The 57671-nt window shown below is 76.6% G+C and carries 39 protein-coding genes and 1 tRNA gene (2 of these 40 cut by a window edge); 21 read left to right on the top strand and 19 right to left on the bottom strand.

Annotated features, from left to right (window positions below; translation table 11 throughout):
* Positions 1-322, bottom strand: the beginning of a protein-coding gene (locus VM636_RS20350; protein ID WP_030418326.1) for a serine hydrolase domain-containing protein. Its footprint begins 818 nt before the window's first position; only the first 322 of its 1140 coding nucleotides appear in the window; the start codon lies at positions 320-322; the stop codon falls past the left edge of the window.
* A 793-nt stretch (positions 323-1115) separates the two neighbouring features.
* Here VM636_RS20350 and VM636_RS20345 point away from each other — a divergent pair.
* On the top strand, positions 1116-4412 hold the full coding sequence (locus VM636_RS20345; protein WP_053912476.1) for a S8 family serine peptidase: 3297 nt from the start codon (positions 1116-1118) through the stop codon (positions 4410-4412).
* Between the two features lie 465 nt (positions 4413-4877).
* Positions 4878-5912 carry an aspartate-semialdehyde dehydrogenase gene (locus VM636_RS20340; protein ID WP_053912475.1) on the top strand — a complete coding sequence of 345 codons (1035 nt, stop codon included), beginning with the start codon at positions 4878-4880 and terminating at the stop codon, positions 5910-5912.
* Between the two features lie 103 nt (positions 5913-6015).
* Here the strand turns inward: VM636_RS20340 and VM636_RS20335 are convergent, their stop codons facing one another.
* Positions 6016-6558, bottom strand: a complete 543-nt coding sequence (locus tag VM636_RS20335; RefSeq protein ID WP_053912685.1) for a UTRA domain-containing protein — start codon at positions 6556-6558, stop codon at positions 6016-6018.
* A 128-nt stretch (positions 6559-6686) separates the two neighbouring features.
* On the opposite strand from VM636_RS20335, the gene pepN reads away from it, so the two are divergent.
* A complete protein-coding gene (pepN, locus tag VM636_RS20330; protein ID WP_053912474.1) occupies positions 6687-9260 on the top strand; it encodes an aminopeptidase N in 2574 nt (857 codons plus the stop codon).
* A gap of 259 nt (positions 9261-9519) precedes the next feature.
* On the opposite strand, the gene VM636_RS20325 is transcribed toward pepN, so the two are convergent.
* From VM636_RS20325 to VM636_RS20315, 3 genes are all read right to left on the bottom strand, one after another.
* A complete protein-coding gene (locus VM636_RS20325) occupies positions 9520-9789 on the bottom strand; it encodes a hypothetical protein (RefSeq protein ID WP_030418248.1) in 270 nt (89 codons plus the stop codon).
* Positions 9790-9860: 71 nt separating this feature from the next.
* On the bottom strand, positions 9861-12119 hold the full coding sequence (gene malQ / locus VM636_RS20320) for a 4-alpha-glucanotransferase (protein ID WP_338485274.1): 2259 nt from the start codon (positions 12117-12119) through the stop codon (positions 9861-9863).
* Between the two features lie 601 nt (positions 12120-12720).
* Positions 12721-13005 (bottom strand): hypothetical protein, encoded by a 285-nt coding sequence (locus VM636_RS20315; protein ID WP_030418246.1) that lies wholly within the window; start codon positions 13003-13005, stop codon positions 12721-12723.
* A gap of 394 nt (positions 13006-13399) precedes the next feature.
* Here VM636_RS20315 and VM636_RS20310 point away from each other — a divergent pair, with 394 nt between their 5' ends.
* Entirely contained in the window at positions 13400-16288 is a 2889-nt protein-coding gene (locus VM636_RS20310; protein ID WP_030418245.1) for a beta-N-acetylglucosaminidase domain-containing protein, read from the top strand.
* A 63-nt stretch (positions 16289-16351) separates the two neighbouring features.
* On the opposite strand, the gene VM636_RS20305 is transcribed toward VM636_RS20310, so the two are convergent.
* The gene (locus tag VM636_RS20305) at positions 16352-16888 is read right to left on the bottom strand and encodes an HNH endonuclease (RefSeq protein WP_030418244.1); all 537 of its coding nucleotides are present in this window, start codon (positions 16886-16888) and stop codon (positions 16352-16354) included.
* A 352-nt stretch (positions 16889-17240) separates the two neighbouring features.
* Between VM636_RS20305 and VM636_RS20300 the strand changes: the two genes are divergently transcribed.
* From VM636_RS20300 to VM636_RS20265, 8 genes are all read left to right on the top strand, one after another.
* Positions 17241-18317, top strand: a complete 1077-nt coding sequence (locus VM636_RS20300) for a mechanosensitive ion channel family protein (protein ID WP_037857272.1) — start codon at positions 17241-17243, stop codon at positions 18315-18317.
* 197 nt (positions 18318-18514) lie between these two features.
* Positions 18515-19966 carry a hypothetical protein gene (locus tag VM636_RS20295; protein WP_030418242.1) on the top strand — a complete coding sequence of 484 codons (1452 nt, stop codon included), beginning with the start codon at positions 18515-18517 and terminating at the stop codon, positions 19964-19966.
* A 68-nt stretch (positions 19967-20034) separates the two neighbouring features.
* Positions 20035-21084, top strand: coding sequence for a glutamate ABC transporter substrate-binding protein (locus tag VM636_RS20290; protein WP_053912470.1), 1050 nt, complete (start codon positions 20035-20037; stop codon positions 21082-21084).
* A gap of 68 nt (positions 21085-21152) precedes the next feature.
* Complete coding sequence (locus VM636_RS20285; RefSeq protein WP_053912469.1) at positions 21153-22463, top strand: hypothetical protein; 1311 nt, start codon at positions 21153-21155, stop codon at positions 22461-22463.
* 19 nt (positions 22464-22482) lie between these two features.
* Entirely contained in the window at positions 22483-25149 is a 2667-nt protein-coding gene (locus VM636_RS20280; RefSeq protein WP_338485273.1) for a tetratricopeptide repeat protein, read from the top strand.
* Between the two features lie 3 nt (positions 25150-25152).
* Complete coding sequence (locus VM636_RS20275) at positions 25153-26532, top strand: PP2C family serine/threonine-protein phosphatase (protein WP_338485272.1); 1380 nt, start codon at positions 25153-25155, stop codon at positions 26530-26532.
* A gap of 138 nt (positions 26533-26670) precedes the next feature.
* Positions 26671-28017: a VWA domain-containing protein gene (locus VM636_RS20270; protein ID WP_030418237.1), complete on the top strand. Its 1347-nt coding sequence runs from the start codon at positions 26671-26673 to the stop codon at positions 28015-28017.
* 46 nt (positions 28018-28063) lie between these two features.
* A complete protein-coding gene (locus VM636_RS20265) occupies positions 28064-29413 on the top strand; it encodes an FHA domain-containing protein (RefSeq protein ID WP_338485271.1) in 1350 nt (449 codons plus the stop codon).
* 48 nt (positions 29414-29461) lie between these two features.
* Here the strand turns inward: VM636_RS20265 and VM636_RS20260 are convergent, their stop codons facing one another.
* On the bottom strand, positions 29462-30505 hold the full coding sequence (locus VM636_RS20260) for a methyltransferase domain-containing protein (RefSeq protein WP_078855679.1): 1044 nt from the start codon (positions 30503-30505) through the stop codon (positions 29462-29464).
* Between the two features lie 75 nt (positions 30506-30580).
* Here VM636_RS20260 and VM636_RS20255 point away from each other — a divergent pair, with 75 nt between their 5' ends.
* From VM636_RS20255 to VM636_RS20240, 4 genes are all read left to right on the top strand, one after another.
* Complete coding sequence (locus VM636_RS20255; protein WP_030418234.1) at positions 30581-30994, top strand: globin; 414 nt, start codon at positions 30581-30583, stop codon at positions 30992-30994.
* 190 nt (positions 30995-31184) lie between these two features.
* Positions 31185-34427 (top strand): ABC transporter permease, encoded by a 3243-nt coding sequence (locus VM636_RS20250; protein ID WP_338485270.1) that lies wholly within the window; start codon positions 31185-31187, stop codon positions 34425-34427.
* A 127-nt stretch (positions 34428-34554) separates the two neighbouring features.
* Complete coding sequence (locus VM636_RS20245; protein ID WP_338485269.1) at positions 34555-37284, top strand: FtsX-like permease family protein; 2730 nt, start codon at positions 34555-34557, stop codon at positions 37282-37284.
* A gap of 46 nt (positions 37285-37330) precedes the next feature.
* Positions 37331-38293 (top strand): ATP-binding cassette domain-containing protein, encoded by a 963-nt coding sequence (locus VM636_RS20240; RefSeq protein WP_338485268.1) that lies wholly within the window; start codon positions 37331-37333, stop codon positions 38291-38293.
* Between the two features lie 36 nt (positions 38294-38329).
* Here VM636_RS20240 and VM636_RS20235 read toward each other — a convergent pair whose 3' ends face one another.
* From VM636_RS20235 to VM636_RS20205, 7 genes are all read right to left on the bottom strand, one after another.
* Positions 38330-39007: a hypothetical protein gene (locus VM636_RS20235; RefSeq protein ID WP_030418230.1), complete on the bottom strand. Its 678-nt coding sequence runs from the start codon at positions 39005-39007 to the stop codon at positions 38330-38332.
* Complete coding sequence (locus tag VM636_RS20230) at positions 39004-39423, bottom strand: thioesterase family protein (protein ID WP_030418229.1); 420 nt, start codon at positions 39421-39423, stop codon at positions 39004-39006. Before VM636_RS20230 ends, VM636_RS20235 begins: the two co-directional genes overlap by 4 nt.
* 6 nt (positions 39424-39429) lie before the next feature.
* Positions 39430-41094: an energy-dependent translational throttle protein EttA gene (ettA, locus tag VM636_RS20225; RefSeq protein WP_030418228.1), complete on the bottom strand. Its 1665-nt coding sequence runs from the start codon at positions 41092-41094 to the stop codon at positions 39430-39432.
* 397 nt (positions 41095-41491) lie between these two features.
* Positions 41492-42913 carry a TQXA domain-containing protein gene (locus VM636_RS20220; RefSeq protein WP_053912462.1) on the bottom strand — a complete coding sequence of 474 codons (1422 nt, stop codon included), beginning with the start codon at positions 42911-42913 and terminating at the stop codon, positions 41492-41494.
* A 300-nt stretch (positions 42914-43213) separates the two neighbouring features.
* Positions 43214-43690, bottom strand: a complete 477-nt coding sequence (locus VM636_RS20215) for a single-stranded DNA-binding protein (protein ID WP_053912461.1) — start codon at positions 43688-43690, stop codon at positions 43214-43216.
* 332 nt (positions 43691-44022) lie between these two features.
* The gene (locus tag VM636_RS20210) at positions 44023-46167 is read right to left on the bottom strand and encodes a YfjP family GTPase (protein WP_338485267.1); all 2145 of its coding nucleotides are present in this window, start codon (positions 46165-46167) and stop codon (positions 44023-44025) included.
* A 3-nt stretch (positions 46168-46170) separates the two neighbouring features.
* Positions 46171-47778 (bottom strand): dynamin family protein, encoded by a 1608-nt coding sequence (locus tag VM636_RS20205; protein ID WP_053912459.1) that lies wholly within the window; start codon positions 47776-47778, stop codon positions 46171-46173.
* Between the two features lie 321 nt (positions 47779-48099).
* Between VM636_RS20205 and VM636_RS20200 the strand changes: the two genes are divergently transcribed.
* Positions 48100-48175: transfer RNA gene (locus tag VM636_RS20200), tRNA-Arg, on the top strand.
* Between the two features lie 280 nt (positions 48176-48455).
* Here the strand turns inward: VM636_RS20200 and VM636_RS20195 are convergent.
* Entirely contained in the window at positions 48456-49724 is a 1269-nt protein-coding gene (locus tag VM636_RS20195) for an FAD-dependent oxidoreductase (RefSeq protein ID WP_030418223.1), read from the bottom strand.
* A gap of 202 nt (positions 49725-49926) precedes the next feature.
* Here VM636_RS20195 and VM636_RS20190 point away from each other — a divergent pair, with 202 nt between their 5' ends.
* The 4 genes from VM636_RS20190 (at position 49927) to VM636_RS20175 (ending at position 54682) form a co-directional block, all read left to right on the top strand.
* Positions 49927-51555: a helix-turn-helix domain-containing protein gene (locus VM636_RS20190; RefSeq protein WP_051821162.1), complete on the top strand. Its 1629-nt coding sequence runs from the start codon at positions 49927-49929 to the stop codon at positions 51553-51555.
* 425 nt (positions 51556-51980) lie between these two features.
* A complete protein-coding gene (locus VM636_RS20185; protein WP_030418221.1) occupies positions 51981-52850 on the top strand; it encodes a class II glutamine amidotransferase in 870 nt (289 codons plus the stop codon).
* 202 nt (positions 52851-53052) lie between these two features.
* Positions 53053-54012 carry a D-2-hydroxyacid dehydrogenase family protein gene (locus VM636_RS20180; RefSeq protein ID WP_030418220.1) on the top strand — a complete coding sequence of 320 codons (960 nt, stop codon included), beginning with the start codon at positions 53053-53055 and terminating at the stop codon, positions 54010-54012.
* A 397-nt stretch (positions 54013-54409) separates the two neighbouring features.
* On the top strand, positions 54410-54682 hold the full coding sequence (locus tag VM636_RS20175; protein WP_030418219.1) for a chaplin: 273 nt from the start codon (positions 54410-54412) through the stop codon (positions 54680-54682).
* An 83-nt stretch (positions 54683-54765) separates the two neighbouring features.
* Here the strand turns inward: VM636_RS20175 and VM636_RS20170 are convergent, their stop codons facing one another.
* From VM636_RS20170 to VM636_RS20155, 4 genes are all read right to left on the bottom strand, one after another.
* On the bottom strand, positions 54766-55632 hold the full coding sequence (locus VM636_RS20170) for a tyrosinase family protein (protein ID WP_053913992.1): 867 nt from the start codon (positions 55630-55632) through the stop codon (positions 54766-54768).
* Positions 55616-56158: a tyrosinase family oxidase copper chaperone gene (locus VM636_RS20165; RefSeq protein ID WP_053914004.1), complete on the bottom strand. Its 543-nt coding sequence runs from the start codon at positions 56156-56158 to the stop codon at positions 55616-55618. Before VM636_RS20165 ends, VM636_RS20170 begins: the two co-directional genes overlap by 17 nt.
* A gap of 248 nt (positions 56159-56406) precedes the next feature.
* The gene (locus VM636_RS20160) at positions 56407-56688 is read right to left on the bottom strand and encodes a hypothetical protein (RefSeq protein WP_030418216.1); all 282 of its coding nucleotides are present in this window, start codon (positions 56686-56688) and stop codon (positions 56407-56409) included.
* Between the two features lie 219 nt (positions 56689-56907).
* Positions 56908-57671 carry the 3' portion of a hypothetical protein gene (locus VM636_RS20155; RefSeq protein WP_338485266.1) on the bottom strand. The gene runs 76 nt beyond the window's last position, so 764 of the gene's 840 nt are visible here — the last part of the coding sequence; its start codon lies beyond the right edge, outside the window — the gene reads right to left on this strand; it ends in the stop codon at positions 56908-56910.

Genomic DNA, 57671 nt, shown 5'->3' with positions numbered 1-57671 from the left:
GCCGTCCCTCGGCCTCCAGTTGGAGGACGACGGTGGCGACGAAGGTCTTGGTGATGCTGCCCACCCGGTAGTGGTCGCGGTCCGAGCGGGGCCGGCCGGTGGACAGGTCGCCGGCGCCCGCGGTGGCGGACCAGGCGCCGTGGGCGTCCCGGGCGGTCGCGGTCGCGCCGGGCACGCCGTCGGCGACGGCGGCCTCCAGGGCGCGGCGGGTCGCGTCGTGTCCGGTGCCGGGGCGGGGGGCCGCCACGGCGGGTGCGGTCAGCACGGCCGACAGCAGGGCGGCGGTGGCGGTCACCAGGGCGGCTCGTCTGCGTGTGGTCATGGGGCGTCCCCATCCTCTGCTCCGCGGGTGCGCCCACCGGGCGGTGGGCGCCGTCGGGGGAAGGGACCCCCGGGCCCGCCGGCGGGTTGAGGACCGGCGGGGTGGTTGAGCCGCTTTCAGCCGCGGTGTTGCGGGCCGGGGCCGGGCCCGTCCCGTGGCCGGCCGCTCCCGCCACGGGCGCAGCCCGGTGCCGGGCGGCGAGGCCGGCGGAGCCGCCCGGGTCGGGGGGCGGAGCGTGCCGCCGGTGCCCCGCCCCGCGTGGACCGGCCGGACCCCGTGGTGGTCGACGGGCCGGCGGGCGAGGCGGGCGGGCGGCGCGGTGCGCGGCCAGTCCACGCCGGGCCGGGCGGGGGGTTCGGCCCGGCAGCCGGTCTCCTCGGCGAGTGCGCGCACGACGGTGTCGTACGGCTCCTCGCCGTGCTCCACGCCGCCGCCCGGCGGCACCCACTCGGGGACCCCGCCCGGCCCCGGGGGACGGGCGAGCGGGACCAGGCCGTCACGGACGCACCCGGCGCGGGCCGCCACCCTCGGTCTCCGGCGCACTCCGGGACGTCACCGCGTGCGGGCCGGTGGGCGGCAGGGGGCCGGGGTTTGTCGGCGCCCGTCCGTTACGTCCCCGGTGACGTATGGCGGAAGTACGCCATGAACACATCACATCGTTGCCAACTCTCCCCAAACACCGACCCCTTGGGTAAGGCTGAGCGGTCATCCGGGATCGCATTCCGGACTCTCGCGGTCAGGTCCGGTCGGACCCGGCCGTGCCCTCCCGTTCCTCCACCTCCAAGGGATGCCGATGACCCCCTCCCCCCAGCGCGAACCGATACCGGGCGGCAGACGCGCGGCCCGGCTGGCCGTGGCCGCGGGCCTCGCCGCCGCGCTCGGCGTGGCCGGGCCCCTGCCGCTGGCCATGGCGGCGGACCCCGCGCCCGCCACCGAGCCGTCCGTCAAGCCCGCCCACGACAAGCTCGGTTCGCACGACGCCGACCTGCTCGCCGAGGCGAAGGCCGACGGCGCGCGGGACGTCACGATGATGATCGCCACCGAGCCCGGCCAGACCGCCCAGGTGGCCCGGCAGCTCGACGCGGTCGACGGCGGCGCCGTGGGCCGCACCTACGACGACCTCGGCTACGTCCGCGCCACGGTGCCCACCGCCAAGGCGGACGCGGCCATCGCCGCCGCCGCGAAGCTCTCCTCCGTGCACGGCATCGACCTGCGCGACGAGATCCCGCTGGACGATCCCCGCCCCGACGCCGGCGCCACCGGCCAGGGCAAGGGGTCCGGGAAGGGCAAGGGCGGCTCCGTGAAGGCGCCGGACCGCAGGACGCCGGCCGAGAACCCGTACAACCCGTCCTTCGAGACGGGCGCCGTCGACTTCGTGAAGAAGAACCCGAAGGCGGACGGCCGCGGCGTCACGATCGGCATCCTCGACTCCGGCGTCGACCTCGGCCACCCGGCGCTGCAGAAGACCACCACCGGCGAACGCAAGATCGTCGACTGGGTCACCGCGACCGACCCGGTCGTCGACCGGGACCAGACCTGGCGTCCGATGCTGACCTCCGTCTCCGGACCCACCTTCACCTACGAGGGCAAGACCTGGAAGGCCCCGGCCGGCTCGTACCGGATCAGCACCTTCCTGGAGTCGTACACGGCGGGCGGCGACGCCGCGGGCGACGCCAACCGCGACGGCGACACCACCGACTCCTGGGGCGTGCTGTACGACCCGGAGAGCGGCACCGTGCGCGTCGACCTGAACAACAACCACGACTTCCGCGACGACACGCCGATGAAGCCCTACAAGGACGGCTTCCAGGTCGGCTACTTCGGCACCGACGACCCCTCCACCGACGTCGTCGAGCGCCAGCCGTTCGTGGTGGAGATCCGCAAGGACGTCGTCCGCAACGCGGCCGGCGACAAGGCCGACTTCGTCAACATCGGCGTCATCGAGTCCCAGCACGGCACCCACGTCGCCGGCATCACCGCCGCCAACGGCCTGTTCGGCGGCAAGATGAACGGCGCCGCCCCCGGCGCGAAGATCGTCTCCTCGCGCGCGTGCACCTGGACCGGCGGCTGCACCAACATCGCCCTCACCGAGGGCATGATCGACCTCGTCGTCAACCGCGGCGTCGACATCGTCAACATGTCGATCGGCGGCCTCCCCGCGCTCAACGACGGCAACAACGCGCGTGCCGAGCTGTACACGCGGCTCATCGACACCTACGGCGTCCAGCTCGTGATCTCCGCGGGCAACTCCGGCCCCGGCGCCAACACCATCGGCGACCCGGGCCTCGCCGACAAGGTGATCTCGGTCGGCGCCTCCATCTCCAAGGAGACCTGGGCCGTCAACTACGGCTCCGAGGTGAAGAAGAAGTACGCGATGATGCCCTTCTCCTCGCGCGGACCGCGCGAGGACGGCGGCTTCACGCCGACGCTCACCGCGCCAGGCGCCGCGATCAACACCACCCAGACCTGGCTCCCCGGCGGCCCCGTCCCCGAGGCCGGCTACGACCTCCCCGCCGGGTACAGCATGCTCCAGGGCACCTCGATGGCCTCCCCGCAGGCCGCCGGCGCCTCCGCGCTGCTGCTGTCCGCCGCCAAGCGCGAGGGCATCGACCTCACCCCGGCCACCCTGCGCACCGCGCTGACCTCCACCGCCGACCACATCGACGGCGTCCAGGCCTACGAGCAGGGCGCCGGCCTCATCAACGTCGTCGACGCCTGGAAGTCGATCCGCAAGGGCGCGACCGCCCACGAGTACCGGATCGAGGCGCCCGTCGACACCGCGATCGACGAGTTCCTGAAGACGCCGGGCAGCGGCACCGGCCTCTACGACCGCGAGGGCGGCCTGAAGGCCGGGCAGAAGAAGACCTACGACATCACGATCACCCGCACCTCCGGTCCCGCCAAGGCGCTCCGCCACGAACTGCACTTCGAGAAGAACGAGGGCCGCACCTTCCGCGTCCTCGGCTCCGACGTGGTCCGGCTGGAGCTGAACAAGCCGGTGACCGTCAAGGTCCAGGCGCAGCCGAGGACCGACGGGCTCAAGAGCGCGATCCTGGAGATCGACGACCCGCGCACCGAGGGCATCGACCGCCAGGTCCTCACCACGGTCGTGGCCGCCTCGCCGCTGGAGCACTCCGTCACTCGGAAGGGCTCCGTGCAGCGCAACGACACCCGCTCCTACTTCGTGACGGTCCCCGAGGGCGCCAAGGCGCTGGAGGTGGCCATCGGCGGGCTGAAGCCCGGCAGCCAGACCCGGTTCATCGCCATCCACCCCTACGGCGTCCCGGTCGACAGCACCTCCACGCCGTACTGCTACAACAACTACCTCGACGGCAACGGCTGCCGGCCCGACGCCCGCTCCTACGCCGAGCCGCAGCCGGGCGTCTGGGAGATCGAGGTCGAGGCCCGGCGCACCTCGCCGCTGCTGGACAACCCGTACACGCTGGAGGCCACCGTCCTCGGCGCCGACTTCGACCCGCGGGTCGTGACCGTGCCCGAGGCCACCGCCGGCACCCCGGCCGCCGCCTCCTGGAAGGTGACCAACCGGTACGCCGCCCTCGACGCCACGCTGACCGGCGGCCCGCTGGGCTCGGCGGTCACCTCCCGCCCGACCATCGCGAACGGCGCGAAGGCCGTCACCACGGTCGAGGTGCCCGCGGGCGCCGCCTCCCTCGACGTCGCCATCGGCAACGTCTCCGACGCGGCCTCCGACCTCGACCTGACGGTGTACGACGCGAGCGGGCGGGCGGTCGCCCGGTCCGCCGACGGCGACTCGGAGGAGGCGGTCTCGATCGCCCGCCCGGCCGCCGGCACGTACACGATCGAGGTCGCCGCGTACTCGGTGCCCTCGGGCACCACGGAGTACGACTACCGGGACGTGTACTTCTCCGAGGCGCTCGGCTCGGTCACCGTCGACGACCCGGCCCGGGTGCAGCTCGCCACCGGGGCCACGGCCACGGTGTCCGGCAGCGTCACCGCGCTGGCCGCCGCGCCCGCGGGCCGCGAGTTCTTCGGCCAGGTCAAGCTGGTGAACGCCCGCGGCACCGTCGCGGGCCTGGGCAGCGTCCGGATCGGGACGGTCCTGCCGTAGTCCGGCGGAGCCGGACGGTCCGGAGGGCGGGCGCCTCGCAGGAGGCGCCCGCCCTTCGCCGTGCGGGGCGCGCGCCGTGGTGCCCGCGGGGGCCGTGCGGGGCCGCCGCCGCGGGACCGGCCGGGCGCGCGGGGCCGCCGCCGCGGGACCGGCCCGTTTCCGGCCCGTTTCCGCCGAGGCGTACGTCACACCCCGGTGTGGCGGAGGGGGGCCGGGGAAGGGGCCGGGACGGCACGGCTTGCGGCGGGAGGAGTGGATCGGGGTGGTTTTTCCCGCTCGGTGCGGTTTTCCGCGCCGTCTCCACGGCCGCCGTCCGGGGTCCGGGCGTCCCGGCATCCGGGCAGCCGGACCAAAGAACTGGACAGGCGGGCCCAGGTCGGACGCATGATGGAAAAGCCCCGGCCACGCAGACGGCCGCGCGTACCCCGCGCGGGGGCACGTGACACAGACGGAGAGGGAGTCACCGTGAGGATCGGAATCGTCGGAGCCACCGGTCAGGTGGGCACGGTCATGCGCAGGATCCTCACGGAACGCGCGGCGACCGGCGCCCTCGGCCCCGTCGAGGAGCTGCGCCTGTTCGCCTCGGCCCGTTCCGCGGGCCGGGACCTGGACGGCGTGACCGTGGAGGACGCGGCGACCGCCGACTACTCCGGCCTGGACGTCGTGCTCTTCTCCGCGGGCGGCGCGACCTCCCGGGCGCTGGCCGAGAAGGTCGCCGCCCAGGGCCCCGTGGTGATCGACAACTCCTCCGCCTGGCGCCGCGACCCCGAGGTGCCGCTGGTGGTGGCCGAGGTGAACCCGCACGCGATCGCCGACCGCCCCAAGGGCATCATCGCCAACCCGAACTGCACCACCATGGCCGCCATGCCGGTGCTGCGCCCCCTGCACTCCGAGGCCGGCCTGGAAGCACTGGTCGTCTCCACGTACCAGGCCGTGTCCGGTTCCGGCGTGGCCGGCGTCGACGAGCTGTTCGATCAGGTGCGCAAGGTGGGCGAGGACGCGCCGAAGCTCACCCACGACGGCGCCGCCGCCGAGTTCCCCGAGCCGCGCGCCTACGTGGCGCCGATCGCGTACAACGTGCTGCCGATGGCCGGCTCGATCGTCGACGACGGCCTGAACGAGACGGACGAGGAGCAGAAGCTCCGCCACGAGTCCCGCAAGATCCTGGACATCCCCGGGCTGAAGGTCTCCGGCACCTGCGTGCGGGTGCCCGTCTTCACCGGCCACTCCCTCCAGATCAACGCCCGCTTCGCCCGCCCGCTCGACGTCGAGCGCGCCCGCGAGCTGCTGGCCGGCGCCCCGGGCGTGGCCCTCGCCGAGGTGCCGACCCCGCTGCGGGCCGCGGGCCAGGACCCGTCCTTCGTCGGCCGCATCCGCCGCGACGAGACGGTCGACAACGGCCTCGCCCTCTTCGTCTCCAACGACAACCTCCGCAAGGGCGCGGCCCTGAACACGGTCCAGATCGCCGAACTGGTCGCCGCGGAACTCACCGCGAAGTAACCCGCACACCCCGAAGGGCGGCCCCGTGCCCGGGGGCCGCCCCTTCGTCCGTGCCCACTCGGGCAGCGCCGGTCCGTGGAGCCGTGGTCGTCGGTGGGCACGGTCAGCCGATCCGGGTCTCGTAGCGCAGTCGCTGCCGGTGGGCGGGCATGACCATCAGGTCGGCCTGGACGGGGCGGTCCTCGCGGTCCCGGGTGACCCGGCTCAGGGTGAGGACCGGCTCCCCCGGGCCCATCCCGAGGGCCTCGCGTTCCTCCTCCTCGGGCATGCGCGCGGTCACCTCCTCGGTCACCCGTGCGCCGGCGTGTCCCAGCTCGGCGAGGAGAGCCACCGCGCCGCCGGGGATCCTCCGCCGCTCCGCGAGGCGGGTCCCCAGGGCGATGTGCGCGGGGTAGTAGGTGTCGGTCAGCTCGCACGCCACACCGTCCAGCCGGATCACCCGGCGCCGCACCACGACCGTCTCGCCCGCCGCCACGCCCAGCAGCCCGGCGACCTCGGCGGGGGCGGGCACGGGACCGGCGTGGACGATGCTCTGCGTCCCCTTCCTTCCGCGCGCCGCGGCCTCGGCGGCCCAGGCGTCCGGCCGGCCCTTCTCCCCCGGCGTCAGGTACGGCGCCGAGCCGCCGGCCCAGATGTGCTCCCCCACGGTGTCCTCCCGAGCCCGCGGTCCGGTGTTGCCGGCTCCCACCGTAGGCGCCCGGAAACGGTCATCGCTTCCGGTGTGGGGGGCGTGGAAGGATGGGCCGGTCCACATCATCACGAGGAGATGACCGCGTGCCTGGCACAAACCTGACTCGCGAGGAGGCGCGGCAGCGGGCCAAGCTGCTGACCGTCGACTCGTACGAGATCGATCTCGACCTCACCGGCGCGCAGGACGGGGGCACCTTCCGGTCCGTGACGACGGTGCGCTTCGACGTCGCGGAGGGCGGTGCCGAGTCCTTCGCGGACCTGGTGGCGCCGGCCGTCCACGAGGTGACGCTGAACGGGGACGCGCTCGACCCCGCCGAGGTGTTCCGCGACTCGCGCATCGCGCTGCCGGGGCTGCTGGAGGGCCGCAACGTCCTGCGCGTCGTCGCCGACTGCGCCTACACGAACACCGGCGAGGGCCTGCACCGCTTCGTCGACCCGGTCGACGACCAGGCGTACCTGTACACCCAGTTCGAGGTGCCCGACGCCCGCCGCGTCTTCGCCGACTTCGAACAGCCGGACCTCAAGGCGACGTTCCGCTTCACCGTGCGGGCGCCCGAGGGGTGGAGCGTGATCTCCAACTCCCCCGCGCCCGAACCGAAGGACGGCGTCTGGGAGTTCGAGCCGACCCCGCGCATCTCGACGTACATCACGGCGCTGATCGCCGGCCCGTACCACTCGGTGCACAGCGTGTACGAGAAGGACGGCCGGTCGGTGCCGCTCGGCATCTGGTGCCGGCCCTCGCTCGCCGAACACCTCGACGCCGAGGCGATCTTCGACGTGACCCGGCAGGGCTTCGACTGGTTCCAGGAGAAGTTCGACTACCCGTACCCGTTCGAGAAGTACGACCAGCTCTTCGTGCCCGAGTTCAACGCGGGCGCGATGGAGAACGCGGGCGCGGTCACCATCCGGGACCAGTACGTCTTCCGCTCGAAGGTGACGGACGCCGCCTACGAGGTGCGCGCCGCCACCATCCTGCACGAGCTGGCGCACATGTGGTTCGGCGACCTGGTCACCATGGAGTGGTGGAACGACCTGTGGCTGAACGAGTCGTTCGCCACCTTCGCCGAGGCCGCCTGCCAGGCGTCCGCGCCCGGCTCGAAGTGGCCGCACTCGTGGACGACGTTCGCCAACTCGATGAAGACCTGGGCCTACCGGCAGGACCAGCTCCCCTCCACGCACCCGATCATGGCGGACATCCGCGACCTGGACGACGTGCTGGTCAACTTCGACGGCATCACGTACGCCAAGGGCGCCAGCGTCCTCAAGCAGCTCGTCGCCTACGTCGGCGAGGACGCCTTCTTCCGCGGCGTGCAGGCGTACTTCAAGCGGCACGCCTACGGCAACACCCGTCTGCCGGACCTGCTGGGCGCGCTGGAGGAGACCTCCGGCCGGGACCTGGCCGCCTGGTCGAAGGCGTGGCTGGAGACGGCCGGCATCAACGTCCTGCGTCCCGAGATCGAGACCGACGCCGAGGGCGTCATCACCTCCTTCGCGGTCCGCCAGGAGGCCCCCGCGCTGCCGGCCGGCGCCCAGGGCGAGGCGACGCTGCGCCCGCACCGCATCGCCGTCGGCGCCTACGACCTGGACGCCGACGGCCGCCTGGTGCGCGGCGACCGCGTCGAGCTGGACGTGGACGGCGAGCTGACCGCCGTCCCGCAGTTCGTCGGCCGGGCGCGCCCGGCGGTGCTGCTGCTCAACGACGACGACCTGTCGTACGCCAAGGTCCGCCTGGACCCGGACTCCCTCGCGGTCGTCACCGAGCACCTCGGCGACTTCGCCGAGTCGCTGCCGCGCGCCCTGTGCTGGGCGTCGGCCTGGGACATGACCCGGGACGCGGAGCTGCCCGCCCGGGACTACCTGGCGCTGGTGCTCTCCGGCATCGGCAAGGAGTCGGACATCGGCGTCGTGCAGTCGCTGCACCGGCAGGTGAAGCTCGCCGTCGACCAGTACGCCGACCCCGCCACCCGCGAGGCGCTGCTCACCCGCTGGACCGAGGCGACCCTCGCCCACCTGCGGGCCGCCGAGGCCGGCGGCGACCACCAGCTCGCCTGGGCGCGGGCGTTCGCGGCGACGGCCCGCACGCCCGAGCAACTGGACCTGCTGGAGGGCCTGCTCGACGGCACGGAGGCGATCGAGGGCCTGGCGGTCGACACCGAGCTGCGCTGGGCGCTGGTGCAGCGGCTCGCCGCGGTGGGCCGGTTCGACGAGGCGGAGATCGCCGGCGAGTACGACCGGGACCGCACGGCGGCCGGTGAGCGGCACGCCGCGACCGCGCGGGCCGCGCGGCCGACCGAAGAGGCGAAGGCGGACGCCTGGGCCTCGGTGGTGGAGTCGGACACGCTGCCGAACGCGGTGCAGGAGGCGGTCATCGCCGGCTTCGTCCAGACCGACCAGCGTGAGCTGCTCGCGCCGTACGCGCAGCGGTACTTCGAGGCGCTGGCCGGGGTCTGGGAGTCGCGTTCGCACGAGATGGCCCAGCAGATCGCGGTCGGCCTCTACCCGGCGGTGCAGGTGTCCCCGGAGACGCTGGAGCGGACGGACGCCTGGCTGGCCTCCGCCGGGCCCAACGCGGCCCTGCGGCGCCTGGTCTCGGAATCCCGCGCGGGCGTGGAGCGGGCGCTGAACGCGCAGGCCGCCGACGCGGCGGCGGCGCGGTAGGCCTCCGGCGGCGCCGAGGCGCCGCCGGACGGCTCACGGCCCCGGTCGCCCCTGAGGGGCGGCCGGGGCCGTGGCGTGTACGGGACCGGGCGCGCGGCGCGGCACGCGGGGGCGGAGTGCGCGACGGCGTGGCGAGGGCAGCACGGCGAGGGCGCCGGCTCCGCCCCCGTACGGCGAAAGCGCGTACGGGAAGCGGGCCGGCGCCCTCGCCGCGATGAGCGGGGAACCGGTGCGAAGCGCCCGGCGGGCGCCCCGGCGGTCAGACCTTGGCGTCGGTCTCGGGCTTGCGGGCGATGACCCGGTGCTCCGGCTTGGAGCGGTCCAGGACCATCACGAGGCCCGCGATGCCCACGAAGAGCGCGAGCGGGAGCAGGACGTACAGGCCCAGCGTCTCGACCACGCTCAGGCCGGTGCCGGGGTCGTCGCCGTCGTCGCGGGTCAGCGCGAGCGCGGGGGACGACATGAGCAGCATCATCAGCGTCGTACCGGCTGCCAGGGCGCCGGCGCGCAGGGCGTTCTTCTTGTCCACGGTGTCCAAGTTAGCGAACGGTGATCCGGGGCGCGCGGCCGGGGTGCCGTTGACGCGCCGGGGCCCGGTGTTCAGCGGGCGGCGCCGGACCGCAGGACACCGGCCAGGGCGCGCAGCCGGGGCGAGTCCATCAGCTCCTCCAGGGGGACCGGGCGGCCGGTGGCGTCGGTGACGGGCAGCCGCCAGTTCGGGTACTGGTCCGAGGTGCCGGGGACGTTCTGCGGGCGCCGGTCGCCGACCGCGTCGGGCAGCCAGAGGCCGACCAGGCGGGCGGGGGTGCGCAGCAGGAAGCGGTGGACGGCCTGGATCTCGGCCTCCTCCCGGGCGGAGGGGCGGTCCTCCCCGGCGGCGTCGACGGCGGTACCGGGGGCGCTCTCGTCGGGGTGGCCGGGGGTGGTGCCCGCGGCAGGGTCCGAGCCGGCGCCCGCGGCGAGGCCCGTCTCGGTGCCCGCGGCAGGGTCCGAGTCGGCGCCCGGGGCAGGGTCCGTGCCGGTCTCCGGTGGGGGCAGCAGGCCGAGGGCGGTGAGCCGGGCGAGCCACCGGCCGGTCTCGGCGCGCGCGCTCGCGCGTTCCTCCGCCGGGGGGCGGGTGAGCAGGCCGAGGCGGTCGCGGAGGGCGACGTCGGCACCGGTGAGACGGGCCGCGGTGGGCGGCAGGTCGTGGGTGGTGGCGGTGGCCAGGCAGTCGGCCCGCCACCGCTCGGGCGGCAGGGGACCGCCGTCGTCCCCCCGCTCGAACCAGAGCACGGAGGTGCCGAGCACCCCGCGTGCGCGCAGCGCCTCGCGCACCCCCGGCTCGACGGTGCCCAGGTCCTCGCCGATGACCACGGCTCCGGCGCGGGACGCCTCCAGGACGAGGACGGCGAGCATCGCCTCGGCGTCGTAGTGGACGTAGGTGCCCTCGGCGGCCGGGCGGCCCCGCGGCACCCACCAGAGCCGGAAGAGGCCCATCACGTGGTCGACGCGGAGCGCGCCGGCGTACCGGAACAGGCCGCGCAGCAGTTCGCGGAAGGGCGCGTAGCCGCAGGCGGCGAGCCGGTCGGGGCGCCAGGGCGGCAGCCCCCAGTCCTGGCCGCGGGCGTTGAAGGCGTCCGGCGGGGCGCCCACCGACATGCCGTCGGCGAAGTGCTCGCGCCCCGCCCAGGTGTCGGCCCCGTGGGGGTGGACGCCGACGGCGAGGTCGTGCACGACGCCGACCGCCATGCCGGCCTCGCGGGCGGTGCGCTGGACGTCGGCCAGGTGGGTCTCGGTGAGCCAGGCGAGGCGGCGGTGGACCTCGACCCGGTCGGCGAGGGCGGCGCGGGCGCGGGCGGTCCCGGCCGAGCGGGCGTCGCGCAGTTCCCCGGGCCAGCGGTGCCAGTCGGGACCGTGCGCCTCGGCGAGGGCGCACCAGCTGGCGTGCTCCTCCAGGGCCGGGCCGCGCTCGGCGAGGTAGGCCCGGTACGCGGCCCGGCGCTCGGGGGCGAGGGGTTCGGCGCACAGCAGCTCCAGGGCCTCGTGCTTCAGCCCGGCCACCGCGTCCCGGTCGATGAGGGCGTCCCCGGCCAGCACCGACCGGCGCAGCCGCGCGCCCCGCTCCGCCAGCTCCGTCAGCCGTCGCCGCCGGGCGGGGTCGGTGACCCGGGCGTACTCGGGCACGTCCTCGATCCGCAGGTGCACCGGGTCGGGGAAACGGCGGGAGGACGGCCGGTACGGGGAGGGGTCGCAGGGGGCACCGGGCACCCCCGCGTGCAGCGGGTTGACCTGGACGAACCCGGCGCCCAGGGTCCGGCCGGCCCAGGCGGTCAGCGCGGCGAGGTCGCCGAGGTCGCCCATGCCCCAGGAACGCCCGGACAGGACGGAGTAGAGCTGGACGAGGAGCCCGTGGGAGCGGCCCTCGGGGGCGGGCAGCCGGGCGGGGGCGACGACGAGGTGGGCGTCGGCGGTGCGGCCGTCGGGGGCGGTCGCGGTGAGCCGGTGCACGCCGGGCGCGAGTCCGCCGGCGGTGGCGCGGACCTCGCCCTGCTCGGTCTCGACGCGGAGCCGGGTGCCGTCGGGCAGCGCGGCCAGGGCGGCGGGCGCGGGGGCACCGGACCAGTGGACGAGGGTCGGCGGGAGCAGCCGGGCGCGCAGGGCGGCCTCCCGGGCGGCGAGCGCGTGCCGGACGGCCTCCGGCCCGCTCGCGTCGACGTCCAGGGCGGCGAGGGCGCGGACGACGGCGGCGGGCCCGACGGTGACCGTGCGGTCCGGGGAGGGGCGGTAGGAGGTGGCGACGCCGTGCAGCCCGGCGAGCCGGGCCAGGTCCGCGGCGGGGTCGGCCGTGGCGCGGGGGGCGGTCCGGGCGGTGGTCATCCGGGGCCTTCTTCCGGGTCGGGCCGGCGGGGCCCGGGGGCCGGGCGGGCCGGGCCGGCGCCGGGTGCGGGCGGCGGACCGGCCGGGCCGGCGCCGGGTGCGGGCGGCGGACCGGCCGGGGGCGCCCCCGGGCGGGGCGGGCGGCCCCCGTGCGGGCGGTGCCGGCGGGGCGGCGGCGCGGCGGGCGGGCGTGCCGCGCCCGACGACCATGCCTCAGGGCCGGGCGCCGGGCCCCGCGACCCGCGGCGGGACGGGCCGGAATCGACCGGGATGGACCGCGAACGGCCGCGGCGGGCCCCGCCCCCGGGCCGGCACCAGCCGGCCGTGCGGGGCCGCGGCAGACGGCGGCGGATCCGGACAGGCCCCCGACGGGGCCGCGGGACCGCCACGGACCGCGTCGGACCGCCGCCGACCGCGACCGGCCGAGAAGGCGGTCACCGGTCGCGAGGGCGGTCACCGACCGTGGCGGACGGCGACCGCCGTGAAGGAGGCGACCGGCCGTGACGGCCGGCGGGAACACGGGGGAAGACCGGGGGAAACCCGGGGAACTCCGGAGCCGGACGGGCCGGGAACAGGCCCGTACCGCCGGAGGGAAGGCCCTCTACGGCGTCGTCACGGGCTCCGGGACGGCGAAGGAGGCGGTGCCCTGCTCGGGGACGACCGCCGTCAGCTCGGGGGAGGACTCGCTGGTCAGCGGGACGGCGTCGGTGAACGGCGACTCGCTGGTGAGGGGCTCGGCGTCGGCGAGCGGCGGCTCGGCGGTGAGCGGGGCCTCGGCGCCCTTGCCGGTGGCGCTGAAGACCCGGTAGTGCGGACTGTCGGGGTCGGCGGCCGGCTCCGCCACGGGTTTGGACGGAACGGGCAGCAACGGTGCGGAAACGGCCACGGGGGCCTCCTTGGTCGAGTGCGCTGGTGGCTGTTACGGCAGCCCCTACCCAGTCGGCGCGAGGACAGACGCCCCACAACGGACATCGTGACCCTGGTCACACTCCACCCGCGCGGAATCCGCCCTTCCCCGGGCGAAACCGTCACACCGGCCGTCACCCGGTCGGGCAATCCGGTCACGGCGGCCACCGTCGTTGACAGAGTCCCCGCACGGGTGGTGGGCTCGGCCCCGCATGCGCAGACGTGACGCAGACGTGATGCGAACGTGATGCGGGCGTAGTGGCCCGCGGTGCGGACGCGACGCCGGGACGCGACGGGTCCGGCGGACGTGGTGCCGGTGCCGCGACACCGATCGGCGTGGCCGCGGACGGCGTGGGAGACAACCGGGAGGTGCCGTGCAAGCACGGCGGAGGAAGGGGACGGCCGCCCTCGCGTTCGCCGTCCTCGCCGGAAGCCTGGGAGCGCTGGGCACCGCCCCCGCCGTGGCGGCGGAGCCGCACACCGGCGGGGCCGCCGCGCGGCCCGAGCGGGCGGCGGGCACCGGCCCGGCCGTCTGGCCGCGCCCCCAGTCGCTGCGGGCCGGCGGCTCGGCGGTGACGGTCACCGAGGAGGTGGCCCTGCTGGCGGCCCCGGGCGCCGATCCGTACGCCCTGGAGGCACTGCGGGAGGTGCTGCGGGAGGCGGGCGCGCGCCGCGTCACGACCCCGGCCGCCGGGGAGCGGCCGGCCGAGGGGGCGCTGGTGGTGCGGACCACCACCGAGGGCACCCACGCCGTCTCGCCGGGCGCGCAGGCGCAGGCGCTGCCCCCGGGCGGGTACCGGCTCACCGTGGGCGGCGGCACCGTCACCCTGGCCGGGACCGGCGCGGACGGGCTGTTCCACGCCGTGCAGACGCTGCGCCAACTGGTGGACCCGGCCGCCGGGACCATCGCGGCCGTCGTCGTCGAGGACTGGCCGGGCACCGCCGTGCGCGGGGTCACCGAGGGCTTCTACGGCACGCCCTGGACGCACGCGGAGCGGCTGGACCAACTGGACTTCCTGGGCCGCACCAAGCAGAACCGGTACCTGTACTCCCCCGGCGACGACCTCTACCGGCAGGCCCGCTGGCGCGAGCCGTACCCGGCCGGGCAGCGCGCCCGGTTCCGGGAGCTGGCCGAACGGGCCCGCGCCAACCACGTCACGCCGGCCTGGGCGGTGTCGCCGGGGCAGGCCATGTGCTTCTCCTCGGAGGCGGACGTGCGGGCGCTGACCCGCAAGCTGGACGCGATGTGGGCGCTCGGTTTCCGCGCCTTCCACCTCCAGTTCCAGGACGTCAGCTACAGCGAGTGGCACTGCGACGCGGACGCGCGGGAGTTCGGCTCCGGCCCCGGCTCGGCGGCGCGGGCGCAGGCCCGGGTGGCGAACGCGGTGGCCCGGCACCTGGCCGGCCGGCACCCGGACGCGGCCGACCTGACGGTGATGCCGACCGAGTACTACCAGGACGGGTCGACGTCCTACCGCCGGGCGCTGGCGGACGCCCTGGACCCGGCGGTGCAGGTGGCGTGGACCGGCGTGGGCGTGGTGCCGCGCACCATCACCGGGCGGGAACTGGCCGAGGCGCGCGGCGTGTTCGGCCGCCCGCTGGTCACCCTGGACAACTACCCGGTCAACGACTACGAGCCCGGCCGGCTCTTCCTCGGCCCCTACCAGGGCCGGGAGCCGGCCGTGGCCACCGGCTCGGCGGCGTTGCTGGCCAACGCGATGGAGCAGCCGCGGGCCTCCCGCATCCCGCTGTTCACGGCCGCCGACTACGCCTGGAACCCGCGCGACTACCGGCCCGAGGAGTCCTGGCGGGCCGCGATCGGCGACCTGGCGGGCGGTGACGCGGGCGGCCGGCGGGCGCTCGCGGCCCTGGCCGGCAACGACGCGTCCTCGGTGCTCGGCACCGAGGAGTCGGCGTACCTGCGGCCCCTGATGGAGGCGTTCTGGCGGGCGGACTCCGGGTCCGGCGGGGACGTCGCGGCGGCGGAGCGGCGGCTGCGCGGGGAGTTCGCGCTGCTGCGGGAGCTGCCGGGCCGGCTGCCCGCCGCGCTCTCCGCCGAGGTCGCCCCCTGGGCGCGGCAGCTCGCCCGGTACGGCGAGTCCGGGGAGGTCGCCCTGGACCTGCTGGCGGCGCAGCGCGCCGGGGACGCGGCGGCGGCCTGGACGGCGTACCGGGAGCTGGGCCGGCTCCGCGGGGAGTTGGGCACGGCCCGCGTCACGGTCGGCGAGGGCGTGCTGGACCCGTTCCTCGGGCGGGCGCAGAAGGCGTACCGGTCCTGGGCGGGCCTGGACCACGAGCCGGCCGCGGAACCGGAGGCCGGCGAGGGCCGCACGGTGCGTTTCCCGCGCACCCGGCCGCTGGCGACGGTGACGGTGCTGGCCGACCCCGGCGCCCGGGGCGAGGTGGAGGTGCGGGTCCCCGGCGAGGGCTGGGTGCGGGCCGGCGCGCTGGCGGCGGACGGCGCCACCGAGGTCACCGTGCGCCGCGCGGTGCGGGCGGTGCGGGTCACCGGGGACGGCGCCGCGCGGGTGCGGCACCTGGTGCCGTGGTTCGGGGACGCGGCGGACGCCTCGCTGGAGCTGCCCGGGACCCGCACGGAGGCGCAGATCGGCGTCACCGAGCGGGTCACCGTGCGGCTCGGCTCGCTGCGGGCGCGGGACGTGCGGGGCACGCTGACCGCCGAGGCCCCCGAGGGCGTGGAGGTGCGGCTGCCGAAGGGGCCGCTGACGCTGCCGCGCGGCCGGGAGGTGCAGGTCCCGCTGGAGGTGACGGTCGCCCCGGGCACGCCGGTCCGTTCGTACGGGATCCGGGTCGGGTTCGGCGGGGTGGAGCGCACGCTGACGGTCGCGGCGTTCCCGCGCACCGGCGGTCCCGACCTGGCGCGCGGGGGCACCGCCGCCTCCTCGGCGGACGAGACGGAGGACTTCCCGGCCTCGGCGGCGAACGACGGGGACCCCGAGACGCGGTGGTCCTCGCCGGCGGACGACGGCGCCTGGTGGCAGGTGGAGCTGGAGCGGCCGGTGCGGCTGGGCCGGCTCGTGCTGCACTGGCAGGACGCCCACGCCTCGGAGTACCGGGTGCAGGTGTCCCCGGACGGACGGCGCTGGCGTACGGCGGCCTCGGTGCGCGAGGGGCGGGGCGGCGAGGAGTCGGTCCGCATGGACGCGCGGGACGTGCGCTTCGTGCGCGTGCAGGGCGAGAAGCGGGCGACGCCCTACGGTTACTCGCTGTGGTCGGTGGAGGCGTACGCGGTCGCGGAGTGACCCGTGCCCGCCGGCCGCCGTCCGGCACGGTCCGGGCCCCGGTGCGCGAAGGCCCGGACCGCGTCAGGCGGAGATGCCGTCGATCCGGGCCAGGGCGTCGTCCGCGCCGTAGGGCTGCAGGTAGGGCAGCCAGCGCGGGTCGCGGTGCCCGGTGCCGATGATCCGCCAGGCCAGGCCGGTGGGCGGGGCCGGCGCGTGGCGCAGCCGCCAGCCCAGTTCGACCAGGTGCCGGTCGGCCTTGACGTGGTTGCAGCGGCGGCAGGAGGCCACCACGTTGTCCCAGGCGTGCCGTCCGCCGCGGCTGCGCGGGACGACGTGGTCGACGCTGGTCGCGGTGGCGCCGCAGTACATGCACCGCCCGCCGTCCCGGGCGAAGAGCGCCCGCCGGGTGAGCGGGACCGGCCCCCGGTAGGGGACGCGGACGAAGCGTTTGAGCCGGACCACACTGGGCGCGGCCACCGTCACGGTGGCGCTGTGCAGGTAGGCGCCGGACTCCTCCAGGCACACGGCCTTGCTCTCCAGGACGAGGACGAGCGCGCGGCGGAGCGGTACGACGCCCAGTGGCTCGTACGACGCGTTGAGGACCAGGACATGCGGCACGGACGCCTCCTTGTACGCCGGCGGCGCGTGGCTCGCGCCGGGACGATCCGTAGTCAGTTTCCCCTCATGCCTGCTCCGAGCGCCACCATGTCCCGGTAACGGGCCGGGAGTGTTTTCGACCACACCCGCCCCGCGGCGGTGGCGGGCGGCCCGCCGCGGGGCGGGTGAGGACCGTCTCTTCGGCGGCGTTCGCGCCGATCCGCGCGGCGTGCCCCGTTAGTGTGGTCGTCCTGCCCGTCCGGTGAAATTCCCGTGACCCCGGACCGGACCCGACCGGACCCGGCCGCACCCCGGACCGTGATCGCCCGTCCCCTCGCCGCCGGACGGGCCGCCGCACCTGGAGGTAACCCCCGTGTCCCTGTTCGCCGCCGCCTCGCGGACCGACCCGGAGCCGCTCCCGGCCGCACCGGCGGTGCCGACCCTCCAGGACGCCCAGGAGCACGCGACCAACGCGGCCGGCTGGGTCGAGGAGAACTGGGCCACCTGGCTCGCCGTCGGCCTGCGCGTCCTGCTGATCGTGGTGATCGCCACGGTGCTGCGGACGGTGGTCCGGCGGGCCATCACCAAGCTGATAGACCGCATGAACCGCACCGTCCAGGCGGTGGACGGCACCGCGCTGGGCGGACTGCTGGTCAACGCCGAGCGGCGCCGGCAGCGCTCGCAGGCGATCGGCTCGGTGCTGCGCTCGGTGGCGAGCTTCCTCATCCTGGGCACGGCGGCCCTGATGATCCTCGGCACCTTCCAGATCAACCTGGCCCCGCTGCTGGCCTCGGCCGGCGTGGCCGGCGTGGCGATCGGCTTCGGCGCCCGCAACCTGGTCACCGACTTCCTCTCCGGCGTCTTCATGATCCTGGAGGACCAGTACGGCGTCGGCGACAGCATCGACGCGGGCGTGGCCGGCGGAGAGGTGATCGAGGTCGGGCTGCGGGTGACCAAGCTGCGCGGCGACCACGGCGAGATCTGGTACGTCCGCAACGGCGAGGTGAAGCGGATCGGGAACCTCTCCCAGGGCTGGTCCACGGCCGGGGTGGACGTCACCGTCCGCGCCGACGAGGACCTGGACCGGGTCAAGGAGACCCTGGACGCGGTCGCCGAGCGGATGGCCAAGGAGGAGCCCTGGAACGAGATGCTGTGGGGCCCCGTCGAGGTGCTGGGCCTGGACTCGGTGCTGCTGGACTCCATGGTGGTCCGCGTCGCCGCCAAGACGATGCCGGGCAAGGCGCTCACCGTCGAACGCGAGCTGCGCTGGCGCGTCAAGCGGGCCTTCGACGCGGCCGACATCCCGATCGTGGGCGGCGCCACGGTCCCCGCGCAGGAGGACGGGTCCGACCCGGCGGCGGCGGTCGCCGCGCCCTCGGCGTACGCCAGCGCGACCTCCCCGCAGTCCCTCGCCGCCTCCCCCCTGGCCCCGCCGGGCACCGCGAAGTAGCGCCGTACCCCGCGTGGCCCGCGCCGGGCCCGCACCGGCGGAACCGGGCCCGGTCGCGGCGGCGTGTTGGCGGGCGGGGCGGGTGAAGGCCGCTCCCGGCGGGCCGCCGCGACGGCGCCGGGTCCGGACCGGGCGGTGCGCGATCCCGTGCGGACAGGGATACTTGGGGCGACGGATGACCCTGGGGGAGGTCGGCAGTGACTCGACCGACGGCGAGCGGCGCGGCGCGGGCACCGGGCACCACCCCGGCCGCGCTCCCCTCCGTCCCGGCCCAGTCCGGCCCGCGCCCCCCGTCGCCGGCCCCCGCGCGGCCGGCCGGGGCGCCGCCCGCGCCCCGGCGCACCGCGTTCGCCGAGGGCGTCGACCGGCTGCGCGCGGCGGCCGTCACCGCACCGGGCCGGCTGCGTCTCGGGGGCGCCCTGCTCGCCGTCCTCGTCCTCGCCTTCGGCGCGGTCACCGCCTGGCAGACCACCGAGCGGTCCGCCGCCGCCGACGAGGTGCTGACGCGCAGTCAGCCGCTGAGTTCGGGCGCCGCGGGCATCTACCGCTCCCTCGCCGACGCCAACACGGCCGCCTCCAGCGCCTTCCTGGCCGGCGGCGAGGAGAACGAGGCCGCCCGCGAGGGCTACGAGAAGGGCATCCGGGCCGCCGCCGAGGGACTGGTCGCGGCGGCCGCCGCCTCCGGCTCCGACGCGTCCGCCACCGAGCCGGTCACCCGGCTCAACCGCCTGCTGCCCGAGTACAAGGGCCTCGTCGAGCGCGCCCGCACCTACAACCGGCAGGGCTACCCGGTGGGCGGCGCCTACCTGCGCTACGCCGACGAGAAGATGCAGAAGGAGATGCTCCCGGCCGCGCAGGAGCTGTACGAGAAGGAGAACCGGCGGCTGGACGCCGACTACGCCGAGGCGCGCGCCCGCCCCTGGGCGGCGATCGGCCTCGGCGTCCTCGCGCTCGGCGCCCTCGGCTGGGCCCAGCACCGCGAGTACCGGCGCACCAACCGGGTCCTGAACCGGGGCCTGGTCACCGCCACCGCCGCCACCACCGCCGTGCTGCTCTGGCTGGCCACGGGGCAGGGCCTGGCCCGCTCCGGCCTCGGCGACTCCTACGACCGGGGCATCCGCTCGCTCAACGTCCTGCACGACGCCCGGATCGCCTCCCTGAGGGCCCGTGCCGACGAGAACCTCACCCTGGTCTCGCGCGGCGCGGAGACGACGCGGGTGGACGGGGAGCCCCGCGACGCCTACGACCACGCCTTCGAGCAGAACATGAAGGCGCTCGGCGCCGGGCTCGCCGAGGCCCGGCGGCTCGCCGACGACGAGGCCGGGCGGCGCCCGGTCGCCGCCGCGGAGGGCGACATGGCCGAGTGGCGGCGGCGGCACGCCGCCGCCCGTGCCCAGGACGAGAACGGCGACTACCGCCGGGCCCTCGACCTGGTGATCGGCGGCAAGGGTTCCACCGCCGAGTGCTTCGACGGCGTCGACGCCGCCCTCGCCCGCGCCCTCGACCACGAGACGCGTGAGTTCCGCGAGGCGGCGAGCGCTGGCCGGGGCGCGCTGAGCGGACTGGCCCCGGGCGCCGGGGTGCTGGCCGCGCTGGGCGCGGCGGGGGTCCTGTCCGGCATCGGCCGCAGGCTGTCGGAGTACCGGTGAGCGGGTACGGGCCCGGGCGGGGCCGGTGGCGGGGAAGCCACGCGGAAGGCGGGGAGAGGGGCACGGGGATGCGCGGGGGACGATTGCGGGCCGGTCTGCGGGGCTGGGGCGGGGTGGGCGCGATGGCCCTCGTGTGCGCCCTGGCGCTGCTCTTCGCGCTGCTGCTGCCCGCGCTGCACCGCGGCGCCGACGACCGGGGCGCCGGTCCGGACGGCGCCGCGCGGACCGGCGCTGAGGGCAGCCCGGCCCTCGCCGGGCAGGAGTGCCGGGACCCCGAGAAGCAGACCCTCGCCCCCTCCGGCGACGACGGCCCCGCCGTGGAGCGGATCAAGAACCGGGAGGGCGGCAAGCGCCGGCTGGTCGTCGGCGTCGACCAGAACAGCTACCACTGGGGCTACCGCGACCCCAACGGCGGCGACGCGGCCCCGGTCGGCTTCGACATCGACCTGGTGCGGCGCATAGCCGGGGACATCCTCGGCGACCCGGACGCCGTGCAGTTCAAGGCGATCCCCACCGACCAGCGGGTGCGCGCGATCCAGGACGGCCGGGTCGACATGGTGGTCCGCACCATGACCATCACCTGCGCCCGCCTCGCCGACGTCGCCTTCTCCGCGCCCTACTTCAGGACCGGCCAGCAGGTCCTCGTGCCCGCCTCCTCCCCCGTCACCGGATACGACGCGAGCCTCGCCGGCCGGCGGGTGTGCACCGCCTCCGGCTCCACCGCCCACGCCACCCTGGAACGGGACCGCGAGCGGGGCACCCTGCCGGCCGGCGTCGACTTCTCCACCACCGTCGCCAACCAACTGGACTGTCTGGTACGGCTCCAGCTCGGCGAGGTGGACGCGATCGTCACCGACGGCGCCCTCGCCGCCGGCCAGGCCGCGCAGGATCCCACGGTGCGCATCAAGGGGGACGCCTTCACCACCGAGTTCTACGGCGTGGCGATGAGGAAGGACGCCGACGATCTGGTACGCCGGGTCAACCGGGTCCTCGTGGAGTACCGCGCGGACACCGCCGGCGGCTGGCAGGCCGCGTACGACCGGTGGCTGGCCCCGACGCTGGGCCGCGACGCGTCGAAGTCGGCGCCGCCGGACCCGAAGTACCTGCGTACGGGCTGAACGCGCGTCACCCGGGGAAGGAACCGGGAAACAGGCACGACCGAGTCCGAGGCAGCGAGAGGTGATCGATGGGCGACACGGGACCCACCGGGCCGGTGATGGACCGGGACGAGGTGGACCGTGCGCTGGCGCGGCTCGGCGTCGAGCACGAGGCCGTGGAGACCTCGCTCCTCGCCCTCCAGGACCACGCGGGCCGCAGACTCCTCGAGGGCGCCGAACTCACCGGTGTCACCCGCGAGCGCTGGGCCGCGGCGGAGGCGTCGATCGCGCTGCTGTGGACCTGCTTCGACGCGTACACCGGCGCGCTGCGCACCGCCCGGGAGATCCGCGCCCGGCGGCGCTGGTCCAGCCGCGAGGACCTGGCGGAGCTGACGGAACTGCTGCGCGGGGAGCCCGTCGCCCTGCCCGCCGCCGCGGCGCCCGGCGCACCGGCGCGGCTCGGCGAGCGGTACTCGCTCCGGACGCTGGTGGACCGCATGAACCAGCTCTACGCGGACTGCCTGGACACGGTGGTGGCCGCGGACGCGGTGTGGTCGGCGCTGCCCGCCCGCATCGACCTGCTCGCCGCCGAACTGGGCCGCACCCGCCGCCTCGCGCACTCCGTCGGCGTCCGGCCGGGCGAGCACCCGGCCGGCGACGACCTGGAGCGGATCACCCGGACGCTGACCGTGCTGCGCGAGCGGGTGGTCTCCGACCCGCTCGCCTACTGGCGTCCGGCGCAGGGGAGTTCGGCCCCGGGCGGCGGCCGGCCGGACACCACGGTCTACGACCGGGAGGCGCGGGCGCTGGAGGACGTGCGCCGGGAGATCGACGCGGTGCTCGCGGTCCGCCAGGACGCCGAGCAGCGGATCGTGCGGCTGCGGGACGTGCTCTCCCGCGCCGACCGCACCCTCGCCGAGGCGCGCACCGCGCGCGGCGAGGTGCTGGCGAAGATCGCCGCGACGGAGGTGCCGGTGGTCAGCGGCCCGCCGACCGCGCTGCAGGAGCGGCTGGTGGCCGCCGCCGAGTACCGCCGGCACGCCCAGTGGCACCGGCTGTCCCCGCTCCTGGAGGCGCTGGAGGAGCAGGCCGAGGACGAACTGCTGCGGGCCCGGGAGTCGTTGACGGCGGTCACCGCGCCGCTCGCGGTCCGCGCCGAACTGCGCGGCCGGCTGGACGCCTACAAGGCGAAGACGGCCCGGCTCGGGCTCGCCGGGGACCCCGAACTGGTGGAGAAGTACGAGCGGGCGCGGCGGATGCTGTGGAGCGCGCCGTGCGACCTGCGGGTCGCCGAGGAGGCCGTGCTGCGCTACCAGCGGGCGGCGGCCGAACTGCTGGGCCCCGCCCAGCGGGTGCCGGGCCAGGGCGGGCCGGCGGACCGGACGGGGCCGGGCGCGTGAGCAACGGGGAGAGGACGGCATGAGCCAGGAGCGGCGCGCCTGCCAGCGCCCCGGCTGCGGCGGGACGTACGAGGACATGGGCGGCGGCGGGCTGTACTGCGGCACCTGCGGCCTCGCCCCGGTCGTGGCGCCGGGGCCCGGGGACGGGTCGGTGGGCTCGCTGCCGACCGGGCTGACCGGCGCGGGCGGCTCCTCGGGCGGCGGCCGGAGCGCGCGGACGGCCTCGCGGTCCGCGCGGTCCCGCCGGTCGGTGTCGGGGCGGCTGGTCCGCTCCGCGTCGGGCCGGCCGACGGGCCGGTCGGTGTCGGTGCGCAGTTCGGGCTCGGCGGCCGGTTCGTCGGGGCGGGGGCGGCTGGGGGCCGGACTGGTCGAGGTCCCGGCGGTCCCGCGGCCCGACCCGCGCGCCATGGTGCTGGAGCGGCCGCAGGTGCCCGAGCGCAAGCGGTACTGCTCGCGCGCCGACTGCGGGGCCCCGGTGGGGCGGGCGCGCGGGGAGCGGCCGGGGCGCACGGAGGGCTTCTGCACCAAGTGCGGGCACCCGTACTCCTTCGTGCCCAAACTGCGCGCCGGGGACGTGGTGCACGGCCAGTACGAGGTGGCGGGGTGCCTCGCCCACGGCGGGCTGGGCTGGATCTACCTCGCCGTCGACAAGGCGGTCTCCGACCGCTGGGTGGTCCTCAAGGGGCTGCTGGACACCGGGGACCAGGACGCGATGGCGGCGGCCATCTCCGAGCGGCGTTTCCTCGCGGAGATCGAGCACGCCAACATCGTGCGGATCTACAACTTCGTCGAGCACCTCGACCCGCGCACCGGTTCCCTGGACGGCTACATCGTCATGGAGTACGTGGGCGGCAAGTCGCTGAAGGAGATCGCCAACTCCCGCCGCACGCCCGGCGGCAGGCGCGACCCGCTGCCGGTGGAACAGGCGTGCGCCTACGGCATCGAGGCGCTGGAGGCCCTCGGCCACCTGCACGGCCGGAACCTGCTCTACTGCGACTTCAAGGTCGACAACGCCCTCCAGAGCGAGGACCAGCTCAAGCTGATCGACATGGGCGCGGTGCGCCGGATGGACGACGAGGAGTCGGCCATCTACGGCACGGTGGGCTACCAGGCGCCCGAGGTCGCCGAGGTGGGGCCCTCGGTGGCCTCCGACCTGTACACGGTGGCCCGCACGCTGGCGGTGCTCACCTTCGACTTCCAGGGGTACACGACCGTCTACGCCGACTCGCTGCCGGACCCGGACACCGTCGACGTCTTCCGTCGCCACGAGTCCTTCTACCGGCTGCTGGTGCGGGCCACCGACCCGGACCCGGCCCGCCGGTTCGCCTCGGCGCAGGAGATGGCGGAGCAGTTGACGGGCGTGCTGCGTGAGGTGGTCTCGCTCGGGACGGGGCACGCCCGGCCCGCCGTGTCGGCCCTGTTCGGACCCGAAGCGCGGGTGCCGGACACGGAGTTGTTCCCGGAGCTGGACGGGGAGGTGTCCCCGCTGGGCTTCCGTCCGCGCCGGGTGCGCCGCCGGGGCGCGGGGCTGCCGTCCGGTGCCGGCGCGGGGCGCTTCCCGGCGGGCGGGGACGGGGCGCGTACGGGGGCGCGGGCGCACGGGGAGGAGCGCACGGCCGCCGGGACGCGCGGCGGCGCGACCGGCGGGCACGCGGCGGGCGGCCTCAGCGGTGCGGGCACCGGTGCGCTGGGGGGCGCCGCCGGCGGGTCCGCGGCCGGCGAGGGCGGGGCGGGCCCCGGTCTCGTGCGGCCGGTGGACGCGGCCGCCGCGGCGCTCGCCCTGCCGGCCCCCCGCGTCGACCCGCAGGACCCGAACGCCTCTTTCCTCGCGGGTCTGACGGCCTCCGCGCCCGGCGAACTGCTCGGTGTGCTGGCCGCCGCGCCCGCGCCGTCCACCGAGACGCTGCTGCGCCGGGTCCGGGCCCGGCTGGAGGGGGGCGACGCGCCCGGGGCGCTGGAGATCCTGCGCGAGGTGGAGGCCGGGCTGCCCGACGACTGGCGGGTGGTCTGGCACCGGGGCCTGGCCGCCCAGGTGACCGGCGACCACGAGGGCGCCGCGCTCGCCTTCGACGCGGTCTACGACGCCTTCCCCGGCGAGATCGCGCCCAAGCTGGCGCTCGCCCTGTGCGCGGAGGTGCTGGGCCAGCTCGACAACGCCGCCGAGTACTACCGCCTGGTCTGGGTGACGGACCCGAGCCATGTGAGCGCGGCTTTCGGCCTCGCCCGGGTGCTGCTCGCCGACGGCGACCGCGCGGGCGCCGTCAACACGCTGGAGTCGGTGCCGGAGTCGTCCATCCACTACACCGCGGCCCGGGTCGCCGCCGTCCGGGCACGGCTGCGGCGGCGCGCCGCCGCGCCCGGCGACCTGGCGTTCCCCGACGATCTGACGGCCGCGGCGCGACAGGTGGAGGCGCTGGACGTGTACGGTCTGGACCCTGCGCGGCGCGAGCGGCTCTCGACCGAGGTGCTCGGCCGCGCCCTGGACTGGGTACTCTCCGGAGGCCGGGGCTCCGTCGCTCCCGCCCCCGGAGGGCGGACGCTGCTCGGCAGCGGCCTGGACGAACGGGGCCTGCGCTTCGGCCTGGAGCGTTCGTACCGCGCGCTGGCACGGCTGGCACACGGCGGCGAGGAGAGGAACGACCTGGTGGAACGAGCCAACCGCTACCGCCCCCGGACGTGGGTGTAGCCGATGTCGCAGATGCCCCGGCAAGCAGCCGTGCCCAGGTGCCCCGGCTGTGACGAGCCCCTGGAGCCGGGCGACCGCTACTGCGGCGCCTGCGGTCACGACCTGTCCGCGGTGCCGGCCCCGCCCGCGGACCACCCGACCCTCGCCATGGACGGCCCGGCGCCCGCGCCGCCCGGCGGCGTGGCCTGGCCACCCGCCCGCGAACCGGAGGGCCCCGAGCGCTCCGCCCCGCACACCCCCGCCGACCTGCCCGGCACCGACTCCGGCGGCCCGGCCGCGGCCCCGCCCGCGCCGCCGCCCCCGCCGCGGTCCCCCGCGCCGGGACAGTCGTCGGGGGTGCGGCTGGACCGGCCGCGCGAGCCCGAGGAGTACCCGTTGCAGGCACCCGACCCGCGCCGCTCCCCCGCCCCGGCGCCGACGGCACCGCCCGCCCCCGCGGCGGACCCCGCGGCCCCGCCCGCCGCGGCCGAGCGGGTCTGCGTGGCCTGCCGCGCGGGCCGCGTCGACCGCGACGGCTACTGCGAGAACTGCGGGCACGCCCAGCCCCGGGAACGGGATCACCTGGAGCAGGAGTGCGGCCCCGTCGCCGCCGTCAGCGACCGCGGGCTGCGCCACCACCGCAACGAGGACGCCTTCTGCGTCGGCGACACCACGCTGCCGGACGGCGCCCCCGCCGCCCTGGCCGTGGTCTGCGACGGCGTCTCCTCGGCGACCCGCCCGGACGACGCCTCCCTCGCCGCCGCGCGCGCCGCCGCCGACACGGTGCTGACCGCCCTGCCCCGCGGCACCCACCCCCAACAGGCCCTGCACGACGCCATCCTGGCCGCCTCGCACGCCGTCAACGCGCTGGCCGGGGAACCCGCCACCGCCCGCGAGCGGGCCCCGCACCAGAACGCGCCGGCCTGCACCCTGGTCGGCGCGGTGGTCGCCGCCGGCCTGCTGGTCGTCGGCTGGGTCGGCGACAGCCGCGTCTACTGGGTGCCCGAGGACCGCGCCGCGCCGCCGGCCCGGCTCACCGAGGACGACTCGTGGGCCGCGCAGATGGTCGCCGCGGGCCTGATGACCGAGGCCGAGGCGTACGCCGACGAACGCGCCCACGCCATCACCGGCTGGCTCGGCGCCGACGCCTACGAACTGGAGCCGCACACCGCCGCGTTCAAACCGGACCGCCCCGGTGTACTGGTGGTCTGCACCGACGGCCTGTGGAACTACGCCGAATCGCCCGAGGAGATGGCGCGGGTGCTCCCCGCGGACGCCGCCGCCCGCCCGCTGCACGCCGCCCGCGTCCTGGTCGGCCACGCCCTCGACGGCGGGGGCCACGACAACGTAACAGTGGCCGTCGTGCCGTTCCCCGGGCCGCACGCGCGGGCAGGATCGGCCTGAGGTCTCGCGCGGCGCGGGCCCCCGCCGGGCCCCGCCGCGGGCGGGCGTGCCCGCGGCGGGCCCTCACGGGCCGCAGGGGGCGGTCCGTACCGGCAGGCGCCCCGCCCGTGCGGGGCGCGTAGGGGGTGGCGGACCGGCATGGCCGACTTCTCGAAACCGAACGTGCCGCGGTTCTCGGTCGACGTGTACCAGAACGAGTACCTCCCCGAGGGCGGCGGCGACGTCGACGCGATCGTGACCGTCACCGCGACCGGCGGCGGCACGACCGGCGGCGCGGCCTCCGCGCCCCGCCTCCACGCGCCGGGCGGGGGCCCGTCCGCCGCGGTGGTGCTCATGGTCGACTGCTCGGGCTCGATGGGCCACCCGACCGCCAAGATGCGCCACGCCCGCGACGCGACGGCCGCCGCCGTCGGCACCCTGCGCGACGGGGTGCGGTTCGCGGTGGTGGCCGGCACCCACACCGCCCGCGAGGTCTATCCCGGCGGCGGCCGGCTCGCGGTCGCCGGCGCCGCCACCCGGCAGGAGGCGACGCGGGCCCTGGGCCGGCTCGACGCGGGCGGCGGCACCGCCATCGGCACCTGGCTGCGCCTCGCCGGCCGGCTGCTGACCGCCGCGGACGTCACGATCCGGCACGGCATCCTGCTCACCGACGGCCGCAACGAGCACGAGTCGGCCGCCGGCCTGCGGTCCGCGCTGGACGCCTGCGCGGGCCGGTTCACCTGCGACGCCCGCGGGGTGGGCACCGACTGGGAGGTGAAAGAGGTCACAGCGGTCGCCTCCGCGCTGCTCGGCTCCGCCGACATCGTCGCCGACCCGGCCGGTCTCACCGCCGACTTCACGCGGCTGATGGAGACGGCGATGGGCAAGGAGGTCGCCGACGTCGCGCTGCGCCTGTGGACGCCGGCCGGGTCCACCGTGCGGTTCGTCAAACAGGTGGCGCCCGCCGTCGAGGAGTTGACCGGCCGCCGGACCGAGGCCGGGCCGCGCGCCGGCGACTACCCGCTCGGTTCCTGGGGCGACGAGTCGCGGGACTACCACGTGGGCGTGCGGGTGCCGCCCGCCGGGCTGGGCCGGGAGATGCTCGCGGCCCGCGTCGGCCTGGTGATCCCGGAGCCCGACGGCGGCGCCCGCGACCTCGGCGCCCAGGGCCTGGTGCGGGCGGTGTGGACCGACGACGTCGCCGTCTCCACCGCCATCAACCCCCAAGTCGCCCACTACACCGGGCAGGCCGAACTGGCACAGGCCATCCGACAAGGTCTCGAACTCCGCAGAACGGGAGACATCGGCGGAGCAACGGCCAAACTGGGCCGCGCGGTTCAGCTCGCCGGAGCCTCCGGAAACGCGGATACGGCGAAATTGCTTGCGAAGGTGGTGGACGTGGTCGACGCGGCGGCGGGTACTGTGCGACTCAAAGCGGCGGTCGGGGAGGCCGACGAGATGACTCTCGACACCCGGTCGACCAGAACCGTCCGCGTGAAGAAGTGACGCTGTACGCCCACGAGACGCTCCGCACGAAGGGGAAGCTACCGACATGCCGACCTGCCCGAACGGACACCAGTCGGGTTCCGACGACTGGTGCGAGGTCTGCGGTCACCGCATGGCCGGTGCCGTGCCGCCCCCTCCGCCGCCCCCGCCGCCCGCCGGCGGCTACGGCTTCCCGCCGCCCGCCGGCCAGAGCGGCCACGGCGCCCCGGGCGGCCCCGGAGGTCCCGGCGGGCACGGCGGTCCGGGCGCCCACGGCGGTCCCGGTGGTCCGGGCGGCCCCGGCGGCGGTCCGCAGCTCTGCCCGCAGTGCCGCACGCCCCGGGAGGGCGGCGCGCCCTTCTGCGAGGAGTGCCGGTGGAACTTCCTGACCAACACCGCCACTTCGTACACCCCGGCGGCCCCGCGCCCGCCGGCGCCCGGCCAGGGCCCGCCCTTCCCCCCGCCGCCCGGCCCGTCCTACGGCGGCGGTGACGGCTACGACTACCAGGGCTCCCGCCCGTCCCAGGTGAACCGGCCGGCCGAGCCGATCCCGCCCTACGGCGCCGACCCGTCGGGCCACGGCGGCCCCGGGGGACACGGCGGCCCCGGCGGCTACGGCGCTCCCGGCGGCCCGGGCGGCCCCGGCGGACCGTCCGGCTACCCCAACCCCGGCGGGCCGAACGGCCCCTCGGGTCCGCCGGCCCCGCCCGGCTTCGGCCCCGATCCGTCCCGCCCGTCCCCGCCGCCCGGCCCGGCCCACCACGGCGGCCCGGGACAAGGGGGCGGTCCGCAGGCGTACCGGCAGTCCGGTCCGCCCGCCCCGCCCGGCTTCCCCCGGGAGACCGACCGGCCGGGCGGCGGCCCGTCCTTCGACGACGACTGGACGCTCCCCCCGCCGACCGGCGGCCAGGGCGGCCAGGGCGGCCCCGGCCAGGGAGGTGGCTACGGCTACCCGCACCCCGGCGCGGCCCCCACCCCGCCCGGCCCCGGCTACGGACAGCCCCAGTCCCCGGCGACCTGGACGGCGACCATCGGCCCGGACCGCGAGTACTTCATGGCGATGATGCACCGCTCCGGTCCGGAGGCCGCGGGTCTCAACCTGCCCGCGTACTCGCCCGAGCAGCAGCGCACGCTCTCCGGCAACCAGATCACCATCGGCCGGCGCCGCCACTCCACGGGCGACACCCCGGACATCGACCTGGCGGTGCCGCCGGAGGACCCGGGCGTCTCGCACCAGCACGCCATCCTGGTCCACCAGCCGGACGGCAACTGGGCGGTCGTCGACCAGAACTCGACCAACGGCACCACGGTCAACGGCGGCGAGGAGCCGATCCAGCCGTTCGTGCCGGTGCCGCTGCAGGACGGCGACCGCGTCCACGTGGGCGCCTGGACGACGATCACCCTGCGCCGGGGCTGACCCCGCGCCGGGGCGCCGCGCCCGGGTGGGCCGGGACGCGCCTCCCGCTCAGGTGAAGGGCCAGGCGTACGGCCCGTCGGGGTCGTCCAGCCACGCCCAGGACCGGTCGCCGCGGACCGTGATGCCGTAGCGCTCGCGGCCCGGGGCGCCCTCGCGCTGCCACAGCGCGTACGCCTCCTGCGGGTCGAGGCCGCCGCTGCCGAGGTCCAGCAGGAAGCGGAACAGGTCGTCCTCGCGGACCCGGCGCGGCACCCCGCCGCACCCGGTGCGCTCGGGGGCGGGCCGGCCGGCTCCGCGCAGCGGCACGAAGTAGGCGGCCGTCGGCAGGAAGCGGCCCTCGGCGTGCCCGGCGTCGTGGACGGTGAGCCGGACCAGCCCGGTGGCGAGCGGTGTGAGGATCCGGCCGCCGGGGCGGCACTGGGCGAGCCAGGCGCGCGGCACCGAGGGCAGCGCGCAGGTGGCGATGATCCGGTCGAAGGGGGCGCGCTCGGGCACCCCGAGGGCGCCGTCGCCGGTGACGACGAGCGGGTGGTGTCCGGCGGCGGCCAGGTTCCGGCGGGCCGACGCGGTGATCTCCGGTTCCAGGTCGACGGTGGTGACGAGGTCGTCGTCGCCGAGCCGGTGGGCGATCAGGGCGGCGTTGTAGCCGGTGCCGGCGCCGATCTCCAGGACCCGGTCGCCGTCGCGGACGTCGAGCGCCACCAGCATCAGCGCCATCAGCGAGGGCTGGCTGCTGGAGGAGACCAGTTCCCCGTCGCGGACCCGGGTGGCGAGCGGGACGTCCTCGTAGGCGCCGCGCACCCAGCGCGCGCGGGCCGCCGGGTCCGGGTCCCGGCCGGAGCGGGTGTCCCGGCCGCCGAAGCCCGTGGTGTAGGACGGCACGAAGAGGTGGCGCGGGACGGCGGCGAACGCCTCCCGCCAGACCGGGTCCGCCTCCCAGACGCCGGTCAGGCCGATCTCGCGGACCAGCGCGGCGCGGGCGGAGCCGGCGAGGGCCTCCGTGTCCTCGCCGCCGGGGGCCTCCGCGTCCTCGCGGCCGGGGGCCTCCGCGTCCTCGGCACCGCGCCGGCGCCGGCCGGGTACGTGCGCCATGCCTCCACGGTACGGGCCGGGCGGGCCGGACGGGGGGTCCTACGACCCGGGTCCTATGCCGTGCCGTCTGAGACCATGGACGGCGTGAATGAGATTCGGCGCGGGACGCTTCAGGAGCAGACCTTCTACGAGCAGGTCGGCGGGGAGGAGACCTTCCGCCGGCTCGTCCACCGTTTCTACCAGGGGGTCGCGGAGGACCCGCTGCTGCGGCCGATGTACCCGGAGGAGGACCTCGGCCCGGCCGAGGAGCGGCTGGTGCTCTTCCTCATGCAGTACTGGGGCGGTCCGCGGACCTACAGCGAGCAGCGCGGGCATCCCCGGCTGCGGATGCGGCACGTGCCCTTCACCGTGGACCGGGCCGCCCACGACGCCTGGCTCCGGCACATGCGCACGGCCCTGGACGAACTGGGCCTCTCCGAGGAGCACGAGGCCACGCTGTGGAAGTACCTCACCTACGCCGCGGCCACGATGATCAACTCCCCGGGCTGACCCCGGCCGCCCGCGGCGCGGGCCGACCCGTGCGCGATGCGGTCGTCCACGGCGTTTCCTCGATCACGATCCGGTCAAACCCATGACCGGGACGGTCCCCCCGGCACCGGTCCTCTGACAGCATCGCCCCGAGGTCTGGACGACGGTGCCGGGGGGCCGGGTGCGGGGGTACGGGGGGCCGGCGGGGCTCGTGCCGCGCCGCGCGCGGACGCACCGGCTGCTGCTCGCCGCCGCGCTGGGCACCGTCCTGCTCACCACGGCGGTGCTCACCGCCCTCACCGCCTACACCGGCGCCTTCGGCGACGCCGCCCTGCGGCACGCGCTCGCCGCCGCCGACACCTCCCTGGTCGTCAAGGCCGACGTGTCCCACGAGGGGCGGGCAAAGGCCGACGCCGAGGTGCGCGAGGGGGCCCGCAGGACCTTCGGCGGGCTCCCGGTCACCGTCCGTACGCTGGCCCGCTCGGGCCCGTACGCCCTGCCGGCCCCGGCGGGGAAGGGCTCCCCCGGCGACGGGGCGGGCTCCGACGACCCCGACCTGACCTACTTCGCGGCGCTGGACCCCGGCCAGGTGCGGATCACCGAGGGACGGGCGCCCCGGGAGGGCGGCGACCGCGTCGAGGCGGCGCTGCCCGCCGGGGTGGCCGAGCGGCTGCGCCTCGGGCCGGGCGACCGGCTCACCCTCACCGACCGGCTCGGCGGCCCCCGCACCTCCGTCGAGATCACCGGCCTCTACCGGCCCGCCGACGCCGACGCCCCCTACTGGCGCCTGGACGACCTCGCCGGGCGCGGCGTGCGCACGGGCGGCTTCACCACGTACGGGCCGCTGCTCGCCGCGCCCGGCGCGCTGGGCGAGGGCCGGGTCAGCACCGGCTCCTCCGGCTGGCTGGCGACCGCCGACTTCTCGACCGTGACCGCCGGGCGCACCGACGCCCTGCGGGAGGCGGCCGGGGAGGGCACGGCGTGGCTGCGCGGGCGGCCCGCGCTCAGCTCCACCACCGCCGTGGGCACCGCCCTGCCCGACGTCCTGGACCGGCTGGACCGCTCCCTGCTGGTCGCCCGCTCCACGCTGCTGGTGGTCGCCCTCCAACTGGTGCTGCTCGCCGGGTGCGCGCTGCTGCTGGTGGCCCGGCTGCTGAGCGACGAACGCGCGGACGAGACACGGCTGTTGCGGGCCCGCGGCGCCTCCCGCGGCCAACTGGCGTTCCTGGCCGGGCTGGAGGCGTCGCTGCTGGCCGTCCCGGCGCTGTTGTGCGCCCCGTTGCTGGCCGGGCCGCTGACCCGGCTGGTGGCCAGGCTGGGGGCGGCCGACGGGACCGGGCCGGCCCTGGGCGTGCCCGGGTGGGGCGGCGGCGCGGTGTGGGCGGCGGCGGGGGCGACGGCGCTCGGCTGCGCGCTGGCGGTGACGCTGCCCGCGCTGACCGCGCCGGCGGCGGCGGGCGGCCGGGCCAGGCCGCTGCCGGCACCGGTGCGGGCCGGCGCGGACGTGGCCCTGCTGGCGGTGGCGGGCGTCGTCTGCTGGCGGCTGTCCCGGCAGCCCGCGGGCGCCCTGGCCGAGGGCGCCGGATCGCCCGGCGGCCTCGGCGTCGATCCGCTGCTCGTCGCGGCACCCGCGCTGGCACTGCTCGCCGGGACGGTGCTGACGCTGCGACTGCTGCCGCCGCTGGCCCGGCTCGCCGAACGCCGCGCCACCGGCGGGCGGGGGCTCACCGCGGCCCTCGCGGCCTGGCGGCTCTCCCGCCGCCCGATGCGCGGGGCGGGCCCCGTGCTGCTGCTGGTCCTCGCCGTGGCGCTCGGGGTGCTGGCGGTCGGCCAGGGCGCCTCCTGGGAACGTTCCCAGGACGACCAGGCCGACTTCCGGGCCGGGGCACCGGTCCGCGTGCTCGCCGCCGGGTCCGTCGGCCCCGGCCGCACCGAGGAGTACGCGGCCGTCCCCGGCGTACGGGAGGTGGCGCCGGCCGCCCGCGCGCAACTGCCGCTCTCCGGCGACCGGACGGCGACCGTGCTGGCGCTGGACACGGCCCGCGCGGCCGGCACGCTGACGCTGCGCCCGGACCTGTCCGACGTGCCCGTCCGCGCCCTGCTCGCCCCCCTCGGCCCCCAGGGGGCGGTGGCGGGCGCCCCGGTGCCCGAGGGCGGCACGCGACTGGAGCTGACCGCCCGGCTCGACGCCGGCGGCGCCTCCCCCGGCACCCCGGCCGACGTGACGGTCACGGTGCGGGACGGCTACGGCGTCGTCTTCCGGCTGCCGGCCGGCGAACTGAGCGCCGACGGCCGCCCCCACACCCTCTCCGCGGCGCTCTCCCCCGGCCCGCTGACCGTGACCGGCGTGGAACTCTCCCTGGCCCAGCCCTACGGGCGCGCGGAACGGCACCGCTTCACGCTGGAGGCGCTGAGCGCCACCGCCGCCGACGGCACCGCGCAGCGGCTCGCGCTCCCCGGCTCCTGGACCGTCTCCGCGCACGGTGACAGCCGGTCGGGACCGGAGGCCGGCACCGCCCCGGCCGAGCCCCGGCTGCTCTCCGCCGCCCCGCCGTCCCTCGCGTACGGCACCGGGTACGTCCCGGCCGACCTGACCTGGATCTCCGCGGTGACCACCGTCCGGCTCGACGTGGCGCAGCCGGACCGGCGGGAGATCGCGGCCGTGGCGACCGACCGGTTCCTGGACTCTGCGGGCGCCCGGACCGGCGCGCTGGTGGACGTCGCCCTCGACGGGCACAGCGTCCCCGTACGGATCGTGGACAGCGTCCGCGCGCTGCCGACCACGGACGCGGGCACCGACCCGGACCGCGACGGCGGGGCCCTCCTGATCGACCTGCGGTCCGCCAACCACGTCCTGCAGGCGCGGCACGGGCAGGGGCTCACGCCCACCGAGTGGTGGCTGCGCACCGCGCCGGGCGGGGCGGCGGAGGTGGCGGCCGGCCTGCGCGCCGCGCCGGACGCCGACCCGGCCCGGGTCGTGGTCCGCGACGAGGTGGCCCGGGAGCTGCGTGACGACCCGTTCGGCGCGGGCCCGAGGGCCGCGTCCACCGCGGCGTCCGGGGTGGCGGCGGCCCTCGCCGCGGTCGGGTTCGCGGTGAGCGCGGCGGGGGCGCGGCGCGAGCGGGCCGCCGAGTTCGCGGTGCTGCGCGCGCTGGGCGCCCCGCGCCGCGATCCGGCCCGCGCGGTCGCCGTCGAACAGTGCGTCCTGGTCGTGCTGGGGCTGCTGGCCGGTACGGTGCTGGGCGCCGTGCTGGCCCGGGTGGTGATCCCCCTCGTCGTGCTCACCCCGCAGGCCGCGCACCCGGTCCCGGACGTCCTCGTCGCCTTGCCCGCCGCCCGGGTCGCCCTGCTCCTGGCCGCCGTGGCCCTGGTCCCGCTGCTGGTCACCGTCCTGCCGGCCCGTCCCGCCGACCCGGCGGCCGCCCTCGGAGCGCGGGGAGGCGGACCCCGATGACGCACACCGCCAGGCGACCGCGGGCCCCGGGCCCGGTGTCCCCGCGGGGCGCCGGGCGCCGCGGGCCCCGGAGCGGTTCCGCCGGTGCCGCGGCACGGCGCCGGGGCCCGCGAGGGGGTGGTCGCGCGTGAGGGGCGTCTCCGGGTGGTGGGTGGCGGCGCGGTTGCGGGCCGCGCCCGGCGCCGCGTGCGCGCTGGCGCTGCTCGTGGCGCTCACCGCCGCCCTCGCCGCCGCCTTCCCGAGGGCCCTGGACCGCCACGCCGACGCCGGGCTCCACCACGCCCTCGCCCGCGCCCACCCCGACCGGACCGGCGTCCTGCTGACCGCCCCGGGTCCCTACCCCGAACTGCCCCGGGAGCGGCGGGAGGAGGCGGTGCGTCCGCCGGCCCTCGCCGCACTGCGCGCCGACGCGCTCGCGCTGGTGGAGGAGGGACTCCCCGTCGACCGGGCGCAGTCCCCGTACGGGGTGCGCACCCAGCGGAGCCTGGAGGTGCCCGAACCCTGGCTGCCCCGGCCGACCGGGTCGGCCCCGAGGATGTTCCTCGCCGCCCAGGACGGCCTCGCCGACCACGCCCGCCTCGCCTCCGGCCGGCTGCCCGGCACGTCCGGCGACCCGGTGACCGCCGCGACCGGCGAGGTGGAGGCGGCGGTCAGCGCGGAGACGGCCGAGACGCTGCGCATCGGCGTCGGCGCGGTCCTGCGCGTGCCCGCACCGGAAGGGCCCCCGCTCACCGTCCGCGTCACCGGCATCGTCACGCCGGACGCGCCGGACAGCCCCTACTGGGCGACCCAGCCCGTGCTGCGCACCCCGGTCCTGGCGACGGCGCCCGGCTCCTCCGCCGCGGACCCCGACCGGTACTGGGTCGGTGCCCTGCTCCTCGACCCCGAGGCGGCCCCCGCGCTGCTCGGCACCGCCGGGAACCCGATCCGCTACTGGCAGTTCGCGCCCCGGGCGGACGCGCTGCGCGCCCACGACACGGACCGGCTGCTCCGCGCCGTCGCCTCCCTGGAGTCGGGCCCCGCACAGGCCCGGGTGCACCGGCTCATCGGCCCGGAGACGGACGTGAGCACGGGCCTGGACGAGGTGCTGGCCTCCTACGGGCGGCTGCGGTCCGGCATCGGCCCGCTGGTGGCGGTCGCCGCGGCGGGCACCGGCACGGTCGCCGGCGTGGCCCTGCTGATGGCGGGCGGCCTGGCCGCCGGCCGGCGCCACGCGGAACTCGCCCTGCTGCGCGCCCGGGGCGCCTCCCTGCGCGGTCTGGCCGGGCGGCTGCTGGCCGAGACGGCGGTGGTGGCGGTGCCGGCGGGCGCCGCGGGCCTCGCCGCCGCCCTCCTGGCGTTCCCCGGGGCCCGGACCCCGCCCGCGGTGGCGGCGGCCGTCGCGGTGACCGTCCTCGCCTGCCTCGCGCTGCCGGTGCGGGCCGTCGTCGCGCACCGCGCGGTCCGGGTGCACGACGGCCGGCGCGACCTCGTGTCGGCCCGCCCCTCCCGGCGGCGCGCGGTCGCCGAACTCACCGCGGTGGCCCTCGCGGCCGGCGCCGTGGAGACGCTGCGCCGGCAGGGCGCGGCGGGCACCGCCGACGGCCTGGTCGTCCTCGCCCCGGTGCTGACCGGCGTGATCGCCGCGCTGCTGCTGGTACGGCTGCTGCCGTGGCCGCTGCGCGGCCTCGCGGGACGGGCCGGGCGGCTGCGCGGTGCGGTCGGGTGGCTGGCGCTTGCGCGGGCGGGCCGCACCTCCGCCTCCCCCGTCCTGCCGCTGCTCGCGCTGCTGACGGCGCTGACCACGGCGGCCTTCGGCGGCGCGGTCCTCAACGGGGTCGCGCAGGCGCGGGACCGGGCGGCGCTGCTGGCCGTGGGCGCCGACGCCCGGGTGGAGGCGTCCGCGGCCCTGCCGGGGGCACTGCCGGGCCGGCTCCGCGCGGCACCCGGGGTGGAGGCGGTCACCGAGGTGAGCCTCCTCCCGCAGGCCCGGGTGTGGGAGGGCCGGCACACGGTGCCGCTGGCGGGCGTGGACCCGGCCGCCTACGCGGCGCTGGCCGCCCGGACGGACCTCGGGGCCTTCCCCGCGGGCGCGTTGGCGGCCGGGGGCGGTGCGGGCGGGCCGCCGCCCGCGCTGGCCTCGCCGGCGGTCGCCGAGCGGTTCGGCAGCGGTCCGGTGCCGGTGCGGCTGGACGACGGCACGTCCGTCACCGTGCGGATCGCCCTGGTCCGCGAGCTGACCCCGGCGGTATCCGGGGACGACTTCCTGGTCGTGGACCGGGCGGCGCTCTCCGCCGAGGCCGCCCGGCCGACCGTCCTGCTGCTGACCGGCGACCGGCCGGACGCGGGCGCGCTGCGCGCGGCGACGGGGGACGCCGGGTCGGTGCGGACCCGGGCGGAGGAACGGGGCCGGGCCGTGGACTCGCCGCTGCAGTCCGGTGCCGAGCGCGTCTACACGGCCGCCGTCGCCGCGGGCGCCGGGTACGCCGCCCTCGCCCTGCTGCTCTCCCTGCTGCGGGCCGCCCCGGAGCGGGCCGCGCTCCTGGCCCGGCTGCGCACCATGGGCCTCACCCGGGGGCAGGGGCGGCGCCTGCTGGTGCTGGAGTCGCTTCCCCAGGCCGTGCTGGCCACGGCGGGCGGGGCCCTGACCGGCTGGGCGGCGGTGGCGCTGCTCGCCCCCGGTGTCGACCTGACGGCGATCGCCCTGCCGTCCGCCTCGGCCGCGGTGGGCACGGCCGTCCCGCGCACCGACCCGTGGTCGCTGGCGGTGCCCGCGCTGGGCGTGCCGGTGGTGACGGTGGGGGTCGCCGTGGCGCAGGCGTGGTGGTCGGGCCGGCGCGGCTCGGTCACCGAACTGCGGGCCGGTGACCCCGGATGAGCCGCCGCCCGCGGACGCCCGGCCCCCGCTCTTCGAGGAGACCCCGATGACCACCGATCCCACCCTCGCCGACCTGGCCGGCCGGGCCACCGCCTCCCGGGACCGGCCCGCCTACGGGCACGACGCCCTCATCGCCTGCGACCGGCTGGTCCGCGTCTTCAGCGCGGACGGCGTGGAGGTGCAGGCGTTGCAGGGCCTCGACCTGCTGGTGCGCGAGGGCGAGCTGATGGCCCTGGTGGGCGCGTCGGGCAGCGGGAAGTCCACGCTGATGAACATCCTCGCCGGGCTGGACACGCCGACCGCCGGCGCGGCCCGGGTGGCCGGCCGCGACCTGCTCACCATGACCGCGCGGGACCGGCTCGCCTACCGGCGCGAGGTGGTCGGCTTCGTGTGGCAGCAGACGGCGCGGAACCTGCTGCCGTACCTGACGGCGGCGCAGAACGTCGCCCTGCCGATGCGGCTGGCCGGCTCCCGGGGCCGCTCCGCCCGCCGGGCCCGCGGCGAACGGGTCCTGGAACTCCTGGAGTTGCTGGGGGTCGCCGACTGCCGGGGCCGCCTGCCGCGCGAGCTGTCGGGCGGGCAGCAGCAGCGGGTCGCCATCGCCGTGGCCCTCGCGGGCGCCCCGTCGGTGCTGCTCGCCGACGAGCCGACCGGCGAACTGGACTCGCACACGGCGGAGCAGATCTTCGCCGCGTTCCGCACCGCCAACGAGCACCTGGGCACCACGATCGTCATCGTCACCCACGACCAGGCGGTGGCCGGCGAGGTCCGCCGCACCGTCGCCATCCGCGACGGCCGCACCTCCACGGAGGTGCTGCGGCGCAGCGAGGTGGACGCGGCGACGGGTGACGAGACGCTGGTGGCGCGGGAGTACGCGATGCTCGACCGGGCGGGCCGGCTCCAGTTGCCCGCCGAGTACACGCGGGCGCTGGGCATGCGCGACCGGGTCGCCCTGGAACTGGAGCCGGACCACATCACCGTCCGCCCGGACACCGGCGAACACGGCTGACGGCGGGGCGCCCGTCGCCCCCGGCGCGGGGGCGGGTCAGCGGACGCTGATGCCGAGGGCGCCCGTCCCGGCCGTGCGCACGGCGACCGACCCGTAGGCGGTACGCAGCCGCAGCCACGACCCCGAGGAGAAGAGGGCCGGTTCCTCCTCGCCGGGCGCCGCGCGCAGGAAGCCCAGCGACTGGGCCGCGTGCACGGCCCGTACCGGCAGCACGGTGCCCTCGACGGTCCGGGACCAGATCTCCCGGCCGGTCCGGTCCAGTTCGGCCCGGGTGCGCCGCTGCGGCGCCAGCGCGTCGCTGCGGGAGCGGAACTCGGCGACCGCGTCGGCGACGAGGGCGCGCAGCCGGCCGGGGCCGGGCAGTCCGGGCTCGGGCCGCCAGCCGCCGCGCGGCGGCAGCACCCCGGCCCACGGCGGTCCGGTCACCGCGCCGGGCACGGCCGCGGTGGCGGCCGGTTCGTCGACGGTCTCCAGGAGTTCACCGGCGGAGACGGTCACGTCCAGGGTGACGTCGAGGCCGTTCTCGTACGGCTTGGCGAGCCGTGCCGTACGGATCGCCAGCACCTCGAAGGAGGGCGGGCGGCCGAAGACGGCGAGCGCGGTGCCGGCCGCCTGGAGGCGGACCGCGGCGCCGCGGTCGTAGTGGAGCAGCCGGGAGAGGAAGGCCGCGAGGTCCGCGGCCTCCCCCTCGTCTGCCAGGTGGAGGGCCGTCATGCGGCGACGGCCCCCTCCTCGTCCTCGGCCGGGTCGGTGTACTCCTCGAGGAACTCCCGTTCCTCGGCGGTGATCCGGCGGGGCCGCTGTGCCGCGAAGTCGAACGGCACGATCACGGTCGAGGCGCGGACGTAGACCTGGTCGCCGTCCTTCACCTCGTAGGCGAGGGTGAAGGAGGCGGCCCTGATCCGCGTGACCCACAGCTCGATGTCCACCGGCGTGTGCCGGTGGACGAGCTGCCGCTTGTAGTCGATCTCGTGGCGGGCCACCACCGACCCCTGCTGGAAGTCCTTGTCCGGGCGGAACAGGAAGTCGATGCGCGCCTCCTCCAGGTAGCGGAGGAACACCACGTTGTTGACGTGGCCGTACGCGTCCATGTCCGCCCAGCGCAGCGGGCAGCGGTAGAGGTGCCGCAAGACCGATCAGCCCCGGGTCAGCTTCTTGTAGGTGGCGCGGTGCGGGCGCGAGGCGTCCGGGCCCAGCCGCTCGATCTTGTTCTTCTCGTACGACTCGAAGTTGCCCTCGAACCAGAACCACTTGGACTCGCCCTCGTAGGCGAGGATGTGGGTGGCGATCCGGTCGAGGAACCAGCGGTCGTGGGAGACGACCACGGCGCAGCCGGGGAACTCCAGCAGCGCGTTCTCCAGGCTGGAGAGGGTCTCGACGTCGAGGTCGTTGGTCGGCTCGTCGAGGAGCAGCAGGTTGCCGCCCTGCTTGAGCGTGAGGGCGAGGTTGAGCCGGTTGCGCTCACCGCCGGACAGGACGCCGGCCGGCTTCTGCTGGTCCGGGCCCTTGAAGCCGAACGCCGACACGTAGGCGCGCGAGGGCATCTCGACCTGGCCGACGTTGATGTAGTCGAGTTCGTCGGAGACGACCGCCCACAGCGACTTCTTGGGATCGATGTTCTCGCGGCTCTGGTCGACGTAGGAGATCTTGACCGTGTCGCCGACCTTGATGGAGCCGGAGTCCGGCTGCTCCATGCCCTGGATCATCTTGAACAGGGTCGTCTTGCCGGCGCCGTTGGGGCCGATGATGCCGACGATGCCGTTGCGCGGCAGGGTGAAGGAGAGGTCGTCGATGAGGACCTTCTCGCCGAACGCCTTGCTGAGGTTGTTCACCTCGACGACGACGTTGCCCAGGCGCGGGCCCGGCGGGATCTGGATCTCCTCGAAGTCCAGCTTCCGCATCTTGTCGGCCTCGGCGGCCATCTCCTCGTACCGGGCCAGTCGTGCCTTGGACTTGGCCTGGCGGCCCTTGGCGTTGGAGCGGACCCACTCCAGCTCGTCCTTGAGGCGCTTGGCGCGCTTGGCGTCCTTCTGGCCCTCGACCTTGAGGCGGGCGGCCTTGGTCTCCAGGTACTTGGAGTAGTTGCCCTCGTAGCCGTGCAGCCGGCCGCGGTCGACCTCGCAGATCCACCCGGCGACGTTGTCCAGGAAGTACCGGTCGTGGGTGACGGCCACGACGGTGCCCTCGTACTTGGCGAGGTGCTGCTCCAGCCAGTTCACCGACTCGGCGTCGAGGTGGTTGGTGGGCTCGTCGAGGAGGAGCAGGTCGGGGGCCTCCAGCAGCAGCTTGCAGAGCGCGACGCGGCGCTTCTCGCCACCGGAGAGCTTCTTGACGTCCCAGTCGCCGGGCGGGCAGCCCAGCGCGTCCATCGCCTGCTCGAGCTGGGCTTCGAGGTCCCAGGCGTTGGCGTGGTCCAGCTCCTCCTGGAGCTTGCCCATCTCCTCCAGCAGCGCGTCGGAGTAGTCCGTGGCCATCTGCTCGGCGATCTCGTTGAACCGGTCGAGCTTGCCCTTGATCTCGGCGACGCCGAGCTGGACGTTCTCCAGGACCGTCTTGTCCTCGTCGAGCGGGGGCTCCTGGAGGAGGATGCCGCTGGTGTAGCCCGGCGACAGGTACGCCTCGCCGTTCGACGGCTGCTCCAGGCCCGCCATGATCTTCAGTACGGTCGACTTGCCGGCGCCGTTCGGGCCGACGACGCCGATCTTCGCACCGGGCAGGAAATTCTGGGTGACGTCATCGAGGATCACCTTGTCGCCGTGCGCCTTGCGCGCCTTGCGCATGGTGTAAATGAACTCAGCCAAGAGAAACCGTCCGGCAGCTTAATCAGGCAGTGGGCAGATACACCCCATCTTGCCGCACCGCCACCCCGGGGAGGAAACGCGTCCAGTGCGGGGCGGCTGACCTGGGGTTTTCCTGGCGTCGAGGGTGACCTGCCCGTCACTTACGGTCGCCGTCGACCGGACTCGGGCGGCGGCGGACGGCCTGAGGGCGGCCCAGCGGACGATCACCGCGCCGCCACCGGCCGGATCGGGTGCGTGGCTCGCTCGGGCCGGCGGGCTGCGTGTGGACGACTCGGCGGTCGCGGGAGACCACGACGGGGTGAGGCCGGTGGAGCCTCCCCGGGTGCCACCAGCGCCGGCGACCGCGGCCGGCAGCCGTGGAAGTGAAGGGCCGAGCGTCCGTGGTCCCCGGGGGCGGTCAGTCCTGGTGGCGTTCCTCGCGGCGGCGGGCGGCGACGAGGACGGCGCCGCCGATGACGACCAGGCCGATGGCGGTGCCGCCGATCAGGGGCGTGGCGTCGGAGCTGCCGGTGGCGGCCAGGTTGGGGTCGGGGCTGGTGTCGGAGACCGGCGCGGTGGCCGGTCCGCTGAGGGGCTGGGGGCCGGAGGCGAGGGTGGCGGTGCGGGTCTCGCAGTCCAGGACGCCGCTGAAGCGCTGCTCCAGCCCGGCCGGTCCGCGCACGGTGAGGTCGTAGGCGCGGTCCTCGGGGAGCGGGACGGTCACCGTGCTCGTCTCGCCCGCCGGGACGGTGTACTCGGTGCCGAGCAGGGTGAAGGCGAAGGGTTCGTCGCCCTTGTTGTCGGTGGTGATGTCCAGGCCGCCGTCCGTGCAGTTCTTGGTGGCGGACAGGGCGGGGGCCGGGCCGGCGGAGGCCCACAGGGCGGTGGCCGCCGCCGAGACGGTGGACTCGCTGGAGCCGGCCAGGATCTGGGTCTGGCTGCGGCTCTCGGAGGCGAAGGCGCGGCCGACCGGCACGGAGGTGGACGCCTGCACGGTCAGTCCCGCCGTGCCGTCGGCGGCGTCCTCGGGCACCTCGAAGTAGAGCCGGTCGCCGTCGCGGACGCCCGTCACGGGCTTCCCGTCCTCGTCGACGACCCGCACCTCGCCCGCCACCGCGTCCGCGGGCGGGGTCACCGTGGCGCCGCCCGCGTTGGTGTGCACGGTCACCGGGCCGAGCCGCTCGCCGGGGTGGCCGGAGACGGCGGGCGGGTCCAGGGTGAGGGAGGCCGCGGGCTCCTCCAGGTCGCGGGCGTTCTTCTCCAGGTAGTCGGCGAGGCGTTCGGCGCGGGGTTCGACGGCCTCGACGTCCGCGTGGTCCGAGTAGCGCCAGATGGCGACCTGGGTGCCGGCCGCCGCGTCCTGTGCGGTCAGGCCGCCCTTGATGCCGGCCTTCTTGGCGAGCGCGGCCAGGTCGTTCACCTGCGGGTAGGAGTTCTGCAGGATCCAGCGGATGCGGCCGGCGTCCTTGTTGACGTGGAGGGAGGTCCCGCTCCAGGGCGTCTCCGCGTACTTGGCGTCCTTCTGCGTGGGGGTCTCGATGTCGACGCAGTAGGTGTGGAGCGTGCCGCCGCCCTCGACGGACATCTCGAACAGGCCGGCCGCGACCTCCTGGTCGCCCTCGGGCCCGTGGATGACGGCGGAGCCGTACGTCTTGAGGCCGCCGATGGTGGCCGTCGCCCCGCCCTCGCCGCGCTCCGCGTGCCGTTTCGCCGTGTCCTGGGCGGTCGCCGTGCCCGCGCCGGCCGCGACGCCGGCGGCGGCGAGCGCGGACACCAGGGTGACGGCGGCGAGGCGGGCCCCCCGGCCTGGCAGGGACAGCACTGAGCGCGTAGAAAACACCAAATTCCCCTTCGAGCAGGACCCGTTGGTGTGGGGTGAACGGTCCCACCAGCGAAATCAGTAGCCCCACGGGGCATGTTCGGCATCCTAAGGACGTGGTGCGGCACGCCTGACGGGATGTTCATCCGAACGGTGATCCGAATCGCAATCGTTATCGCCGACACCGTCCGCGAACTGGGCATGTCGACAAAACCACCCGACGTCGCCCCGATGCGGCCCCGCGCCCCGGCGTCCGCACCCCCGATCCGCCCCCCGGGCCCGGGGGGCGCCCGCCGCGCTCCGCCACCCCTGCCTCGCGTGTCACGTCACCGCGGCCGGCTCCGGTTCCCGTCCGCCGGGGGCGGGTTCGGCGGTTTCCTCCGGGGCCGGCGTCCGCCAGTCGGGCTCCGGCCGCCGGGGCGAAGGGGCGCCCGCCTCCGCCCGGCTGGTGCGCCGGAAGGCCGACGTGCCGCGCGCCAGGTCGTGGCCGATGGCCACCGCGTCGATGTCCGCGGAGGTCCGGCTCTGTCCGTCGCGCACATCGGTGCGGACCTTCAGCCGGCCCTGGACGACGACCGGTTCGCCCACCGACAGCGAGGCGGCGGCGTTGGTGGCGAGCTGGCGGCCGGCCCACACCGTGAAGAAGTTGGTGTGGCCGTCCGTCCAGCCGTTCCTCTCGCGGTCCCAGTAGCGGGCCGTGACGGCGAGCCGGAACCGGGCCGACGCCCCGTTCGCCAGTTCCCGGTACACCGGCCGCGTCGCCACGTTGCCCACGGCGCAGATCATGGTCTCGTTCATCGCGGGTGCTCCCCTCTTTCCGTACGGGCGCCGGCCCGTACGGCTGCGGTCTCGGCGGCGGTCCGGGCCGGGCCGCCGCTCCTGTCGGCGACCGCGTCCCGTGCGCTCGCCGTGCGGCCAGACTGCACCGGCCGCGCGAAGCCCGCCGGGGGCTGTGGGCAACCCCGGGTCTGTGGACAATCCGGCCACCCGGACGGGTGGCGGCCCAGACGCCGCCACCGGTCCGCCACCCGACCAAGCGGCGACCGCCGCCCGCGCACCCGCACCCGGTGACCCGTGGCTCGTAGCCCGTAGCCCGTGGCCCGTAGCCCGTGGCCCGCCGGCGACGGGACTCACCCCGTCGCCGCGCCCACCCCCGTGACCCGCGCGTACTGCTCCCGCACCTCCCGGTACCGCAGCAGCTCCGCCGCCAGCGGGTCCAGCACCCGCGCCCGGCCGCAGCCCGCGGCGGCCTCCCGCAATCGGCGTTCCGCCTCCTGCCCGTAGCGCCGGGCCGGGCCGCGGGCCGCCATCCGGCAGCTCCACTCGATGAGCGGGCCGCCCACGATGCCGGCCAGCATCAGCAGCACCGGCACGCCCAGGTTCGGCGGCAGGACGCCGAGGATCTGGCCGAGCAGCCACAGACCGCCCACCACCTGCAACAGCGTCATCGACGCCTGCGCCAGCACCGCCACCGGCCACCACCCGGGCCGCGGCGGACGCCCCGGCGGCGGCCCCGAACGCCCGGCCAGCTCGTCCAGCGCCCGCGGCAGGTCCTCGGCGCCGCGCAGGGCCGCCTCGCGCAGCGCCTGCGCCCAGGGCACCGGGAGCCCGGCCGCGGCCCGGTCGGCCACCGTGTGCACGGCCTGCTCGACGCGCTGGCGCGCGGTGGTCTCCTCGTCCACCGGGGCGCGCGGCACGGAGCGCGAGGCGGACGGTGCGCGCCGGTCGCGCGACCAGCGCCACAACCGGAGCCACGGTGTGCCGCACGCACGGTTGGCGTTGCGGAGCCAGGCGCGTTCGGCGGCCTCCCCGGCGGCGGTGGCGCCGACGGCGTCCGCGAGCCGGTCCGCGAACTCCTCCCGCGCCTCCTCGCTGAGCCCGGCCCGCCGCCCGGTGACGTACACGGGCCGCAGGCGCGCCGCGGCGGCGTCCACGTCGGCGGCGATCCGGCGGGCCGGGGCCCGGCGTTCGGCGACGAACCGGCCGAGCGCCTCGCGAAGGTCGCCCACGCCCTCGCCGGTGAGCGCGGACAGGGCGAGGACGGTGGCGCCGGGTTCGTCGTACTCGCCGAGCGCGATGCCGTCCTCGTCGAGCAGGCGGCGCAGGTCGTCGAGGACCTGCTCGGCGGCCTCGCCAGGCAGCCGGTCGATCTGGTTGAGGACGACGAAGGTCACCTCGGCGTGACCGGCCATCGGCCGCAGGTAGCGCTCGTGCAGGACGGCGTCCGCGTACTTCTCCGGGTCGACGACCCAGATGACGGCGTCGACCAGGCCGAGGACGCGGTCCACCTGGTCGCGGTGCCGTACGGCCGCCGAGTCGTGGTCGGGCAGGTCGACGAGGACGAGTCCGCGCAGCAGGGCGTCGGCGTCGGAGTGCTGGACGGGGCGCCGCCGGAGCCGGCCGGGGATCTCCAGCCGGTCCAGGAGGCTGGCCGCGCCGTCGCTCCAGCTACAGGCGATGGGCGCGGAGGTGGTGGGGCGGCGGACACCGGTCTCGGAGAGGGTGACGCCCGCGAGGGTGTTGAAGAGCTGGGACTTGCCGCTGCCGGTGGCGCCCGCGATGGCGACGACGGTGTGCCGGCCGGAGAGCCTGCGCCGGGCGGCGGCCTCGTCGAGGACCCGGCCCGCCTCGGCGAGGGTGCCGCCGTCGAGCCGGGCGCGGGAGAGGCCGACCAGTTCGCGCAGCGCGTCCAGGCGGGAGCGGAGGTGCCCGTCGTACGCCAGGGGCATCAGCGGCGCGGCGGCGGACCGGCCCGTTCCGGTGGGGTGGAGGCCGGTTCCGGGCGCGTGGCGGTCCGTACCGGTGGGGAACGGCTCGGTGCCGGCGGGGAATCGTTCCCCCCGGGCGGGGTTCCCGTCGGCGCGGCGTGCGATGAGCCCGTCGTCCCAGGCGCCGTCCTCGCCGCGCGCCAGGGAGCGCCCGGGGTCGGCCCCGCCCCCGCCCTCCTCCCCGTCGTCGCTCCCGTCGTCGTTCCCGCCGCCGTCCGTCCCGGTGCGCCCGGGCCGCGCGGCGGCGTGCGGCCCGGCGGGGGGCCCGTCGGCGGCGCCCCGGCGGGCTTCGGCGCGCGGTCCTCCGCCGGTCTCCCCGGCGTCCTGCGGGCGGGCGCCGCGGTCCTCCCCGGCGGCGGCACCCGAGGAGGCGGCCACGGCGGCACCCACGGCGCCGCTCGCGGGGCCCTCCCCGCCGCGGGCCGGGGTGCCCTCGCCCGGGGCGGGCCGGCCGCCCCGCGCGCGGTCGGCGTGCTCGGTGGGGTCCTGGTCAGTGACGGCGGTCACCGGTCACCTCTCCTTCTGCAGTACGGACAGCGCGGCGATGAGCTCTGCCTGCGGTTCGGGGTGGACCTCCAGCGCGTCGAGCGGGGCCAGGCGCAGTTCGCGTTCGGTCCGGACGACCCGGTCCACGCACTCGGTGAGCAGCAGTCCGCCCCGGTCGCGCAGGCGCAGCGCGCCGTGGGCACCGATCCGCTCGGCGAGCCGCTCCCCCGCGCTGCGCGCGCGGCGCCCGCCCAGCAGGGCGGTGGCGACGAGGGCGGCGACGGTCTCCGGGTCGGGGGCGGTGGTCCGGTCCAGTTCGCCCGCCTCCTCCTCGGCGTACTCCTCCAGTTCGCGCCGCCAGCGCCGTACGGCCATGCCGATGCGGTGCTCGGCGGTGTCCGGCGCGCTGTCGCGGCCGGCGAGTTCGGGGGCCTGGGCGGCGGGTTCGCGGTGCCAGGCCCGGCGCACCCGGTCGTCGGCGGTGGTGACGGCGCACAGCAGGAGCGTGCTCAGGCTCTCGACCAGCGAGTCGAGGAGTTCCGCGGGGGCGCAGTCGAGGGGGAAGGCCCGCCACCGTTCGCGCGCGTCCCCGGCGAGGACGGCCCCCGCCTGGAGGCGGTCCCGCACGCGCGCGTGCTCCCGGTCGTACGCGCCCTCCACGGCCGTGGTGAGCCGCAGCGCGGCGGCGTACTGCGCGGCGGCGGCGCCGGCCAGTTCGGGCATCCGGGTCTTGAGGGAGTCGAGGATGCCGTGGGCGGTACGGGCCATGGCGCCGTGCCGGGCGTCGAGGTCGTACGCCCGGTGGACGAGCCAGTCGCGCAGCGGCGCCACGGCGGAGGCGGGCAGCAGTCCGCCGCCCCAGGCCGACTCGGGCAGTTCCGGCACGGTGAAGCGGGGCACCTCGCCGAGCCCGGCCTTGGTCAGCAGCGCCGCGTACTGCCGGGAGACCTCGCCCACCACCTGGTGGGGCACCCGGTCGAGCACGGTGACGAGGGTGGCGTCGTACTCCTTGGCGGTGCGCAGCAGGTGCCAGGGGACGGCGTCGGCGTAGCGGGCGGCGGTGGTGACCATCACCCAGACGTCGGCGGCGCAGATCAGCTCGGCGGCCAGGACGCGGTTGCCGGCGACCAGGGAGTCGACGTCGGGCGCGTCGAGGAGGGCGAGGCCGGGGGGCAGGGTCTCGGCGGTCTCGACGCGCAGGACGCGCTCGGGGTCCTCGCCGGGCAGGAGCAGGTCTTCGTCGGTGTCCCGGTGCGCGGCCCGCACGCGCGTGAGGTCGGGCAGCACCCGCATGCCGCCGAACCAGTGGTGGTCCTCCGGATGGCAGACCAGGACGGGGGTGCGCGTCGTGGGCCGCAGGACACCGGCCTCGCTGACCCGGCGTCCGACGAGCGAGTTCACCAGGGTGGACTTCCCGGCGCCGGTGGAGCCGCCCACGACGACGAGCAGCGGGGCCTCGGGGTCCCGCAGACGGGGGACGAGGTAGTCGTCGAGCTGGGCGAGCAGTTCGTCCCGGTTGGCACGCGCGCGTGGGGCACCCGGCAGGGGCAGCGGGAAGCGTGCGGCCGCCACACGGTCGCGCAGGGCGGAGAGTGCGTCGATCAGCTGAGGCCGTACGTCCAAGGTCACCACATGGGAAGAATGCCCAATTTTAGGGGAATTCTGAAGCATATGCGCATGCCTGCGCGCCGACCGGACGCAAGGGACGTATGGGGCAAGTGGCGCGGGAGGACAGTCCAGGCATAACGAGTGGACAACACCCGATGCGCGAGAGGGCAAAAGCGGTGCACGATTCGTACCTGCCTGCGATTATCAGGACCGCTTCACCGAACCTCCACATCGAGCCACGGAGGCGAAGCAACAGGGACAAGGAGCCGGGAGCCCTATCCTTGTCCCCGGCGCCGTCCCGGACCGGCCCCCACCAGGGCACCACGGCCCGGACGGCCCCCTCAGGCCCCCGTAGCTCAGTGGATAGAGCAGGCGCCTTCTAAGCGCTTGGCCGCAGGTTCGAGTCCTGCCGGGGGCGCCATACTCGTATGACCAGCGGAAACGCTGGTCATATTTCTTTCCGGCCCGGTACGCGCCCCCGTGGGGCCCGGCGCTTCGGCGCGGCCGGGCCCTTTCCGCGCGGTGGGAACGGGGCCCCCGCGCCGCCTTCCCGGACACCGGACCCCGCCCCGCGCGGCACAGGGTGTTTTCAGCCGCCGCCGGGCTCCTCGCCAGGGGCCGGGGCCCCGGCCCGGCGCAGCCGAAGCCCCCGGTGACCCGTGTCGGAAGGGATGGTCACCGGGGGCTCGGGCGGGGTGCGGTCAGCGCAGCGGGTCGAAGGGGGACAGCTCCGCCGGGCGGCGGCCCGTCGTGATGGTCTCGGCGAGCAGACGGCCGGTGGCGGGGCCGAGGGTGACGCCCCACATGCCGTGACCGCCGGCGGCGAAGACCCGCGGCGAACGGGTGGCGCCGATCAGCGGCAGCCCGTCCGTGGTGCACGGCCGGGAGCCGACCCACTCGTCCTGCCGGGCGTCCAGGTCGGCGCCGCGCAGCAGCGGGCGGGCGGCCTCGGCGATGGCGTGCACCCGGCGCCGGTCCAGGGGCGCCTCCGGCTTGCGGAACTCCATCATCCCGGCGACGCGCAGCCGGTCCCCCAGGGGCGTGCAGGCGACGCGCTGGGCGGGGAAGTAGACCGGGCCCGAGGGCACGTTCTCGACCGGGACGCTGAAGCTGTAGCCGCGGCCGGCCTGCACGAGGGCGCGCACGCCGAACTTGCGGGCCAGGCGGCCGAGCCAGGCGCCGGTGGCCACGACCACGGCGTCGTGCCGCTCGCCGCCCGCGCCGGCGGTGACGACCACGGCACCGGTGCCGGTGTCCCGTACGTCGGTGATCTCCGTGCCCTCCTTGATCACGCCGCCGCGGGCGCGGACCGCGTCGGCCAGGGAGTGCACGTACGCGCCCGGGTCGATGTAGCGCTGGCCGTGCAGCCGGATGGCGGCGCCGATCTCGTCGGACAGGGAGGGCTCGACGCCGCGGGCCTCGTCACCGTCGAGGACGTCGAACTCCATGGACTGGCCGGCGGCGTGGATCTGCTCCAGTTCCTCCAGCAGGACCCGGCGCTCGGTGGGGGTGCGGTAGGCCGCGAGGAAGGACTTGGCGTCCAGCGTGCGGGCCTCGACGCCGCCCTCGGCGAGGGTGTCGAAGCTGGGCAGGGCCAGGCTGTTGATGGGCACCAGCGAGCGCATCGACCGCAGCCACTGGAGCGCGGTGCTGTGACGGGCGAACCCGGCGAGGAAGCGCAGCAGTTTCGGGTCGGCGCTCGGCGGCACGTACACCGGGGAGGACGGGCTGAGCACGGCCCGCACCCCGTAGGTGAGGACGGCGGGCTCGGGCAGCGGCGTGGCGAGGCCGGGGGTGAGCCAGCCGGCGTTGCCCCACGACGACCCGGCGGCGACCCCGTCGCGGTCGTAGACGGTGACCTCGACGCCACGCTCCTGGAGGAACCAGGCGGTGGACAGGCCGACCATGCCCGCGCCGACGATGGCGACGCGGCTCGGGGCGGAGGAGGGCGAGTGGGGGTGGGCAGCCATGCGGAACCTCTTCATCCAGGGCGGTGATGCCTCCGACGATGGTGCGGCCGCCCGGCGGCGTTGTCTTTGTGCCGTGCGGACAATCAGCGCACTGATGATGGTGGCGACACGACCACGCACAGGGGGGACAATGGGCTCATGAGCACACGGACCCTCGACACATGAGCACCCGCACCGCCCTCCGCGCCCCGGGAGGCCGGCCGTGATCACCGTGACCGACCTGGTGGACGCCCTCGGCGCCGGCCTGCTGCGGACGGTCGTCGCGGCCGGGAACGCCGGCGTGCACGACGTCGCGCTCGCCGAACCCGGCGACACCACCGGCCAGCCCGGGGAACTCGTCCTCGGCGTCGGCGTCGCCGACCGGGCCGGCGCGCTCGCCCTGCTGGAGCGGACCGCGCCCGCCGCCGGTCTCGTCCTCAAGGGGCCCGTCGCCCGCGACCCGCAGGTCACCCGCGCCGTGCGCACCCTGGCCGGCCCCGCCCTCGTCGAACTGCGCCCGCACACCTCCTGGGCGCACGTCGTCTGGCTGCTGCGCGGGGTCATCGACCGGGCCTCGGCGCCCGCCGCCGGCACGCTCGGCACCCCCGGCGCGCACAGCGACCTGTTCGCCCTGGCCGACGCCGCGGCCGAGATCATCGACGCCCCCGTGACGGTGGAGGACGCGCAGTCCCGGGTCCTCGCCTACTCGGCCCGGCAGGACAGCACCGACCCGGCGCGGGTCTCCACCATCGTGGGCCGCCGCGTGCCCGCCGAAACGCTGACCCACTTCCGGGCCACCGGTGTCTTCCGCCGGCTGGCCCGCTCCAGCGACCCGATCCGGACCCCGGCCGGACCGGACGGCATCCTGCCCCGGCTGATCATCCCGGTGCGGGCGGGCGGCGAATGGCTCGGGTCCATCTGGGCCGTGGTGAGGTCGCCGGTCCCCGAGGAACGCATCCGCGAGCTGAGCGCCGTCGCCCCCGTGCTCGCCCTGCACCTGCTGCGGCTGCGCGCCGAGGCCGGTATCGCCCGGCGGGTGTCGGCCGGGCAGTTGCGGGCCGCCCTGCGCGAGGGCACCGTCCCCGACGGGGGGCCGGGCGGCACCATCACGCTGCCCGACGGCCCCCTGCGGGTGGTGGCCTTCGGCTCGTCGCCGCGCGGCACGGACGACGTACGCCGCCAAATGGACCTGTGGGAGTCGGTGGCCCACCGTTTCGGCTGGCACCGGCCGCTCCTCGCCGACCTCGACGGACTGCTGTGCGGCGTGGTCGCCGACGCGGGCCGGGGCGGACGGCGGGGCGCCGCGGGGGGCCGGGCGGAGGCGGGCGGCGTCGACTGGCTGCGGCACGTGCTCGCCGAGACCCGCTCCCACGAGGCCGGTCTGTACGCCGTCGCCGGCCGCCCCGCCCGCGCGCCCGAGGAGCTGCCGCGCTCCCTCGCGGAGGCCGCCGAACTGCACCGGCTGGTCGGCGCCGGGCGGCTGCCCCTGCCGCCCGGCGCGGGGATCGTGCTGATGGAGGAGGTGTGGGACGCCGTCGTGGTGGAGCGGGCCCGGACGGCCGTCGGCGGCGACACCTGGCGGCTCGGCGGCCCGCTCGCCGTGCTCCGCGCCCACGACGAGGAGCACGGCACGCCGTACGTCACCACGCTCGCCGCCTGGATCGACCACTACGGCGACCCGCAGGCCGCCGCCCGGCACCTGCGCATCCACGCCAACACGCTCCGCTACCGGCTGCGGAAACTGGAGGAGACCGCCCCGCTCGACCTGGCCTCCCCGCGGCTGCGGCTGGCGCTGCGGCTGCAGCTCCTGGCGCTGGACGAGACGCCCCCGCCGGGCGGCCCCCGGCAGTGAGGCCGCAGGTCCCAGGTCCCAGGTCCCAGGGGCACCCCGGCTCGGCGGACACCCCCGCCCCATTGACACCCCCAGCCCCGTGGACACTCCCGGCCCCGCTGGACACTCTCGACTACACGGGCACCTCCGCTCCCACCCGCGCGCCCCGGCCCCACAGGCAACCCCGGCACCACGAGCGTCCCCCGGCCCGCCCCCTGGCCGCGTGCGCCCCGGGCACGCCCCGGCGCCCCGCATTCCGCACGCCCCCTCCCCTCCCCACACGCCCCCTCCCCGGCCCCGCACCGCGCACGCCCCGGCGCGCGGCCGGTTCACGCCCCCGGCCCGGGGAACCCGGACCCGGCCGCCGGACCGGCCCGCCGACCGGGTCCGTGACACCTGCCGCACCCGGCACCCGGCGGCATCCCGCGACGCCCGTGGAGGGACCGATGTGCCGTCTGTTCGGACTCAGCAGCGCGCCCCGGCGCACCCGCGCCACCTTCTGGCTGCTGGACGCCCCCGACAGCCTCGCCCGGCAGAGCCACCGGGACCCCGACGGCACCGGCCTCGGCTACTTCGCCGCGGACGGCACCCCGCGCACCGAGAAGGCGCCCCTCGCCGCCTACCGGGACCGGGCCTTCGCCGAGGACGCCCGGGAGGTCGAGTCGGCCACCTTCCTCGCCCACGTCCGCTTCGCCTCGACCGGCGGCCTGGAGGCCCGCAACACCCACCCCTTCACACAGGAGGGGCGGCTCTTCGCGCACAACGGGGTGATCGAGGACCTGGACGCGCTCGACGACCACCTCGGCGCCGACCGCGCGCCGGTGCGGGGTGACACCGACTCGGAGCGGTTCTTCGCGCTCGTCACCCGCGAGATCCGGGCGGCCGGCGGCGACGTGACCGCCGGGCTCACCGGGGCGGCCCGCTGGATCGCCGCCCACCTGCCCGTCTACGCCCTCAACCTGATCCTCGTCACCCCCGGCGAACTGTGGGCCCTGCGCTACCCCGACACCCACGAGCTGTACGTCCTCGACCGGCCGGCGGGCGGCCGGCACGGCGACCGTCACCTCGACCACAGCGGCAGCGAGGGGCGGATGCGGGTCCACTCCCGGGCCCTGGCCGGCCGGCCCTGCGCCGTCGTGGCCAGCGAACGCATGGACGACCACCCGGACTGGCGGGCCCTGGAGCCGGGCGAACTCCTCCACGTCGCCCCGGGCCCGCGCCTCACCCGCCGGCTCGCCCTGCCCGATCCCCCGGCCCGCCCCCTCACCCTCGACGACCTGCGCCCCGACGCCGCCGCCTCCCAGCGGGCCGCCTAGGGTCTTCCGTGTGGATCAGGCCGGACCCCGCGAGCCCGGCATGATCCACACGAGAGGCTCCCCAGGGACCCGGCCCGTCCGTCCCCCGCCCGGTGCGCCGCGGGCCGGGGGATAGAGTGTGCGCCCCTCCCGGTGCCCGGCCGTGGGGACGGGTCCCGGCGGGCACCACCGGCGGGACATGAGGCGGAAGGAAGTGGTCCGCGTGCGACTGCGGTGTGCGGTGCTCGACGACTTTCAGCGGGTGGCCCTGGACAGCGCCGACTGGTCGCCGCTCGCCCCGAGCGTCGAGGTCGTCACGTACGACCGGCACTTCGACGACGAGGACTCCCTCGCCGAGGCGCTGGCGGACGTGGACATCGTGGTCACCCTGCGCGAACGCGTCGCCTTCCCCGCGTCCCTGATCGCCCGTCTGCCGCGGCTGCGGCTGATCGTGGCCTCCGGCATGCGCAACGGCGCCATCGACCACGCCGCCGCCGCGGCGCACGGCGTCACCGTCTGCGGTACGGAGTCCGCGGTCACCCCGGCCGCCGAACTGACCTGGGCGCTGCTGCTCGGGCTGGCCCGCGGCATCGTCCGGGAGAGCACCGCCCTGCGCGCCGGCGGGCCCTGGCAGCAGACGGTGGGCGCCGACCTCCACGGCCGCCGCCTCGGCCTGCTGGGCCTCGGCCGGATCGGCGCCCGGGTGGCCCGCGTCGGCCTCGCCTTCGGCATGGAGGTCAGCGCCTGGAGCGCCAACCTCACCCAAGAGCGGGCCGACGAGGTCGGCGTCGCCCTGGCCCCCTCCAAGGAGGAACTGCTCTCCACCGCCGACTTCGTCTCCGTCCACCTCGTGCTCGGCGAGCGCACCCGCGGTCTGCTCGGCCCCGCCGAACTGGCCCTGCTCAAGCCGACCGCCTACCTCGTGAACACCTCCCGCGCCGCCGTCGTCGACCAGGAGGCGCTGCTGGCCGCGCTGCACGAGGGCCGGATCGCCGGGGCGGGGGTGGACGTCTTCGACATCGAGCCGCTGCCGGCCGACCACCCGATGCGCACCGCCCCGCGCCTGCTCGCCACCCCGCACCTCGGCTACGTCTCGCGGGCCAACTACGCCACGTACTACGGGCAGGCGGTCGAGGCGATCCAGGCGTACCTGGCCGGGTCCCCGGTGCGGCGCCTGCCCTGACCTCCCGGCCGGGCGCCCACGACCACCCCACCGGCCCCTCCGGCCACGCAGGCTCTTCTTCACCTCGCTGGCCCCATCGACACCTCCGGCCACGCAGGCTCCTCCTCGCCTCGCTGGCCCCATCGGCCTCAGCGGCCCCACCTCCCGTCGGCCGCACCAGCCCCGTCAGCCCCATCAACCCCATCAACCCCATCAACCTGGCTCCCCCCACCGGCCCCTCCGGCCATGCCCGTCCCGGCAGTTCCGGCCGTCACCGGCCCGCCGTACCACAGGCGCGTTGTTCAAAAAGGGTGATCCTCACATTCCCCCCGTGACCGTGTTCGACCTGGCGCGTTGAACCGGCAGTGCGGCGGCGCGTTCCTGCCGTCGCGCTCCCCCGAGTCAGAAGGAGAACGTGATGTCTCGCATCGCGAAGGCTGCCGGTGTCGCTCTCGGTGCCGGCGCCGTGGTGCTCAGCGGCACCGGCCTGGCCATGGCGGACGCGGGCGCCCAGGGCGCTGCCGTGGGCTCGCCGGGCGTGCTGTCCGGCAACGTCGTCCAGGTCCCGGTCCACATCCCGGTCAACGTCTGCGGCAACACCGTCGACGTGATCGGCCTGCTGAACCCGGCCTTCGGCAACACCTGCGTCAACGACAGCGGCGGCCACGGCGACGGCGGCTACGGCGGCTGAAGCCCCCGGATGTCCGAAGAGCCCCGGCCGGGACCTGCCCGGCCGGGGCTCTTCCCCTGTGCGCCCGCGGTCCCTCCGGGGCCTCAGGCGTACCGGTAGACGGCGCTGTGGTCGTCGAGCTGGTCCGGCGTCACGTCCCAGGGGGGCATCCGGTCGTGCCGGGCGACGACCCGGCCGCGCTGGGCGTTGCCGAGGCCGGGCGGCTCGGCGGGCAGGTAGCGCGTGTCGCGGTGCCGGGCCTGCCAGCGCGACCACTGGAGGTCGACGAAGGCGTGGACCAGCCAGAACACCGGGTCGTTGACGGAGGCACCGCCCACCATGGCGCCGCCGACCCAGCGGTGCACCCGGTTGTGGTTGCGCCAGGAGGCGGCACCGCGCCCCGGCCCCCACCCCTCCAGCTTGTTGCGGAAGCCCTCGCTCACCGTCGAGTCCCACGGCGCGGTGTCGTACACCGGGTCGTCCAGCGCCCACTTCAGGTCGCTCGCGGTCGGCAGGGCGATCGGGTCGGCACTGCGGCCGAGGTCGCGGGTGAGGTAGGCGATGTCGGTGACGTTGACCCGGAGCGGCCACCTGCCGCCGTCGTGGGCGAACGGCCCGCTGGTCACCTTGTGGTCGCCGCTGCGCCCGGTGCCGCCGAGGAGGTCGGCGGTCCAGGGGGAGGCGGTGGCGGAGCGATCCTTGGTCCAGTCCCAGTAGGGCACGGTCACCGAGGAGTCGACGCGGCGCAGCGCCTCTTCCAGGTCGAGCAGGAAACGCCGGTGCCAGGGCAGGAACGACGGCGCCATGTGGGCGGCGCGCAGCCCCTTCTCACCGTCGGCGACGTAGTACTGGATGTGGGTGCGGACGAACTCGTCGTACTCACCGCGCCGTTTGATCTCCAGCAGGGCGTCGACGAACCGCCGCCTCTCGGTGCGGGTCAGGGTGGTGACGTCCTTACGGGTGTACGCCATGGCGCCCCCTCCTGAGATCGTGGCCGCCCTCGTCGGGCTCCTTGCGCAGGTGCTCGTGAGGGCCGAGTTCGTCGACGGCGGCGCGCGCCGCCTCGAGCGGGGTGGGGTGCGACCCGTAGTGGTCGACCATGCTCATCCAGGTGCCGTCGGCGCGGCGCATCAGGTGCAGCGGCCGGCCGTCGACGGTGACGTGCCAGGTGTCGTCGTCGCCGAGGGCCCGGCCCTCGGTGGTCCGGACGCCGCGGATACGGCGCCCCCGGTAGGTCTCCTCGAAGACGGCGGCCTCGGCCGTCCCGCCCGGCGCCGGTGCGGGGCGCGGGGACCGGTCGGCGTCCGGGGCCCGGGAGGGCCCGGTCTCCCCGGGGGGCCGGGAGGCGGCGACCAGGGGGGCCAGGGTGACGGCGACGGCCGGGGCGATCAGGCCCCGCAGCAGGTGTCGCCGGGTGCGGCGCCCGGGGCCGGGTCTCGCGGGTTCCGCCGTGTCCCGCCGTGCTCCGTCGGGCGCTCCCTCAGCGTTGACGATCATGGCTCGCTCCTCGTCCGGTTCGGTGTTCCGGTGCACCAACCGGTCGCGGGGCCCGACGGTCACCGTGCGCAGGGCCACTTGGAGCAGGAGGGCCGCCCTTCCCGGGCCGGGGCGGTGAGCTGTTCGGGGCTCACCGGCCGCGTGCCGTCGGTGGCGCCGGCGCACGCGTGCCGGCGGGCGGTGGACGGGACGGGCGCGGCCACGTGGCGCGCGCCGGTCCCGCCCGCCGTCGGCCGCGGGCCGGGGCGTCAGCCGCCGAGCGGGAGGCCGCCGAGGAGGCCGGTGCCGGAGTTGAGCGCGGTGGTGGCGCCGTTCACCGTGTGCAGGACGGAGTCCTCGTTCTCGGTGTCGAGCGCGTCCGACTGGTGCTTGAGCGGCATCACGTCGATGGGGCCCTTGGTGAGGGTGTTCACGGCGCCGTTGAGGCTGGTGGGCGCGAGGTCGGCGGTGTCGTAGGCGAACGCGGGCGCGGCGGCGCCGGCGGCGACGAGGGAACCGGCAACGACAGCGGCGGCCTTCAGGGACTTCATCGTCGTGATCCTTTCTTCGGCGGCGCAGGTCACCGCGGCGAATGCTGACACCGTGGTCAACGATCATCACCGGAAGCGGCAACTCCACGGTGCGGAAGACATATGAGATGCCCGGCCGGCCGGGCATCTCATGACGGGAGCGCGGGCCGGGGGAGCACGCGCGCCGCCGCGCGGCCCGGGGAGCGGGCGGCGCGGCGGCGGGGGTGTACGGAAGGGGCGTCAGGAGGCGTCCGCCGGCGGGGTGTCCGCCGGGCCGGGTGTCTGCGGCGCTCCGGGGGCCTCCGGCACCTCGGGCAGGGCGGGGAGCAGACCCAGGTCGGGGACGGGCAGTCCCTTGCCGGTCAGCGTGGCGGCGACGACGTCGACGGCGCCGGCGACGACCTCCCGCGCGGCCGGGGCCACGTCGTCGGGCGTGCCGGCGGTGGCCGCCTCGACCAGGGCGTCGACCTTCTCGCGCAGGGCGGCGTAGGCGTCGGCGGTCAGGTCGCCGGCGAGCGGGGCGGGGCCGCCGTCCCGCTCCGCGACGGGCGCGGGCAGCGTGACCGGCGGCGCCTGGCCGGTGCCGGTGCCCGGGGCCCCCGTCTGGTCCGCGCCGGACGCGTCGGTGCCCGGGGTCACGGCCTGCGGGGAGGAGTCCCCCGGCTCCGTCTTCCCGGCGCCGGGCGTCCCGCCCTCGTGGGCGTCCTCGCCGCCGGCGGCGGAACCCGACGCCCCGTCACCCCCGGTGTTCCCCGACGCCTCAGGGAGGGCCCCCTCGGCCCGCGCCAGGGCGTCCCGTACGGCGGTGGCCAGTCGTTCGGCGTCCGCGGCGGGGAGCCGGGCGGCGAGCACCGCGTCGAGCAGGTCGGCGACCGGGGTGAGGGTGCCGCCGAGGCCGGACAGGGCGCCGGCCTGGCCGCGCAGGGCGTCGCGGTCGGGCAGCGGGGCGCGCGGCGCGCCGGCGGTGGGCCGTTCCCCGGGCGGTGCGCCCTCGGCCGCCGTGA

This window comes from Streptomyces sp. SCSIO 75703 (genome assembly GCF_036607905.1).
GTDB lineage: Bacteria > Actinomycetota > Actinomycetes > Streptomycetales > Streptomycetaceae > Streptomyces.
This window is presented reverse-complemented; position numbering and strand designations above follow the sequence as displayed.

Excerpts from the sequence above, each read along its gene's own strand:
- VM636_RS20260 (WP_078855679.1), bottom strand. The coding sequence starts at position 30,505 with ATGGCGCACGTACCCGGCCGGCGCCGGCGCGGTGCCGAGGACGCGGAG.
- VM636_RS20285 (WP_053912469.1), top strand. The coding sequence starts at position 21,153 with ATGGGCGACACGGGACCCACCGGGCCGGTGATGGACCGGGACGAGGTG.
- VM636_RS20240 (WP_338485268.1), top strand. The coding sequence starts at position 37,331 with ATGACCACCGATCCCACCCTCGCCGACCTGGCCGGCCGGGCCACCGCC.
- VM636_RS20185 (WP_030418221.1), top strand. The coding sequence starts at position 51,981 with ATGTGCCGTCTGTTCGGACTCAGCAGCGCGCCCCGGCGCACCCGCGCC.
- VM636_RS20175 (WP_030418219.1), top strand. The coding sequence starts at position 54,410 with ATGTCTCGCATCGCGAAGGCTGCCGGTGTCGCTCTCGGTGCCGGCGCC.
- VM636_RS20255 (WP_030418234.1), top strand. The coding sequence starts at position 30,581 with ATGGACGGCGTGAATGAGATTCGGCGCGGGACGCTTCAGGAGCAGACC.
- VM636_RS20270 (WP_030418237.1), top strand. The coding sequence starts at position 26,671 with ATGGCCGACTTCTCGAAACCGAACGTGCCGCGGTTCTCGGTCGACGTG.
- VM636_RS20345 (WP_053912476.1), top strand. The coding sequence starts at position 1,116 with ATGACCCCCTCCCCCCAGCGCGAACCGATACCGGGCGGCAGACGCGCG.
- VM636_RS20235 (WP_030418230.1), bottom strand. The coding sequence starts at position 39,007 with ATGACGGCCCTCCACCTGGCAGACGAGGGGGAGGCCGCGGACCTCGCG.
- VM636_RS20275 (WP_338485272.1), top strand. The coding sequence starts at position 25,153 with ATGTCGCAGATGCCCCGGCAAGCAGCCGTGCCCAGGTGCCCCGGCTGT.
- VM636_RS20280 (WP_338485273.1), top strand. The coding sequence starts at position 22,483 with ATGAGCCAGGAGCGGCGCGCCTGCCAGCGCCCCGGCTGCGGCGGGACG.
- malQ (WP_338485274.1), bottom strand. The coding sequence starts at position 12,119 with ATGACCACCGCCCGGACCGCCCCCCGCGCCACGGCCGACCCCGCCGCG.
- VM636_RS20215 (WP_053912461.1), bottom strand. The coding sequence starts at position 43,690 with ATGAACGAGACCATGATCTGCGCCGTGGGCAACGTGGCGACGCGGCCG.
- VM636_RS20265 (WP_338485271.1), top strand. The coding sequence starts at position 28,064 with ATGCCGACCTGCCCGAACGGACACCAGTCGGGTTCCGACGACTGGTGC.
- VM636_RS20170 (WP_053913992.1), bottom strand. The coding sequence starts at position 55,632 with ATGGCGTACACCCGTAAGGACGTCACCACCCTGACCCGCACCGAGAGG.
- VM636_RS20165 (WP_053914004.1), bottom strand. The coding sequence starts at position 56,158 with ATGATCGTCAACGCTGAGGGAGCGCCCGACGGAGCACGGCGGGACACG.
- VM636_RS20160 (WP_030418216.1), bottom strand. The coding sequence starts at position 56,688 with ATGAAGTCCCTGAAGGCCGCCGCTGTCGTTGCCGGTTCCCTCGTCGCC.
- VM636_RS20195 (WP_030418223.1), bottom strand. The coding sequence starts at position 49,724 with ATGGCTGCCCACCCCCACTCGCCCTCCTCCGCCCCGAGCCGCGTCGCC.
- VM636_RS20290 (WP_053912470.1), top strand. The coding sequence starts at position 20,035 with ATGCGCGGGGGACGATTGCGGGCCGGTCTGCGGGGCTGGGGCGGGGTG.